Source organism: Mesorhizobium sp. M0317, from assembly GCF_040321555.1.
Taxonomy (GTDB): domain Bacteria; phylum Pseudomonadota; class Alphaproteobacteria; order Rhizobiales; family Rhizobiaceae; genus Mesorhizobium.
The window spans coordinates 1-57,671 of sequence record NZ_JAMYRV010000033.1; the positions used below are offsets into that span (position 1 = coordinate 1).

Genomic DNA, 57,671 nt, shown 5'->3' on the forward strand with positions numbered 1-57,671 from the left:
GCGCGAGCACAAGAAGCTCGCTCTACGCCAAGCCGCATGACCAGTTTCATGATCGCCCATTTTGCAGAACTTGACGCACACAACCCATTGCTGCTTCTTAGTGTGAGCGCAATGTTGCTTTCCGATGACAGACCAAGCTATGCTCTCTCTATTCGGCGGATTCGCCGACATTTCGGCGGGAGGGGTAATTGGTTGAACTTCGTATGGCCGGCAAAAATCTGCCGGCAGTCTTGAGGGATGTCGTCGACTACAGAAAATCAGGCTTGAGCCTGAATCACGTCGTGGGGTGCCCTCTCGACTGCGGCTATTGTGTGCGCCATCTATTCGACAATTATGACATGAAAAAACCACACTTAATCATGTCGGACGACAATGCCGTCGAAACCTTGGTGACCCACTGGGCCTTTCGGGCCAACACCACGCCGCTTCAGATATTCAACAGAGCGACCGACCCCTTTCTGCCCGGCGTCAAAGACCACCTCTTCGCCTGCCTTGAGGCGTTGGATGCCAAGGGGCTGTCGAACCCAATGCTAGTAATAACGCGTTGGCATATCGGACCGGACGATGTCACTCGACTTGAAGGTCTATCCAACCTGCGCGTTACTGTGCTGATCACTTGGTCCGGTATTGATGACCAGCGCATAGAACCCGTTGACAGCGCCATCGCAGAGCGATCATTGTCGACTCTTGCCAACCATAAAAGACGGACTAAATCGGTCCTCTATTGGAGACCGCTGATAGCGGGACTCAACGATACCGATCGGCATCTGCGACGCGCAAGTGAGCTAGCCGAAATGGCAGATGCCACCGCCTTCACCGGCCTTTTCTATAGGGAGCAGATAAAGGCCCACTTTAAGGCCGCAGGCGTGCCCGAAATGTATGACACCATTGCACGCCGCAAGATCTTACCGCGAGAACTGGAGCTGAAGATAATCGCCGCGTTCGGGATGCGGCCCTTGTTCCGAAAGACCTCGTGTGCAGTCGCGTTCGCCCATGGTATTGCGGACTATAATGGCCATTTCGGGATTCGCGAAGTTTGCGACATTTGTCCGGCCCGACAATTGGCGATATGCGCACGGCTTCACGTGAGGCCAAATCCCGAAACTGTCACAGCCCTTGCGGCCTCTGTCGGTTTGGACACCTCCGATATTCGCATCAGCGAACGGAACATCGAAGTTCTCGGTAGCCAGGAGCAGCAGCGGTACTTTATGCAGCATGCACTGAATTATCAGGTCCATGATCGAGCGCAGCCGCATCACCATGGCAGACACGGCAGAGCAGAAGTCGGATGGGAATAGAGCACGAGACTTTTTTCGTGATGGATGTGGAAGGGAGCGGAGCCACTCCACCTGAAATCGTTGAGCTTGCCATCACGCCAATCAACGAGCTCAAAATCGGAGCGCGGCGGTGGGAATGGCGCGTGCAACCGAATGGACCAATAGCGGCCGCTGCAACGCGGATCCACGGCATTACGCAAGACGACGTTGCTGAGGCGCCTTCGATTGACGATATCGCCGGCGAGATAATGACTTGGACGGATGGACAGAGAATCATTGGCCACAACGTCCGCGTGGAGCTCGAAACCATTTCCAGATCGATTCCCGACTGGAAGCCTTCAATGGCAATCGACACGCTTCGGTTGGCGAAGGCCACCCGTCCAGGGATGGCATCCTATGGGCTTGAGAATCTCAGTCAGGCTCTGAACATTTCGGAAGAAGCGAAGCGACTTACAGGAGGACGCCATCACTCGGCAGCCTTCGATACCGTGGTCACCGCGCTTCTGTTCATCGAACTTGTCTCAAGCATTCCTGCCAACTCAAGAATGACGGCTTTGATGGATGCAGATATTCTCAACAATCGCCAAGGGGTGCTGTTGTGAAAAAGCCTACCTTCATGATCGGAATCGCTGGGACGCATTCAACCGGCAAATCTACTTTTGTCTCCAGAGTAGCCGAAAAACTTGAAGGTCGCGGCTTGAGCGTAGGCCAGATCGGTGATCTCGCTACCAAGGCGCGCGATGTAGGCTTTCCTATCCTTAGCGATCACACATATGAAAGCACGTTGTGGATCATCGCCGAAGGGATGCGGCAGGAGGCCGAGGCGTTGCTTACGAGCGACGTCGTTCTGGTCGATCGTCCGGTGCCGGACGCCTTGGGCTACCTCACGGCGGCTCTGGAGGTTTCATCCCGCGGGATCAGTCGGGAACGACTTTCAGAATTGCAGACAATTGTCGCTGCCCATGCCACACGGTACAATCTGCTAATCATCACCGAGTTGGACCATGCCATTCCACTTGGTCCAGAGCGCGACACAAACGCGATCTTTCGCTCAGCAGCAGGCCAGCATGTAACGGCTGTGATCGATCAGGTCCGGCCTCAAGCCATCCGCATGACATCAAAAAATGTCGACAAAGTCGTGGCTGGTGCCGTCGAAAAGGCTCTTGGCAATTTCAGCAAAGGAGGTTGTTGATGTCTTTGTTGAAGGTTCGAACAACCATAGACACGATTATCAATTCCGCCGCCAAAGGCGGTGATATCAGCACAAAAACTTTGATCGAAGCGCTGAGAAAAGATTACGCTGCGATCATTTCAGCCGCACAGTCAGAACTCGAAACCATCGCGTTGACCAAGGTTGTAAACGAAGTTGCCCGTCGGCGTGTCCGGGAAGTGCCAGGTCAGAGCGAGCTTTTCGGTGACTACTCCGGCATCTGGCAGACCATTGTTGTCAAAAGCCGCGGACCTGACGGCAAACTGCGATATGAGCGTAAGGCAATAAATGTTGCTACGCCCGAAGAGGTTGAAGCCTGGTTGCAAGAACACACACAAACGCGCCGCAGTCAGCCAGAGAAATTTGCTGGTATGCGCCGAATGCTAGAGGATGCAAGGAACATCGGTGGGGCCAAAGGCGCCACGATCGGCAGCCTGCTGGCTGAGAAGCGCCGCCGAGAGCTGGCCGCGGAGTAGCTCACAGCCTTAGATTTATTAGCCTCGGAGTAGCGTCAAGGCATTAGCGGTTCTAGGGCATCCAGCCGAGCTGTTTGCCTTTCAACATCGCCCGCGCACAGGACGAGGCGTTCGGGATCGACACGCCGCGCATCTGGACTGCCGCTCGCGACCGGCAGGTCTGGGAGCAACTGAGCGAGTGGGCATCATCCTCTTGTGCAATCCGCCCGGCGCCTCGTGGAGATCTTTGCATGTCAGTCGGCCATCCGCATGCTCTAGCCGTCAAAGCAAAGCCATGAACCTCGTTGAAGGAAGCTTCGCTCGGCCGGCGGCTACGCAATTACGAGGAAAAATGCTGTGTCCGCCTTTGGGTGCTGATTGGTTTTCGAATGACTGGAACGAGGCGCAAAGCAGTGGTTGGCGAAGTAAAAAGATCGAGAACTGTTCCTGTCGCGATAACGCCACCGCCAGTGCTGGCCGATTGCCCCGATTGGAACAACGGGCCCTGTATTCGGCCGTACGCTGCTCAGACTTGAATTACTCGTCCGGCTTCTGCAGACGGGCGACGAGGCATTGATGGTTCCTTGGAATTCCCGGAGACGCGAAACGACTTTGTTGAACGACAGTGGCTTTTCATCGAACATCATCGGCGGCATGCCACGGTGGTCGGAGCGCAGGTCCGCAGTCGCATTTCGGAATGCACGAGCTGAAGCGTCCCGGGCCCCCCGTATCGTAGCTCGCCCAGCTAGAGCGGAAAAAGACCGCCTTGTGCTTGGCTACCTGTTCGAGCAGCTCAAAGTCCAAGGCCGCACCTTCCCATCTTCGGTGTCGAGCAGCATCGCTATATCGTAGTAATGCCGCGAGAGATATTGCGGCGTCGGCGTTTCCCCGGGCCTGTGCGCCTCGGCATGGAGGGCGGTTATCTTTCCCCTAAAGTCCGCCGAACCGACAACACGGTCACTTTGGAACCCGGATTCTCGAAGAAATCTGGAAAATCTTCCGCCGCATAGGAACGGGTCGTCTTCTGCCGGTAGGCCATGGGTCGCCCAGGGGCGCCGAACTCGGGCTTAACCCGCGGAGTGGTGTTGGCCATGCCTTCGTACTCTTCCGCGGCCGGCGCGGTCGGATAATGAAAGTTGATCGTCTGTAGATCGCCTGCGTCGATCTTAAGGGACCATTCGCCCTTCGTCGGCTCGCCGAGATGTCCGCCGATTGCTGCGCGCAGCGCGGGCAGCAGCTTCTCTGCGACGTGCATTTCGACATCGCCGACGAGCTCCTCGACAAGCCTGCCGGCCTGTTCTGCTGATCCCGTCCCGCTCGGGATCACGATCGCCGATATAGCCGAGCTCGGCGCGGTCGAACCACAGATCTATGTCCTCTGAGAATCTGCGGATCGCGCCGTAAGCTTTGGATAAGGACGTTCCGCCTTTGAAGAGCAAGGTGGGCGTCCTCCTTTGGCACCTCGAAGAGTCGTCTCAAAGTCCCGCAGACCCAGAAGTCCTTCTCTACGAGCGTATTGGCAACGCCGCGGGTCGCGCCCGTTTCGCCGAACAGCGCGGAGCGTTCGTGTGCGGGCAAGAGGATCAACCTTATTCACCCAGGGGCACCCACTTGCGTTGTTGGCGATGGCGACGAGCGTGGCCGCATCCATGCGGGTGCCCGAGTGGCGCCAGCGACAAGTGCTTTCTTGTCGCTCACCGATAGCTGGCGCGGCCACCTGCGCGAGGTCATGCGCACTCATTGGACCCAGGTGGCGCAGAGCCTGCACGACGGTGCCAGCGGCGCTGCCCGGGGCAATCAGATGCTTCGGGGAGGCGTGACGCAGATCCACAACCCGCTTGCAGAGCACAACGCGGCGGGAAGGGCCATCGGTCAGGTTGCACGCGGCCAGTGGAATGAGCAAGCTGCGGCGTGTTCATGAATAGGTGGGGGCCGGTATTTTGCCAATGCTCTAATCGATTATAGTTGTGAAGAGCAGTTTCGGCCGTTTACTTGCCCCACAAGTCCCCATAAAAGGAGACAGCATCGATTCGATGTTATCCCTTGTCTTTCGCGTACTCGCGGTACCGTGGCGCCGAGTGAACGATTGAGGACCGCCAGCCCGCTCACCAGCAGGTCTGCACTGGCGGCTTGGGGCCCGTTGGTAAGCCACAGGAGTAGGACAATGTCGAAGGATTCGGGCAAGGGCGAAAATCACGGCGGCGGCCCCGGGAAGATCGAGATCACGGTGGTGGTGAACGGCCAGCCCACACAGGTCGAAGCCAATCCCAACCAGCCGCTTCACGTCGTCCGCACCAAAGCGCTTGAAAATACGCAGAACGTCGCCCAACCGGCCGAGAATTGGGAATTCAAGGACGAGGCCGGCACCTTGCTCGACGTCGACAAAAAAGTTGGCGATTTCGGTTTCGCGACCACTGTGACCCTGTTCCTCAGCCTGAAGGCGGGCGTCGCAGGTGCCTGAACTCCAAACTGTGGACCCGGAGGTATCCCGAGCGAAGTTCGATCGGCAGATCGGCTGGTTCCAAACGCAAGCAGGTATTTACCGGGCTCAGGGTTGTTTCCTGATCGAGGCGAGCTTCCCGACGGCCTTCTTCATCTTCGTACCGCCGAAGATAAAGCCACAGATCATCGGTGCAGCTGTCGAGATCGACTTCTCCAATTACGACCTCCGACCTCCGTCGGTGGTCTTCGTAGACCCCTTTATACGCCGGCCGATTGCCCGGAAAGATTTGCTGCTCAGGATGCTGAGACGACCGCATCTACCCGGAACCCCACCGGATATGATTTTGGTCCTCATGCAGCAGAACGCTCCGTCGCTGTCGGACTTCATCCAGGCCAACAGTGCGGAACACACGCCATTCCTGTGCATGGCAGGCGTCCGGGAATACCACGACAATCCAGCCCATTCAGGTGATTCATGGCTTCTCCACCGGGGTTCTGGCGAAGGCTGTTTGGCCTTCATCCTGGACAAGATCATCAAGTACGGGACCGGTCCCGTGGAGCAGCTTCAGTATCAGTTCCAAATCTCAGTGGGAGCCATGATAGCACCCCTACCCGCCATTCCAGAATGACCGAGCTCAAGGATATCGGGACAGTCGCTCTTCCCCGAGACTGTCTTTCAAGTGTCCAGGCGCACCTGCGCTCAGTTGGGCGACAGGGCCATGAGGGGATGGCGCTCTGGGTCGGCGTTCAGCAAGACCAACACTTTGGCGTAACAGAGACCGTTATCCCGGCACAGCGTCACATTCGGACGGGCGACGGCGTTTGCGTGATAGTTCCGGCCGAAGAACTACACCGGCTCAATGTCTGGCTCTACAAGAGCAGCCTTAAACTCTTCGCCCAGATCCATAGCCATCCGGGCCGAGCCTACCATTCGACGACCGACGACGCCTACGCGGTCGCTACCACAGTTGGGTGTCTGTCGCTGGTGGTGCCCAATTTCGCCCGCGAGCCTTTCGATCTTGCTCGGGTCGCCGCCTATCGACTTGACGCGAAGGCGAACTGGAATGAGTTCCCATCCGCGGCACTAAGGCGGATGATCACGATAACGGGTTGAACGATGGCACTCGCTAACTTCATCGACCGCGCCGCCACGGCAGCTTCTCAGGTGCTGGCCGACTTTCATCTATGCGACTTCAAAGCAGCCCTCGAAAAGCAGGTCGTGGCTATGGCCTTCGACAGCCAAGCCGCTTCGTGTGCCGAGGGCCAGGCCACGCTTGACCTTACGGTCAGGTTGCTTGCCAGACTGTATCCGGTTCTGGCCATACTCCCCCTGGATATGGCCGCGAGCTCTCAAGCCCAAGCGCTCGAGCGCTTGGCAAAGTCGATCAATCCAAAAATCAGCATCCGGCGTTCCGGCAAGTATGCGACGGTCTGTGTAGCTGCAGGCGCGGTGCACCCATCACTTCGGTGCCCAACGTTTTTCATGGGATCCCAGGGTTGGGCGGCAAAGCTGTCACGTACGGACCCGGTGGGCTCTGGCTCGAGCTTGCTGCCCTATGGAGCTGGCGCCGCAAGCTGCTTCGCCGCGGCCAACGTCTTTCGAACCATCTTTGCTTCCCAGCTGACCGGCGCCGAGCTGGACGAGAACATCGACCTCTCTTTATGCACCTACAACAAGAGCAACGCCGGCGATTCCAGCCCCTTAAATTTCCCTGTCGACCTTGGCGAAACGCACCTCGTTGGGCTCGGCGCGATAGGCCATGGCTCGCTCTGGGCGCTGGCGAGGCAATCCGGTCTGTCGGGGCGCCTGCATGTAGTTGATCACGAAGCTATCGAACTCTCAAACCTGCAGCGCTACGTGTTGGCAGGTCAGGCGGAGGTCGGCCTCTCTAAGGCGGCCCTCGCAACCAACGCCCTTCGGTCCACCGCCCTTGAAGTCGAGGCGCACCCTATGAAGTGGGCAGAATATGTTGCGCGCTGGGGCGATTGGGTATTCGACCGAGTGGGTGTGGCGCTTGACACCGCCGCCGACCGTCTAGCTGTCCAAGGTGCTCTGCCCCGATGGATCGCGAACGCCTGGACTCAGGAGCAAGATCTAGGCATCTCGCGGCATGGTTTCGATGACGGCCAGGCTTGCCTTTGCTGCATGTACATGCCGACCGGGAAATCCAAGGACGAACACCAACTGGTCGCGGAGGAACTCGGAATGCCGGAAGCACACGAGGAGGTAAAAATGCTCCTGCAGACCAACACCGGAGTCCCCAATGAGTTCGTAGCTCGGGTGGCTACGGCAATGGCTGTGCCGTTTGAGCCGCTCGCCGCGTTTGTTGGCCAGCCCCTCCGTTCCTTTTATCAGGAGGTTATCTGCGGCGGCCTGGTGTTCCAGCTTAGCGATGGAAGTCGTCTCGTTCGAACCGTGGTTCCGATGGCCTTTCAATCAGCGCTTGCCGGGATCATGCTTGCCGCAGACCTGGTCAAGCATAGTGCGGGTTTTCCGATGAGTCCGATAACCAGCACTCGCGTGAATCTACTGCGCCCCCTTGGTTCTCACCTCCATGATCCGAAAGCCAAAGATACCAGCGGCCGCTGCATCTGCAGCGATGAGGATTTCATTGCCGCCTACAGGCTGAAATACGGCTGTGCCGTTGGACAGCTGAACAACGGGTCCGCCTAAGAAATATCTGAAGTCTTCGTTACCGCGGACGGCGAGCTGTCAAGCGCTCACCGATGTTTTCGACCACGATCGAGTGCCTGATGAGAGTGCGGGGCGGATACTATGACACGCTCGGCCCGCTGCTTGCCAATGTCAGGCCCAGAACCCACGACAGAGATCCTTGAGCGACGGCTCGCCGTTTAACGTTTTTTGTACTGTTATCTACGTTCGACCATATTCGTCGTCGAAGCGAACGATATCATCCTCGGCGAGATAATCGCCGCTCTGCACTTCAATGATAACCAGGTCAATTCTGCCTGGGTTCTCAAGCCGATGCTTATGGCCGCAGGGGATGTAAGTAGATTCGTTTGTCCCCAGGAACAACTCCTGCTCGCCATTGACGATTTTGGCGGAGCCGCTGACCACGACCCAGTGCTCCGAACGATGATAGTGCATCTGCAGGCTCAACTGGCGACCGGGCTTCACCTCGATGCGTTTGATCTTGAAGCGCTCGCCTTCCTCCAGAACCGTATAGGTACCCCAGGGCCGGTGTACCGTGCTATGGACCAGATGAGCTTCATGTCCCGAAGCCTTGAGGCCCTCGAAGAGCTTCTTAACGTCCTGAACGCGGTCGCGGGATGTGACAAGCAAAGCGTCCGGGGAATCCACGATCACCAGATCGCTTACGCCCACCGTGCCGATGACGCGCTTGTCGGAGCTCACATAGGTGCCGGTCGTGTCGACCATGTGCACATCGCCGCGTATCCTGTTCCCGCTTTCGTCGGGGGCGATCAAATCGGCCATTGCGTTCCAAGATCCGATGTCGTTCCAATCCATGTCGCAAGGAATCACGGCAAGTCTGTTAGTCTTCTCCATGACAGCGTGGTCGAGCGAGATTCGCGGCGCGGAACCGAAATGCTCAGGCGCGAGTTCGATTTTGGCAAAGCCTTGGCATTGACTGGCGCGGCCGTTCTCGTAGCTGTCGGCGACGGCCTGGAGCACCTCGGGACAATGCAAAACCATCTCGTCGAGCATGGTTTGCGCACTGAAGCAGAAGATGCCGGCGTTCCAGAAGAAGCGTTGAGACGCGACATAGGCTTTGGCTGTATCCAGATCCGGTTTTTCAACGAAACGGACGACGTTCTCACCATCTGCTTCGATGTAGCCGAATGCTGTGTCCGGTCTGGTTGGGGTGATGCCCAATGTGGCGATCCGCCCGAGCTTCGCATGTTCCATGGCCAGGCCCATGACGTCTAGAAACGCAGGCAGGTTGCTAATCAGGTGATCGGCCGGGAAGACGCACAGGATCGCGTCAGGGCCTTGCGTTGCCCTCGCATGGATCGCGGCTGCAGCCACGGCGGCGGCCGTATCCCGAGCTTCGGGCTCGAGCAGAAAGGTGCGTGGCAGGACCACGGAATCCAGTTCGTCAAATTCGTCCTTGGTCAGGAAGAGGTGTTCCCCGGATGTCACAGCGACGAGTTCCACGACACCTTCTATCGAAGCGGCGCGCAGCACAGTGTGCTGAATGAGAGAATATCCATCCGCTACTTTGAGGAAAGGTTTGGGGTGCGATTGCCTTGAGGCGGGCCATAGCCGCGATCCGGCTCCGCCGCTGATGATCACGGGAATCACTTTCATAACCAACCTCAATTTCGTCTCTGGAGTGATCGCCCGCGTTCTTTCGAGCGTCAGCGTCACGATCGCCGTCGCTCTGGCTTGTCTGCGGCCCCCGCGTAACAGCGAAGTTCTGGCGCGTTGCGGGCGGCGTCAGATGACGACGCTATCGGTAATGTACGACGCCTCCACTGGCGTCGGTGAGAAATGCGCATTCAACTATGCCTGTGGTTGCGTCTGCCGAATTGCGCAGGTGGCGGGTCTTAACTGAGATCAGAGACTTGGCTGTCTTCTATCAAAGTCAAACGACTTGGCTCCTTCAGATCGAATTCAATCACCCGTGGTGCGAAAAGGCGTGCATATCGTGTAAAGGCGCTCGTCGGGGGAAACCGAATTACGGTATCGCAGCGCCCGAGAAGATACATCTCAACGAGGGCGGAAATACCGCCGTCAATCCCGAGTGCTGCAGTGTGTAAGGGGCCACCTTGATTGGATCCGAAGTGCTTCGGGACAGTGAGCAGATCGGGAAACCTGGCCGATAGAAGATCCAGTATCCGCGCGCTGTCCGTGCATAAGAACAGCCGCACAGGCCTAGGGTGCGGTAACGCCTTAGCCTTGTCAATTGCAGCGCACACTTGCCGAACGGCGAGCTCCGGATCGGCCCAGTAGGGCGCATGCTCCATGATGTCTTCACCGTTACCGTGCCGAACATGAATCCCGATGATGCTGTGCCCCTCAAAACATTCCTGATAAATGGCATCTATGCGGGCTTGAATTTCTGGCCGAGGCTTGACACTCTGGAACACCTGCCGCTCTGCATCCTCATCGCACCGCCACATCAGACAAGCGTCACACACTACTGTGTTCGCTTCGACATCGTGTTCGGCCTGAAAGAGCTCGCCCAACTCATCGCGCTCTTGGAAAATCTGCTCATCTGGCCGGTAAAGGCACTCGATCGCCGGCCTGTTCCACCACTCCGGGAAGAATGGACCAGGGAAGGAAACGTCGTTGATCCGGTCGTCGGAAATAGCCGGCACGCCAGCGATGTCATTGATCGGCTGGAAGAACACCGGAAACGCATTTGTGAAGGGTTGGTCGAGGTAGCAGGCCCCCCGCCAGTCGATGGCCAGAGTTCGTCCCGACCGCTGCGCGTAGCGCCAAGCGGCCGCCAACGACCACAGACAATCACCGAACCCCGTACGCCTCCGAGAGACGACGAACCGGCGCTTTTCTAATCCACTAACATGCATTTTCGGAAATCTCGTTTCAGAGAGGAGGTTGCATCCGGTTTGGAATCCTTAGTCGACACTAGTAGACCCTGACGCCGGGCGCTTGGCAGAGGCCGGGCCATAAGGCAGAAGAGCTCTCTCAGCACTGCCCACTAATCCCGTGACGCTCGCACAGCTTGAAGCCGATGCCCTCGCTTCCGGTTCAGCCTGCTCTAATGGGCCTCCGCGGCATATGTAAAATCTATTGAGTGGATGCCGGCCATCCATGTGTTGGATGCCAGTGAAGGGGCTCGGCTGACGCGGGCCCGGCCAAACGACAGATCGACGCGCCTGGAACCAGCTGATCGACAGAATCTGCAGTCGGCTCCCAAAGTTCTGCACGACCTGTGCCGGATGCTGTGGTGAGGGCTCGCGGCCACGAACTTTGTCTTCGCCCCAAACGGAAGCTCGCGCCTACGACTCCGGGTCGGCGATGCGCCCCCGCTGCTCGGTCGGACCATCCATTCTGTGGATGCACTTTATCCAAACAATCGATTTCACTGATCCAAACAATTCCCATTAGAAGACGCTGAAGCAAGAAAGAAAGGCGTCCTCACTCGCTGATGGATGAGCAAATCAGCTGCAAGGTGCTGGGAGGACATGTCGCTCAGGGCGTGAGCTGAGCGGCACTCGGACCGCATGTACGAATCCGACAGGTTAGCGGCGCAACTCTATTTTGCTGTGACTCTAAGCAAGAGCAGGTGTGCTCGGCTGGCGGACTGTCAATGACGAGCCGCGCGCCGCATCTGTCGAAGTGCTCCATAGGGCACGGGGCGGGCCGCACATTGTGTCGGCGTGGCGAGCCGAAGCCGAAACTTTAAACTTTAATAGAGCAGGAATAGAATGGGTGATAGCAGGAAAGTTGCTCTTATTACGGGCATAACGGGACAGGATGGTGCCTATCTTGCCCGTCTTCTTCTCAAAAAAGGCTACATTGTTCATGGGATTAAGCGCCGTTCCTCTTCCTTCAACACGGGTCGTATCGAAGACCTCTACCAAGACCCGCACGAATCCGATCCGCGCCTAATCTTGCATTACGGTGACCTCACTGATTCGACTAACCTCATCCGCGTGGTTCAGGAATCTCAGCCAGACGAAATTTACAACTTGGCTGCTCAGAGCCATGTCCAGGTGTCGTTCGAAACACCTGAGTACACAGCAAACGCGGACGGTATCGGTACATTGCGACTTCTTGAGGCGATTCGCCTCCTCGGTCTGACGGACAAGACCCGCTTCTATCAAGCCTCGACTTCAGAGCTATACGGCCTCGTGCAGTCCGTACCGCAGAACGAAACGACGCCCTTTTATCCGCGCAGCCCTTACGCCGCCGCCAAGCTCTACGCCTACTGGATGGTCGTCAATTATCGCGAGGGCTATGGTATGCACGCTTCCAACGGCATTCTTTTTAATCACGAAAGCCCCCTTCGTGGCGAAACTTTTGTGACGCGCAAGATCACCCGCGCTGCCGCTGCTATCTACCTGGGCAAGCAGGACAAGCTTTATCTCGGCAATCTCGATGCTCAACGCGATTGGGGCCATGCGCGTGAGTACGTGCGAGGTATGTGGATGATGATGCAGCAGGATCAACCGGATGATTACGTGCTGGCTACGGGCAAAACGACTCCTGTCCGCCAATTCGTCGAGTGGGCTTTCGAAGATGTCGGCGTCGAGATCGAATGGCGTGGCAAGGGTGCCGACGAAAAGGGCTATGATGTAGCGAGCGGCAGATGCCTAGTCCAAGTGGACCCACGCTACTTCCGCCCCACGGAAGTCGATCTTCTCCTGGGTGACGCTACCAAGGCGAAGGAGAAGCTCGGCTGGGTGCATGAGATATCCGTGCGCGAGCTTGCTGCGGAAATGGTCCGCGAAGACCTGAAGGTCATGCAGACATCTGTAGTCATGAAGGAAGCGTAATGTATGATCTGAACGGAAAAACCGTGTGGGTCGCTGGCCACAAAGGTATGGTGGGCAGCGCTGTTGTACGCCGCCTCGCGTCTGAAGACTGCAAAGTTGTGGCCGCCCCTCGGGGAGAGCTAGATCTCAAGCGACAGACCGAAGTTGAAAACTTCGTGGCAGTGATGAAACCGGACGCTATCGTTATGGCGGCGGCAAAGGTAGGCGGTATTCTCGCGAACGCCACCTATCCGGTCGACTTTCTTTACGACAATCTGATGATCGAGGCCAATATCTTCGCGGCAGCCCACGAAAACAATGTCGACCGCGTCCTCTTCCTCGGCTCGTCTTGCATCTATCCGAAGATGGCACCACAGCCCATTCCTGAAAGCGCGCTTTTGACCGGGCCACTAGAGCGCACCAACGAATGCTACGCCGTCGCCAAGATCACCGGCATCAAAATGGCTCAAGCCTATCGCGAGCAATATGGCCGCGATTACATCTCCGCTATGCCGACGAATCTCTACGGGCCAGGCGACAATTATGACTTGCAGTCAGGCCACGTCATCCCAGCGCTGATCCGGAAAGCGCATGAAGCTAAGCTCATAAGTGATAAGCAAATCACCATCTGGGGCACGGGCACACCACGTCGGGAATTCATGCACGTCGACGACTGCGCCGACGCATTAGTCTTCCTTCTGAAGAACTACTCTGACCATGATCACGTCAATCTCGGCTGCGGACAGGACATCACGATCCTAGAGCTGACTAGAATGATCTGCCGTGTAGTCGGATTTACTGGGGAGATCGCGCATGATCACTCTAGACCTGACGGTACACCGCGAAAGCTGATGAGCGTCGACAAGCTGCGCACTTTGGGATGGGCAGCAAAGATCACTCTCATGGAAGGCATCGAGAGTGCCTATCATGCATTTCTGAACGGGAGCTACACCGAACGGCGATAGATAAATGGATTTGCTGCGTCTCAGGCCTGTACGCGCTTTCGGGACCCAGAGCTAATGTGGACTGAGACAATCACTCGATGGCGAGCGCTCATGTGAGCCAGCCGCGAAGAGCCCTGCCGGACCTCAACCCCATCCGCTCCAACCTCGTCGCCGTGAAGGTCACGGTGCGCTGCCCACGCCGACGCCGACCGCGTCAATCCTCACAAGGGTAACCGTCGAGAACCGAACGCGTCTACGGTAACGGAATGTACTTCTTGTTCTCCTCCGAGGGATTTGTCGATGGGCATTCCGGACGAGCCAAGGTTTGAGCATGTTACCTTCAAAACCCGGTTAGCAACGTCGGATTTGGTATGAAATTCGGAACAAGTGGATTACGGGGCCTAGCGACAGAATTGGCAGGAGCCGCCTCTGCCCTCTATGCAACGGCATTCGCGACATTCCTGCTGGAATCCGGCCTGGCCAGAATTGGCGACGAGATACTCATAGGGCGCGACTTTCGCGCCTCGAGTCCGGCCATCGCCGCCGTCTGTGCGGCGGCACTGTCCGCGCTCGGCTTCATCGTAGTCGATTGCGGCGCAGTCCCCACCCCTGCCCTGGCACTGTATGCTCAGGCGCGTAAGAGTGGTTGTTTGATGATCACAGGCTCGCACATTCCGGCCGACCGTAATGGAATAAAATTCTATCGACCCGACGGTGAGATCGACAAAGGTGATGAGCGGGAGATAACGCGCATCGCCTTGCAGTTGGAGAAGCGCGGATACGTCCTTGAAGGTGCTGTTGCACGTCGGCAGCACCGGGAGGCCGAATGCAAGGCCTTTTTCATGGCGCGCAATCGAAAGCTTATGGAGATTAATGCTCTAAAGGGCTTAACGGTGGGCGTATATCAGCACAGCACAGTCGCGCGCGATCTCTTGGTTGACATTCTCTCATATCACTGTGCGACGGTCGTAACCCTGGGACGTTCGGAAGGTTTCATTCCTGTCGACACTGAAGCGGTCTCTGACGAGACTGCTCAACAGTTCAAGCTCTGGGCCAAAGAGCATCGGCTTGATGCGGTCGTCTCGGCAGATGGCGATGGTGACCGCCCACTGGTAGCTGACGACCACGGAGACCCCCTCCGTGGTGATTTGTTAGGCCTGGTTACAGCGAACTTCCTGCAAGCGAAGGCGGTCGTCACGCCGGTCACATCAAACTCTGGTATCGAGACCGCAGGTTCTTTCAAAGTCGTGCGTACCAAGGTTGGATCGCCATTTGTTATTGCTGCCATGCTCGATTTGGTTGCGTCGGGTCACGAGCGCGTGGTTGGTTTCGAAGCAAACGGTGGTTTGTTGACCGGCACGGACTTTGACTCGAACGGAACTAAACTGCGAGCGCTACCCACACGCGACAGTTTTCTCCCCATCCTTGCGGCACTTTCCCTTGTTAATACAAGTGGGCAGCCACTGTCGGAGATTGGTAGTTCCTTTCAATTGCCGGCGGCGGCGGCGGATCGCTTGGAAAATTTTTCCGTCGAAAGCAGCACTCGCCTCATGACATACCTTCGTACAGCGGAAACTAACATCGCCGCCTTCGTCGGGTCGATTGGAGTGGTAAGCAAGGTTAGCGATGTTGACGGACTTCGTATCACTCTCGCGGATAAGCGTGTCTTGCATTTGCGTCCATCCGGAAATGCCCCGGAAATGCGGTGCTACGTCGAAGCCGAAAATCGGGAGGACGCGGAGCTTTTGCTCCGGACTGGATTGGATCGAATTCGTAATTGGACGCAAGGCTAAATAAAAGCCGCCTCCCTGCGTATTCCAGGTGACCCTGGGGGTCGCACGAGCTACTCAAGCGCGATCAGAACGTCCACAGTGTCCCTGGCTCTGTCCGCTTTGAAGCGAACCGGAACGCCCGTGGAAACAGCCGATCCGTACCGGCCACGGAGCGTCCGGTAGCTCATGGTCAAGGCAGCGCCCTCCGGTAGCGAACAGCCGGCCCCGCACTGACCGCCTGCGCCGCATGTACGATGGCGTTGGTGTCCAGGCCGTGGTGACGGTATAGGTCCGCAATAGTCCCCGTCTGGCCGAACTGCTCGACCCCGAGCGCCTTCACGCGATGCCCGTTAACCCCACCGAGCCACGCGAGCGTCGCCGGGTGGCCGTCGATCACGGTGACGATGCCGCAGTCACGCGATAGCGGCGCGAGCAGCCGCTCGATATGACTCAGGGCGCCAATCGCGCCACGCTGCCGGGCACGTTCCGCCGCCTGCCAGCCCGCATTAAGCCGGTCCGCGGAGGTGATCGCGAGCAGCCCGACATCGCGCCGGTCCTCCGCCAGAAGACCCGTCGCGGCAATCGCCTCCGGCGCGACAACGCCTTGATAAGCAATGACGACACTCGCGTTGGGCCCAGGCGGACGCAGCCAATAGGCGCCATTGACGATGTCCCGCGCGAGCGCCGGGTTCATGTCGCGCAGCGGCTGCTCGAGCGGCCGGGTTGACAGGCGAAGATAGACCGATCCTCCGGTCTGATCACGCAGCCACGTCGTCTCATCCGGATCCCCCTCGCCATTACGTTGCATGTAATCGAAGGCAAAGCGCATGATCACGGACAGTTCGTCGACGAAGGCCGGTTCGAAGGCGCAAAGCCCATCCTGCGCCATGCCGATCAATGGGGTGCCGATCGACTGGTGTGCCCCGCCCTCGGGCGCCAGCGTCACGCCCGAGGGCGTTGCGACCAGCATGAAGCGCGCATCCTGATAGCAGGCGTAGTTTAGCTGGTCGGCCGATCGGTAGATGAAGGGATCATAGACTGTCCCGATCGGCAGCAGGCGCACGCCATTGATCGAGTGCGAGAGACCGAGCGCCCCGAGCATGATCATCAGGTTCGACTCGGCGATCCCGAGCTCGAGGTGCTGCCCCTTCGGCCCAAATTCCCAGGTAAAGGTCGACGGAATGCGTTCGGCCTTGAAGGTGTCCGCCATGGTCTCCCGGGCGAAAAGGCCGCGCCGGTTGACCCAGCCACCGAGATTGGTCGAGACCGTCACATCGGGCGAGGTGGTGACAATGCGGTCGGCAAGCAGACTGCGCTCGCGTGCGATGTCGTTCAGGATCTGGCCGAAGCCCATCTGGGTCGAGAGCGGCTTGCCGGGCTGCCCCGGTGACGGAAGGGTTTCGGGCACCGGCACCGACGGCGCAGACAGCCTCCTACGCCCCTCACTGAAGAACGGCGCCTTTGCGAAGAAGGCGTCAAGTTCCGCTTCCGGCAAGGTGGCGGCCGCCCATTTGTCCCACTCCTCACCCCGCTTTACGCCCATCTGCAGGCGGTAGTCTTCCATCTGCGTGGGCGTCATCTGCCCCGCGTGGTTGTCCTTGTGTCCGGCAAGCGGCAGACCGTAGCCCTTGATGGTGTAACAGATGAAGCAGACGGGACGGTCATGCCTGGACGCCGCCTCGAAGGCTTCGAGGAGGCTCGGCATGTCATGACCGCCAAGGTTCGTCATCAACGCCTGCAACTCGTCGTCGGAGCGGCGTTCGATCAGTGTGGTGACCGGCCCTTGGTCTCCGATCTCGTCGAGCAGCCGCTTGCGCCAGGCAGCACCCCCTTGGAAGGTCAGCGCCGAATAGAGCTGGTTCGGACAGCGCTCTATCCACTCGAGCAGCTTCTCGCCCCCCGGCTCGGCAAAGGCAGCCTCTTGCAGAGCGCCGTGGCGCAGGACCATCACGTCCCAGCCGAAGTTGCGAAAAATCTGCTCGAACCGCTGCCAGAGGCCCTCCCGGATCACGGCGTCGAGCGACTGGCGATTGTAGTCGACCACCCACCAGCAGTTCCTGAGCCCGTGCTTCCAGCCTTCGATCAGGGCCTCGTAGATGTTGCCCTCATCCATCTCGGCGTCGCCGATCAGGCTGACCATTCGGCCCTCGGCACGATCCTTCATCCAGCCGTGACCCGAGACATAGTCCTGCACCAGCGACGAGAACAGCGTCTGAGCAACGCCGAGACCCACCGACCCGGTCGAGAAGTCGACATCGTCGACATCCTTCGTCCGCGAAGGGTAGCTCTGCGCGCCCTTGTAGCCGCGGAAGTTCATGAGCTTTTCGTGGGTCTGGTTGCCCGCCAGATACTGAAGTGCATGGAAGATCGGCGCCGCATGGGGTTTGACCGCCACCCGATCCTGCGGGCGCAGGACCGAACCGTAGAGCGCGGTCATGATGGTGCTCAGCGACGCGGACGAGGCCTGATGCCCCCCGACCTTGATCTCATCGCCCTCGCGGACGTGGTTGGCGTGGTGGATCGTCCAGGCTGCGAGCCAGGAGACGCAGCGCTCGATCTCGTTCAGATATTCCAGTTTCCTCGTCATTCAGTTTCCCGCAAATCAGCTGCCGGTCTCACAGGACCCCCGCCCAAATGGTCAAAGATCGAGTTTCAACACACCTGTCGCGCGCGACACGCAGGGGATGAAGCGGTGGCCGCGTGCCTCCTTGGACAGGACGGCATCCCGATGGATCGGCTGTCCCGCCAGCATTGCGCATTCGCAGGTCCCGCACACCCCGTTCTCACACGAGGCCATCAACGGCACACCGGCCGCACGCAAGGCGGCCAGTGCCGTGGTCTCAGCCGAAACCTCAACCACCCTGCCCGCACGGAGTTCTATGACGAATGGTTCCGGTGGCGCGCCATCAAACTCGGGAGGCTGGAAAGTTTCGAAATGAACCGTGCCCTCGGGCCAGTGTTCAGCCGCCCGCCCCACGGCGGCCATGAATCCGGGCGGCCCGCAATAGTAAACCTGAGCCTCGGCCGAACGGTTCGCCAGCAGCGCGGCGATGTCCTGCCGGGTCGCCGGCTCGTCGTCGAAATGGAACCGAACATTATCGCCAGGAAGATCGTCCTCGATCACCTCCAAGAGTGGCGTGAGCGCCCGGCCGCGGGTGAAATAGTGCAACTCGAAGGGCTTGGCCTGCCGGGTGAGCGCGCGCGCCATGGCCAGAATCGGGGTGATCCCGATCCCCCCTGCCAGCAGCAAAGTCGGCCCCTCGCCTGGCTTGAGCGCAAAATGGTTGCGTGGCGCGGAGACAGGCAGTGTGGAGCCGACGGCAATGGTTTCGTGGATCCACGCCGAGCCGCCACGGCCGTCATTCTCGCGCTTCACCGCGATGGTGTAGCGGCCAAGCTCGGTCGGGTCGCCGCAAAGTGAATACTGACGCACCTTCCCTTCAGGCAGATGGACGTCGACGTGAGAACCCGCTTCGAACGCCGGCAGCACAGGTTTGCGTGGGTGTTTCAGGTCGATGACCAGCACGTCGCCCGGCTCCTTGCGGACGGCGGTCACGGTCAGCTTCATGATAATACGCGGCGAGGCCATGGCGTTTCACTCGTCGATGGGCAAGATCAGATCACCGGGGCGGATCACGCCCCCGACCTCGATTGTGCAGTTCAGGCCGGAGCGATTCAGAAGCCCCTCGTAGAGACCCGGAAGCCCGAGCAACTCCTCGATATACTTGCACGGCACATTCATCCGGGCGGCCCTGAGGATCGTTTCCCCGACCCGGAAGCGTTTGCCGACAAGATGGCTAAGCGGAACGCCTCGTGTCGTCAGATTGCGCCGGTGATCTTCGGGTGCGAGCTTGGCCTTGAAGCCCGGAATCCTGGGTTCGCCCTGCGCGATGGCGTCCAAGACTTCAGCTTCGATCAGCGTCACTTCGCGAACGTCAGGACGCGCGGAATAGGTCCCCGTCCCCAGGTAGTAGCGGTCTCCGACAATGCCTTGGCCGGCAATAAGCTGCGCCTGCGCCAGCTCCTCCATTTCATAGGAGGCGACAGGCGCGATATGGACGTGAAGCAGCTTTCCTCGCCAGGTCATCATCGCTCTCGGAAATTCGTCTCGTGGAAACCTGCTGCAAAACTGGCCTGATCAACAGCGCCAGTTGCATGGCATTTTCCCGGTCCAGTTGGCTGTTTGGAAAGAAATACGGGGGGCCCTCGGACCGTTTTCAGCGCCAGCTTTCGGCGTAGCCCCGTCTCAGTTGTTCCGCGCCGGCATCGCGTCTTGCACCTGCTTGACAACCTCTCGCAGGACCTCAACGCCCTTCCCGATCTGCCGAATGCTCAAGGCGGCATAGCCCATGACAAGTCCGACGCGATCGGTGCGGCCTTGGTCAGATGGCCGTTCGTAGAGCGGCGAGATCAGGTGTAGCCCCAGGCCAGCGTCGCGGGCGGATTCGACCAAGGCCGTTTCCCGCGATCGTGGCAGGTCATTGAACCAAACCGCGACGTGCAGTCCCGCATCTGCTCCCTGGACAGTGATGCGATCCCCGAAGCTGTGCTGCAAGGCACCCAACAACGTTTCCCGACGCTCGCCGTTCAGCCTGCGCACACGGCGCACATGGCTTTCGTAGCCGCCGCTCTCGATCAACGATGCCAGCGCTTCCTGTTCAGCGACCGGCGAATGCCGGTCTGCGAATTGTTTGGCGGTTGCGAAGACCTCCTGCAATTCGGGCGGGACGACGAGGTAGCCGATGCGCAGCATCGGCGAGAGCGTTTTGGAGATCGTGCCGAGGTAGATGACAGCCCCGTGGTCCTCGAGACTGTGCAGCGGAGGGACCGGATTGATGTCGTAGCGATATTCGCTGTCGTAGTCGTCCTCGATCACATAGGCGTTGTTGTGCCGCGCCCATTTCAGAAGCTGATGGCGGCGCGCGATCGGCATGACGCCGCCCAGCGGAAACTGATGCGATGGCGTGACATAAGCCAGTCGTGCCCCGATCCCCGCCAGCAACTCGGCCTTCATCCCGTCTTCGTCGACGATGACCGGGATGGGTGAGGCACCCGTACTGGCAAAGACCTGACGCGCCATCCTGTAGCACGGATCCTCGATGACGAAGCGGTCGGCGGGATCGAGAAGCAGGCGCGCGCACAGATCAAGGCCCTGCTGCGAACCGCTGACGATGATGATCTGGTCGAGGTCGCAGCTCAGGGTCCGGGCGCGCCAGAGATATCCCTGAAGCGCCTGGCGGAGCCGGCGCGAGCCGCGAGGATCGTCATAGGCAAGACGCAGCGGGCGCTGCCCCATCGCCTCGTTCATCGCGCGTTTCCAGACCAATGATGGGAAATCCGACGGCGCGAGGTCGCCATAGCGGAACTCGACCTTCAGCCCAGTCGGCAGATAATCTGGCCAGGGTGACGCCGCGCGCAGCCGCTCGCCATATGCGGACAGGTGGATCGGGCCGACCCGTTGCGCGTGAGTGCGCCCCGTCCCATGGCCCATCAACGAAGACGCAACGCGAGGTCGTGCGCCTTGACGGACTTCGATGAGACCCTCCGCAGCCAGTTGCTCATAGGCGACCGTCACCGTGGTTCGCGAAACGCCGAGGTCATTTGCCAGGGCCCGGGAGGATGGCAACTGACTGCCGGTTTCGTAGACGCCGCCGAGGATTTGCTCGCGAAGGGCTTCGTATATCTGGCGTGCACCCATCGCGTGCGAGCGCCCTGCAGAACCGGCACTTGAAGACTGGACCATCTCTTTCATCGCCAACTGGATATTTCACATCGGCCAGTTTGCCGTCAATGTTTTCGGAGCCCAAGAAAGATCTCAGAGGCCGAATGACCCGCTCCTATCAATCCGAAACCGATGCTCCCACGCGGTCTCTCAACCGCACCAGCCCCGGATTTGCCACCCGGGCGATCCATCATGGCTACGATCCGGCCGGCTTTTCCAATGCCGTCCAGCCGCCAGTGTTCCTGACGTCAACCTATGGGTTCGAAAGCGTGGCAGCAAACGAGGCCGCCGCCGCCCTTGGTGGACGGCTCTATGCGCGCGAATACAATCCGACGACCGAGATCCTCGAGCAGCGGCTCGCCAATCTGGAAGGAGCCGAGGCGGGGCTGGTTGTTGCCTCGGGGATGGCGGCCTTCGGCACGCTGATCCTGTCGCTCCTGTCCCAAGGCGATGAACTCATCGTCCACAAGACGCTTTATGCGAACACGCTTGCCATGATCGAACAGGCGGTCCCCCGCTTCGGCATCAAGGTCGTCGCGGTCGATCTGTCCGATCCCCAAAATCTCGATGCCTCGATCACCGAGCGGACGCGGCTGGTTTTCTTCGAGACGCCGGTCAATCCGCTGAGCCGCATCCTCGACATCGCGGCAATTGCCGAGCGCGCTCACGAGCGCGGTGTAAGGGTTGCAGTCGACAGCACCTTCGCCTCGCCCGCGCTCCAGCGACCGCTTGAGCACGGGGCAGACATCGTGCTCCACTCGCTGACCAAGTACATCAATGGTCATGGCGATGCCCTTGGCGGGGCGCTTCTCGGCGACGCGCAAACGCTCCGCACGCTGCATGAAACCGGCCTGCGCTACATCACCGGCGCAGCGCTCTCGCCCATGTCAGCTTTCCTGATCCTGCGCGGTCTGAAGACGCTGACGCTGCGCATGGAACGGCACAGCGCCACGGCCCTTGCGGTGGCTCGGGCGCTTGAAGCGCACCCGGCGGTGGCATTTGTGAGTTATCCGTTCCTCGACTCGCACCCTGATCAGGTGACGGCGCGAAAACAGATGTCCAACGGATCGGGCATGTTGGCCTTTGGCCTCCACGCTGGATACGAAGGAGCGCGCCGGATGATGGACCGGCTCAACCTGATCATTCGCGCCGTCAGCCTCGGCGATGCCGACAGCCTCATCTATCATCCAGCAAGCCTCACCCGTGCTCGGCAGCCGATCCGCAAGGATGCCCATTTGGCCGATGGAGTCGGCGAGGATCTCATGCGTCTCTCGGTGGGGCTTGAAGACGCCGATGACCTCATCGCAGACCTGCGGCGGGGTCTGGACGGCTTATGATGACCTGTCGTGTGGCCACCCTTGCGCTCACGCATGAACCTGGAGCCTTGCCATGGCATTCCTGAGCGGTCTTTCCGCGTTCCCCATCACCCCGACCAATCGTGACGGCCGCGTCGATAGCGTTGCCCTGCGCAGGCTGATTGCTCGGCTTGGCATTGCTCAGGTCGATTCCATCGGTCTTCTCGGCAGCACCGGCACATACATCTATCTGTCGCGCGAGCAACGGCGGCGGGCGCTCTCCGAGACCTTGGACCAAACGGCGGGGCAAATGCCGGTCGTGGTGGGTGTGGGCGCGCTGCGCACCGATGAAGCCGTGGGGCTCGCGCAAGACGCCAAGGCCCTTGGAGCAGCTGCGGGTTTGCTTGCCGCCGCCTCCTACACCCCGCTTACTGATGACGAGGTGTTCGAACATTTCTCCACTGTGGCGCGCGAAAGTGGCCTGCCGATCGTCGTCTACGACAATCCAGGAACGACGCATTTCCATTTCAGTCCACCCCTTGTCAGCCGCCTGGCAAAGGTGGCTGGGATTGTCGCCATCAAGAATCCGACAGACAAAAGCGATGCGATCAAGAACCACCTGACCGCCCAGAGGCGCACACTGCCGGAAGGGTTCTCGATTGGCTACAGCGGCGACTGGAACGCCGCCGAGGCCATGATCGCTGGCGCCGACACATGGTACAGCGTCCTCGCGGGCATCCTGCCCGAGGTCTGCATGACGATCGTCACAGCGGCGCAACAGGGCGATGCGGCCGAAGCGCGACGGATCAATGCCGCGCTGGTCCCGATCTGGAGCCTCTTCAAGGAGTTCTCGAGCCTTCGCGTCGTCTATGCACTCGCTGAATTGCTCGACATTTGCGCCGACCCCCCGCGTCCCATCCTGCCTCTGCCCCCAGCAGCGAAGCGCCAGATCGCCGCCGCGTTGAAAGGTTTGCCATCGGATGCCAGCCGGTGAACAGCAAACCCCGTTCGGCAAGTGAAAGGTATTTACCCGCTCATTTCGAGAACTGATCGAAAACAACACTCGGCGTGCTGATAGCCATGGCTGGAGCGGTCTCGACGCCAATCACACCCCCTTCGAACTCGACAATCGACTGCGGAGGTACAGACTGCGCAGGGCACTCCGCCCATGCCGCACCGTTCGCCTTCAAACTAGGAATCGGTGGTTTATCCATTGGAATAGCATCGAGCCGGCGCTTTACTTCCGGCCCGGTGCGCGCATTGAAGCCGGTGCCAATGCCGCCGGCGAACACCAGATTTCCGTCCTCGACATTCGCCAGAGCACGCTTCCCGACCGCCGTAACTGTTGCCGGGTTCGCAGCCGATGACGATGAACTCATCACTCAGCACGCATTTTGTCTCACCCATTCTTGGCGCCGGCCGGATCGATATGGACTGACACGCAGCTTGGAGACGATGCCCTCGACGCCGAACTGGGAGACTTGCGCGAGAATGTCGCTGCCGCCGCTGATCTCGTCGCTCAGAACGATGCCGTTTGGCGGCGTCTCAGCAGGTTAACTAGCGCTTTGCGCCGATCGACGAGTGGCCGATCGCGAAGACCCTCGCCGTCGATCTTGAGCAGGTCGAAGCCGGCAAGCATGGTCCTGACGTCTCCCGCCGCGGCCAAGAGCCCGCTGAAGACTGGGAATGCGCGACAAGCCTTCTGGTCAACGACGAACGCCTCACCGTCTATTATCGCGTCCAAGGCGCCGAGCTCGGCCACCGCCCGGGACGAAAGCCGGAAACCTGAGGGTCCAGTCGTGGAGGTTGCGGGTCGAGGCAGGCCCCCATCGATAGTCGTCCCATTTCATTTCGTGTAGCCAATCAGGGCGCTGCCGGACGCGGCCGACCAGCGGTCGATCTTCGCGACGACCCGAATGTCCAGTCTCGTGTAACCCAGCCTAAAGCGGCCTGTCCGCCCAAAAAATGACATTCAGTTGCCACCAGCCTTTCGACACGACCCACTTCACGATCTCGTAACTCGCCAACCTAGCGGCTTGTTGCTTGAGCTGCGCGTTCCTAGGGTGTGGTCGCTAGGCCTCAGCAACAAGAGCTCGGTTGCCAGGCGGGCGGAGGCTCAACGAGATAGCCAGCTCAGGACAAGGAGAGCAAGCAATGGTCGCTTTTACCCTCAATGGCGAGGCGCGAACACTCGACGTCGATCCAGAGATGCCGCTGCTCTGGGCGGTCCGTGACGTCATCGGACTCACGGGAACGAAATTCGGTTGCGGGCTTGCCCAGTGCGGCGCTTGCACGGTTCACGTTAACGGCATGCCGACGCGCTCGTGCCAGACCGCAGTCGGCGACATCGAAGGAGCCTCGATCACCACCATTGAGGGTGTGTCGGGCAAGATAGGCGAAACGGTCCAGGCCGTGTGGGCCGAGTTCGACGTACCTCAATGCGGCTATTGCCAGTCTGGCCAGATCATGTCGGCCGTGGCCCTCCTTACAGAGACGCCTAAGCCGTCGGACGATGATATTGATTCGGCGATGAGCGGCAATCTCTGCCGCTGCGCCACCTATCATCGCATCCGCGCGGCCATCCACGAGACCGCCAACCGGCTGGAGACTTGAGGCATGTCGCAGTTTCTCTCGAAGCATAACTCCGTGCGGCCCACGCGCCGCCGGTTCCTCGTCGGCGCGGGCGTCACCACCGCTGGCCTCGCCGTGGGCTACCGGCTAGTGCTGGCGGCGTCCGACATCGCACAAACGACTACTGCAAAGGTTCAGGCGAACCCCTTCCAGACCTATGTCGAGATCACAAAGGAGAACCGAATCATCATCTACTCCTCGCAGTTCGAGATGGGACAAGGCTCGTATTTCGGCATCGCCACCCTGGTTATGGAAGAGCTCGACGGCGACTGGGCGCAGGTGGACGTGGTCGGCGGATATGGCAATACCGCGCTCTACGGCAATCTCGCCTGGGGCGGGGCCGCACAGGCAACTGGTGGCTCCACGTCGATGAGTTCGTCGTGGGAACGCTACCGCAAGGCGGGTGCTGCCGCACGGGCCTTGCTGGTGGCGGCCGCGGCGCAGCGGTGGGATGTGCCAGCCGGCGAGATCAAAGTCGCTTCCGGGGTCGTGTCGCACGCCTCAGGGATGCAGGCGCGCTACGGTGACCTGGCTGAAGCCGCAGCGGGAATGCCGGTTCCCGACGACGTGCCGCTAAAGCCGCGCGACAAGTGGGCCCAGATCGGATCGGACAGCCTCAAGCGCTACGATTCCGCCGGCAAGACCAACGGCGCGCAGACCTACACGATCGACCTCATGATGGAGGGACTCCAGACGGCCGTTATGATCCATCCGCCGAAGTTCGGCGCCGAGATCGAGAGCTTCGACGCAACCAAGGCCAAGGCACTCGACGGCATTGTCGATGTCGTCCAGACGCCGCGAGGCATTGCCGTGGTTGGCAGGGACACCTGGACGGCGCTCAAGGGCCGCGACCTCGTGGAGGTGACCTGGAACGAGGAGAAGGCCGAAGGGCGTGGCACGGCCGAGATCATGGCCGAATACAACAAGGCAGCAGACGATCTGGGCGCGGCCACCGCGCGCGACGACGGTAACACTCCCGCAGCGTTCGCCAGTGCTGAGAAAATCATCGAGGGGCACTACGAATTCCCCTATCTTGTCCATGCTTCGATCGAGCCACTCAACGCGGCCGCCCGAATCAACGAAGACGGCACCATCGACGTCTGGGGCGGACACCAGATGCCCGACCTTTATCAGGCGGCTGCCGCTCAGGTAGGCGGCACCACGCCGGACAAGGTGAGGCTGCACGTGATGAAGACCGGCGGCAGTTTCGGCCGCCGCGCGGTCTTGGACGCAGATGTCATTATCGAAGCTGTTTCCACAGCGCGTGCACTGGGACGCGGCAAGCCAGTGAAGGTGCAGTGGACCCGCGAGAATGACATGCGGGGTGGGCGGTACCGGCCGGCCTATGTGCACGCAGTCAAGGCGGGGCTCGACAAGAAAGGCAATGTCGTCGCTCTCCATGACCACATCGTGGGCCAATCGGTCTTGGGCGGTTCGACCTCTGCGGCGATGATCAAGAACGGCATCGATCCAACCTCCGTAGAGGGCGCCACCAACCTGCCCTATGCGATCCCGAACCTGAAGGTCGAGCTGACCACCACGGACGTGAACATCCCGGTGCTGTGGTGGCGTTCGGTAGGCTCCACCCACACCGCTTACGCGGTGGAAACCCTGATCGATGAGCTCGCCGCCGCTGCGAACCGTGATCCGGTCGACTTCCGCTTGTCAATGCTCGGTCACCATCCACGGCATGCCGCCGTGCTTAAAGTGGCTGCTGAGAAGGCAGGCTGGGACAAGCCTCTGCCGGAAGGCCGTTTCCGCGGCGTGGCCCTGCATGAAAGCCTCTCGACCTATGTCGCCGATGTGGTGGAGATCACCCTCAACGATGAAAATGGTTTCAAGGTCGACCGCGTCGTCTGCGCGGTAGATTGCGGCACCGCGATAAATCCTGACCAGATTCGCGCTCAGATGGAGGGCGGTATCGGCTTCGGGCTAGGCGCGATCCTCCAGGAGGAGCTGACCCTTAAGGGCGGTGTCGTAGACCAAGAGAACTACGATACCTATACACCGCTCAGGATCGAGCAGATGCCGCGAGTCGAGGTACACATTGTGCCGTCCGAGGAGCCGCCCACGGGAGTTGGTGAGCCAGGTGTGCCGCCGATCGGCCCGGCCGTCGCCAACGCGCTACGGGCGGCGACAGGCAAGACTATCCGCAAGCTGCCGATTATAAAGAACATGTCAGGAATGACACCATGAAACAGCCGCGATGAAGATCGCGCCGTTTTCGAACGCCTCCTGACAGGCGCTCATCTCCATTGGGTCAAATTCCGGCGGCTGCCCGCTCGCATGTGCTGCGGCTACTATTCATAGCGTGGATGACTTTGATCAAAACAATCGATTTCATCACTCTTCCGGAATCGTGCATGGACAAAAAAAGAGCCTCACGCACCAATCACACGCTGCTCTATCGCGTGACGAAAGCTGCCTTAGGAATAATCCAAAGGAGAAAATCTTCGATGCGCCCTGACGTGCAGTGGAGGTCGTGCCGAGAAAGTGAGTTGCAACTGGCCGACAATGTCGGGCGGTGCGACCATGGTCGCTTCGGAGAATGAAATCGGGCCAGTTCACGGGGGCGGTACTGTTATTCGTCGACCGCCGCCCTTCCCAAGAACAGGCGGCATCGCAAGTTGGTTCTGCCGATGAAAACGACAGCGCCGGATATATGTCAGCAGCCGCTCAGGATTGGATGATCCAGCCAAGCTCTCGGCGTGATGGCACCGTAGGTGTCACAGTCGAAGCATCTCATTGATCGTTTTTGAGGCTTTCTTCGATGCCACTGATGCCTGACGGGCGGTCGCAGCTGCAGGCGACAACACGGCCTATTTAGTTGGAAACAGTCGAGGTAGGCCAATCTGGCTTCCCCGTTACTATTTGGAGAAAGAAATGCTGTGTCTAGGAATCAGCGGCGGACTTGACCAAGTCCATGAAAACCGATTCGAGCGTCCGAACGCCTTTATGCACGATGGCGCCGCGGTGCTCGTCCGAGACGGAAAGGTGATAGCCGCCGTAGAAGAGGAACGCCTCAATCGAATCAAGCACTCGAACAAGCTGCCAAGTGGTTCGATTCAATACTGTCTTTCGACGGCCGGGGTTCAGCTCAGCGACATTGATCGTGTCGCGGTCTACGCCAGCGAGACCTACGCCAACGCCATGCTTGAAGGTATGTCCGCTTCCCAACCGGACATTCTCTCCATTCCGTTGGATGCTAAAATGTTGGTGCAGAACCTGTTAGCGCGTGAGTTCGACACTAAGTTGGACAGTTCACGTATTTCATTCGTAGGTCATCATCAGGCGCACGCCGTGAGCGCCTTTGCAATGTCGGGCTTCGAACAAAGTCTCATTCTAGCGATTGATGGCTGTGGTGATTTCCTGTCGGGCCTTGTGGCGGTAGGGTCTGGCACAGAAATTACGCAAATCGAGGCTTTCCCGGAGGACAATTCTCTTGGGCTGTTTTATCTCGAGACGATCCGCTGTCTCGGCTACGGCATGTTCGACGAGTATAAGGTAATGGGACTCGCGCCCTATGGCGACCCCGCTCCCTATCGCGAGCTCTTCGAGCAGTTCTACGAGCTCTCCGCCAACGGTGGCTACCGTGTTCACCTCGACCGCATCGGTCCGGCGTTGCTCCGCAACATCGAGATCAGGCGAAAGGGAATGCCTTTCACCCAGCAGCATCGAGATGTGAGTGCGTCACTGCAGGAAGCGCTTGAGCGGATCGTGTTCCACATTCTCCGGCACCACCGTGAGGCCACCGGCATGAAGCGGTTGTGTCTGGCGGGAGGGGTAGCCCACAACTGCACGATGAACGGCAAGCTGCTGTATTCAGGGCTTTTCGAAGACATCTTCGTGCAACCCGCGTCTCACGACGCTGGCTGCGCATTGGGAGCTGCGCTGATAGTCTCTAACGAGATGGGCCACCCCGCGCCGCGTGAGCGACTGCAGGAGGTCTATTGGGGTCCTGATCTCGGGAGCGACCGCGCCGTGGAACAGGAACTGAACGCATGGGCCGGACATCTCGAGGTTGAACGCTCTGACGACGTAGCGAGCAGTGCAGCCGACTGGATCGCCAACGGCGCCGTGATCGGCTGGGTGCAGGGTCGTTCGGAGTTTGGGCCACGTGCGCTGGGCAACCGCAGCATTCTTGCCGACCCTCGGCCCGCTGCAAACAAGGACCGGATCAATGCCATGGTCAAGAAGCGCGAAGGCTATAGGCCTTTCGCACCATCTGTGCTGGAAGAGGATGCGAGCGAATTTTTCGACCTCCCGGACGGTAAGCACGAATTTCCATTCATGAATTTCGTCGTTCGCGTGCGTGACTCAAAGCGCGCCTTGTTGGGTGCCATTACGCACGTCGACGGTACGGCTCGGCTGCAAACAGTATCGCGCGATGCCAACCCCGCTTACTGGGAGGTCATCAATGCGTTCAAGAAGCGGACAGGCACTCCAATACTGCTCAATACGTCCTTTAACAACAATGCTGAACCGATCGTGGATACGGTTGCAGACGCGATTGCCACATTTTTGACGACAGAGCTGGATGGACTTGTGGTCGGGCCCTTCCTGGTAAAAAAACGGGCTGCAACGCTGCAGGATTGGACTGCGCTTGCGATTTCATTGCCTCCCTCAGTCTCCCTCCATCAAACCCGTGCTTACACAGCGCGAGATCATCAGGAGACTGTCTGCGAGATTATTCCGAACCACTTCAGCATTGACAGTGTGCGAATTTCAAACGACCTGTTTAATCTGCTGATGCGGATTGAGGGCGAAGCCGTGTTAAGCGATCACCTCAATATAATTGCGCCGGATCAGGCTGAGCATGAAGCTCTGATGGAGGACCTGCGAAGACTGTGGGAGCAGCGCCTGGTTCGGCTGCATCCCTCACAAGCTGCTCGGATGGATCCTGGGTCCGATCAAACGCCGGACCAGCCTAATAGGCTATCAATGTGATAGAGATGCCGCTCAAGCTCGGCCAATCAATAGTGTTCATCGACCCCGCCTGCGAGCTCACCGCTGTGATTAGGGGGGTCGAGGTCGCCCTGGTCAGTATGCTTAGGAATGCTATTGAATGGGTCGTGTGCTAGCGTTCTCTACTCGCCTCTGGCAACGGGCTCCTTTGCGCTTTTTGATGCGGCCCCTGCCGGCTCAGGGTTCTCTCCCTGGTCGATCGCAATGATCGCCGCATGTTTGCGTTAGAACGGGTGGGGTCGAAGTTGGTATTCGCGCTTCCGTTGGCCGCATACCCTTCCGTTGGCCGCATATCAGGGGGCGACCTCATCTGCGCAGCTCCTCAGGTTGCGGCAGCGGCGTGGCTGCCTCCCGCCTCCGCCGATGCTTCAGAGCCGGCGCCTATCTCTGTCACGCTCCTGCAGCTCGCTTCGACAATGGGTTGATCTGAGGCCCGGCCGCAAGCTCGCCGGAGACGACTTCCTCGGCACCGCGGGCGACCGATCTTCTTGCCGAATATGCCTTAAGAAGCCCAGGCATCTGTTCTCGATTTTGCCTACTAGGCTGACGAGAAGGTCACGTGCCGACAGCAGCACCCGCACGACACAGGTGCCGTGGCTCTTGATGCGAACCTGCTTAAACCATCCGGTCCGTCCGATCTGAGCAAGGCCCGCCGCTCGTGGCGGCCCGATTTGTCCGGCATCATCGAGAGGGCGGCGCTTGACACGATCGGAAGTCCGCGCTTCCTTAACTCATTCCAGAGCCAGATCGCAAGCGGTCACGGCTCCATGCCGATCCGCTCCGTCTCCGCAGCTCCACAGTCCCGCCCGTATCTCCCAGTCGCGCCCGGGTAGCCATTGCGCTGCAAGGCGGGTCTGATCGCTACGGCGGCGCCGCCACCATCTCAATCAGTCGATTCGGCGACAAAGCCAATCATCTCCTGTAAGAGAAGTGCTTTCGGGCAAGTTCCGCAGGTTCAAGGAGATCGTTGACGGCGCCGCACTTGGAGCTGCGTCGAGCGCATGTTCGAGCTTGCCGCCCAAGGTACGTGGCATCGAAACGCGTGCGATTGCGCCTCATTCAAAACCGCTGCGCGGCTGGTCGCCGACATACGAGGGGGCGCAGGCGCCTGAAACGAACCCGTCGGTCACGACGGAGCAATCCTGCCGCCTGACCAGGCGCGTGGAAAAGTATCACAACGGTGACCACAGCGTCGCTTCAGGCCGTCAAAAGCTATTGCCGTGCGTCAAGGCGGGCTAGGTGACCCGTCGGAAGCCGGCACCAGCGGCTTTGTCGGGACAAGACACATGCTATTGGGATTTGGCCGCCGCAGCCGCGAGCATCGCTTCTCCTATCCCATTGACGCCTTGGGCATTCAGCATTTCACCAGCGTTCTTAATATCGCGTACCTCTTTGTTCTGGCTGAGTTTTGATTTCCCAACCAGGCCGGTGATCTCGATCTCCAGAGCGACGATCGCCTTAACCATCGAGTCTATGAAGTCCCTCGGCGCGTCGCCCATCTTCCACGGGGCAGGCTGCGAGGCTTCTTGCATATGAGTGAGCTTCGCCACGTTACGGCGCACATATCGCTCATCATCCCGGACAGTGATGCGTCCGTGGGCGTGGACGACGAGATAGTTCCACGTCGGCACCTGCTTGTGGAATTCATGCTTGCTTGGATACCAGTTCGGCGAGATGTAAGCGTCGGCAGCACGGAAGATAACGAGGACTTCATCGCCATTGACGACTTCCTGCCAGACTGGATTCTTGCGGGCAACATGGCAATTGAGAACGCCCTTGTCTCCCTTCGAGCGGTCAAGCTCAAAGGGGACGTGGTTCGCGTCGAGGATGCCTTTGCTGTGGGTGACTAGGATACCGAGCGGGTGTCTCTCGATAAGTTCGAACAGAGCGTTCTGATCGGGAACGGCAAAATGGGGCGGAACGTACAACGGTATTTCTCCTGTCGTGAGTGGCGGCTGTTAGTGATCGGCGAAATCTTACGGAACGGGCCCGGGCATCTTCGTTGCGGTCGACGAGCGCCCCGCATCTCGCTGTCCACCACGCTCAAGGACGGCCATCGAGAAGTGGGCGGGCACATCAGATACCGCCGCGTATGTGTGCGGTTGGTCAGTGACAAGCCGCGCACTCTCGCCCTGGCTCAAAATTACTGCATGGGTACCCACCACGACACTCAGGGATCCCTGAGTCACCGAGATCAGTTCACGCGTATCCGGACTATGAGCATCCGCGGAAAACACGTCGCCCGGCATAATGACCCAGCTCCACAATTCGAACATCGTACGTCCCGAGGTCGATGAATGAAGTTGTGCAAAGCTTCCTTTGGCGCTTGTCCAAAGTGTCCTTGTCTCTGTCCGCTCAATAGGAAGGCGAACTGTAGAAGCATCGTCATTCAGCAAATCGGCCACGGAGAGCGAAAACGCCGCCGCCAGTCGGCAAAGTATGCCGATGCTGGGGTTCGCCTTGCCTTGCTCCAGCGAGACGACGGTTCCCTTGGACAACCCGCTCAGTTTTGCCAGTCGATCCAGGGTCAGATTTTGGTCGCGCCTCAAGTCTCGGGTTCGAACCGCTATCGCTTTGCCAAGCACCTGCTCGGAATCCATCGCTGTCGTAACATCGGTCATTATATTGACTTAGTGTCTCGGCTCACCTATTGCGGTCAATATAATGACCGACGCGAATTTGCAACTGCGCAGGTTTCAAGTAAGCTTCTTGCTACGGTTGCAGCGTCTGCCGCTTCGGTGACATCGGTTGGTGTGGTCGCGGCTCATGCCGCCGATGCACAGGTAACCGATCCTGCAGTGGTCGATTCCCGCATCAAGATTGCCTTCGAAGGCGCGGTCTATCAATCCAACGTCGACAAGCTTGGCGATACCAGCGACAAGCTCGGCAGTGGCAATGATTTCGGCGATCTCTACGGATCAGTGGCGCTCACCAAAGCGATTTCTTCGGATGTGGACTGGAGGCTCGCTGGTACTTTTCACGCCGGCCAGGACAACGACTTTAGTCTGAATGTCCCGCAAAGTGGCGGCGTCATCGGCCTGTCGTTCGGCAACAGCTACAATTTCCAGACGCTCGACTTCGATATCGGCAAGCATGTCGAGGCGCAGGGCGCCGACATCCGGTTCTTCGGCGGTCTGCGCTTGCTGCACTCCAAGGAGAAGCTGAATTTCAATGTGAGCGCCACTCCCAATGATCCGGCCGACAAGGGCGGCAACGCTGACAAGCTTGGCTCATCCGAGTTCTACGGCATCGGTCCGCGCCTCGGCGCCGAAGTCTACTATCCGCTGGGTGAGACGTGGGGTCTTACCGGTGCGGTTTCGGGCTCGGCTATGTGGGGCCGACGGACGGACAAGTTTAGCCTCCACGAACATGAGAGCGATCCAAGCGATCCTACTCCTGATCCAGATATCAACGTCAGCGAAAGCCAGCATTCCAACAAGGTTGTTACCAGCATAGACCTTTCCGGTGGCGTGACTTTCAAACCGTGGGAAAATACCACGTTCACCGCAGGCTATCGGGTCGAACAGTGGCACAATCTGCTTGAGATGGCGGACAAGAGCACCCAGACATTCAACGGCCCGTTCCTGCGGCTCGAAGTCAAGATGTAGGCCGGCGGTTCGAGCCTCCCAACTCGGACTACTGCTTCGAATGGATTGCAATTGACGGAACAGGAAGTGGCGTTTGAATCTAGGGTTGCCGTCAATGGCAACGTCAAACTGCACTACACAGCGGCGGGCTCAGGCCCGCCGATTGTGTTTCTGCATGGCATTCCGGATCACGGAATGGGCTGGCGCCGGCAGATGCAAGCGCTCTGCGACCGATATCGGGTGATCGCGCCGGACCTGAGGGGCTTCGGACAAAGCGATGGACCACAAGGCCATGGCAACTATGCGCTGACCCACCTGGTCAACGACGTGCTGGCTGTTCTTGCAGCGGAAAAGCTGACCCAGGCCGCTATTGTCGGCCATGACTGGGGTGGCATCATCGCATGGTGGCTGGCCGTACGCGTGCCGCAGGTCGTGCGCCATCTCATCCTGCTGTCGGCACCGCACCCCCGCAACTATCTGCGTGCGGTCGCCGATCCGGCCAATGCCGAGATCATCGGATATGTACGTGGCTTCCAGGTCCCGGGCGCCACCCAGATGCTGGACATCGACAAACTCGCCACCTGGGTCGCCGATCCGCAGGACAGGCAGGCCCTGACAGATTCGCTCAGGCGATCCGATCCGGAAGCGATGCTGGGCTACTACAGGGCCAACATACCGCTTGGCAGGGTGCCGGATCTGGGCCAGCTGCCTTTGGTCAAGGCGCCGACCCTTGTGCTGTTTGGCTCCGACGATCCCTATGTGCCGTCAAGCGCTTTTGACGGGACCTTCCGAGAAGTCGACAACGTTACCGCCGTGATTGCTTTGCCCGGGGCTGGCCACTTCATCCACCATCAAGCAGCCAAGTTTGTCACCGAGCAGATCGAAGCATGGGTTGAGCGATCACCGTCCAGTTTCCGACACCTTGGTTAAGCCAAGGTGTCTCAGACCGCCTGAGCAATATAGAGGCCACGTGCTATTTGACCCTAATTCGCCGGCAGCGGTCCGAAGCGAATGCGAAAACGCCGGTTTTCGCGGCCCTTCTTCTCGATCTTGCCGATATGGATCTCGCCGACTTCGCCGGTGCTTTTGACATGGGTGCCGCCGCAGGGCTGGCTGTCGATCGAAGCGTTGTCGCCGATGCAGACCAGGCGGATCTTGCCGGTGCCCGCGGGCGGCCGGACATTCTTGGATTTCACCAGGCCAGGATTGGCTGCCAGTTCCTCGTCGGTGATCAGCCTGACTAAGATCGGATGATCGGCTCGCACCAGTTCCATCAGCCCGGCGGTGACGTCTTCCCTGGTGAAGCCGGCATCGGGAGCGTCGAAGTCGACGCGGCTGTCATCTTCGGAAACCGCAGCACCGGTAATCGGAAACGGACAGACGACGGTGAGCAAATGGCAAGCTGCGTGCATGCGCATCAGGAGATGCCGCCGCTCCCAGTCGATGGCGAGTTTCACCCGCTCACCGACCTCGGGTGCCGGCTGCTCCGGCGCCGGCACATGGATGATCTCGTCCTTGGTCTCGCCGGTGATGGTGGCGGCAATGGCGATGCGGCTGCCGTCGGCGCGCTCTAATGTTCCGGTATCGCCAGGCTGGCCGCCCGATGTGGCATAGAAGATGGTCCGGTCGAGAATGATGCCGCCGCGCTCGTTGATGGCGACAACAGTGGCGTCAGCCGCTCTGAGATAGGCGTCGTCGCGAAACAGCGCTTCTGTTCTGTGCGCCATCAGGCGACCTTCTCATACGGCACCGGAATTGTGCTGCGCTCATCCATCCAGCCCGGCACCGGCAGGTTCTTCTCGCGCAGGAATTCCGGGTTGAACAGCTTCGACTGGTAGCGCGTGCCATAGTCGGCAAGGATGGTCACGATGGTGTGGCCGGGGCCAAGCTCGCGCGCCAGCCGTATCGCGCCGGCAATGTTGATGCCGGTCGAACCGCCGACGCACAGGCCTTCTTCCTGGATCAGGTCGAAGACGATCGGCAGCGCTTCCTCGTCCGGCACCTGGAACGAGAAGTCGGGCGTGAACCCATCGAGATTTGCCGTGATGCGCCCCTGCCCTATCCCTTCGGTGATCGAGCTGCCGTCGGACTTCAATTCGCCACTGGTGTAGAAGGAATAGAGCGCCGCACCCAGCGGATCGGCGAGCGCGATCTTGACGTTGCTGCTCCTGGCCTTCAGCCCGAAGGCGACGCCGGCCAGCGTTCCGCCCGAACCCACCGCCGAGACGAAACCGTCGACCTTGCCGCCGGTCTGCGTCCAGATTTCTTCCGCCGTGGTGCGGATATGGCCGTCGCGATTGGCAACGTTGTCGAACTGGTTGGCCCAGATCGCGCCGTTCGGCTCCGACCTCGCCATCTGCTCGGCCAACCGCCCCGACAGTTTCACGTAATTGTTGGGGTTCTTGTAAGGCACCGCCGGCACTTCGATCAGCTCGGCGCCAAGCAGCTTGATCGTGTCCTTCTTTTCCTGGCTCTGGGTGTCGGGAATGACGATCACTGTGCGATAGCCCAGCGCCTTGGCGACCAGCGTCAGGCCGATGCCGGTATTGCCTGCCGTGCCCTCGACGATGACGCCGCCCGGCTTCAACAGCCCGCGCTGTTCGGCGTCGCGGATTATGAACAGGCCGGCGCGATCCTTGACCGACTGGCCGGGGTTCATGAACTCGGCCTTGCCCAGGATCTCGCAGCCGGTCTGCTCCGAGGCCTTGTTGAGGCGGATCAGGGGCGTGTTGCCGATCGCTTCGATCACAGAACGGGGCATCCGGGATTCCTTATGTAGCTGCGGCGAGACCCTAGAAACCCGAAGCGTGCGTTTCAAGGCAAGAATTCGCCTGGTCCAGTCGCATTTCGGGCACTGCAATCTCCCGCGGCCGGACAACGCGCGATGACGATCATTTCAACCAGTACGGAAAAGCGCTCTTTTCATTCGATTTTTTCACCGCTAGAGCACTAATGACAGATCGGCAGGGCGCAGAATGACACTTTACCGGGCCAACCCGAAGCACGGCGTCGCCTGGATAACCGGCGGCAGCAGCGGCATCGGCCGTGCGCTGGCCAAGGACCTCGCGGCAAAGGGCTTTGTCGTCGCGGTCACCGCACTCGACGGCGACCCACTCGACGCGCTCATCGTCGAGACGGCGCAGATGCCGGGACGTGTCGTGGCCTACCCTTGCGACGTCATCGATGAGCCGCGCATGGCAAGCACGGTGGCGGCGATTGAAAAGGAGCTCGGGCCGATCGTGCTCGCCGTCTTCAACGCCGGCAACTACATCGCCACGCCCGGCGAAGACCTCAGGGTCCGCGACTTTCGCCAGACCTTCGAGGTCAACTATTTCGGTATCATCAATGGCCTCGTCCCGCTCATGGAGCGCATGCGCATCCGTGCGCGCGGCCATATCGTGCTTGTCGGATCGGTTACCGCCTATTTCGGCTGGCCGACCACGGCGGCCTATGGCGGCTCGAAGGCGGCGATCAACATCTTGGCCGAGTCGCTGAAATACGATTTCGACAAGATGAATGTCCGGATCCAAGTGATGAATCCGGGCTTCATCGACACCCCGCTGACGGAAAAGAACATGCTGCCGATGCCGGGGCTGATGCCGGTCAACCGCGCCTCGCGCCGCCTGCTGCGCGGCATCGAGCATGGCGGCTTTGAGGTTACCTTCCCTCACCGGCTGAGCTGGGGGCTGAAGCTGCTGGCACTGCTGCCAAGGCCAGTCTGCCGGTGGTTCATCAGCACGGCGACCCGCTGGACAGGGCGGCCGCTGAATTTCGACCGCAAGCCGCCGAACGAATAGCTGTCCACAGCCCCGGCTGTTGCCTGACTGCACCGGCCGTCATAGCTTTAGAATTGTCGTGGAGTCTGAGATGGGGCGGCGGATCGTGCTTGCGGTGCTGGGCGTCGTCATCATCCTTGTCCTGGCCTTCCTGCTTGGTCCGCGCGTTCCCGTCGACACAACAATCAGCTTCGACCCCAAGGTGATCGGCGACGATCCGCAAGCATATATCGCGCGTGAAGAGGCTGCCGTGCCCAACGTCCGCGACGGGCTCGAGAAAGAAATCATCTGGGCCGATCCGATGGTTCACGCCAGGACGCCATTGGCGATCGTCTATATCCATGGCTTTTCGGCATCGAAGGGCGAGGTTCGCCCGCTGGCCGACGAGGTCGCCGACCAACTCGACGCCAACCTTTTCTACACCCGCCTCACCGGTCATGGGCAGGACGGCGCCTCGATGGCGCAAGGCAGCGTCAATGCCTGGATCAACGACTATGAGGAGGCGCTCGCCATCGGCCGGGCCATCGGCGACAAGGTGATCCTCATCGGCACCTCGACCGGTGGATCGCTGGCGGCATGGGCGGCGACTGAGCCTGGCGCATCGGACGGCGTCGCTGCAATCGCATTCATCTCGCCGAATTTCGGCGTCAGGGCTGCAGGCGCCGAGCTGCTGACCATGCCCTGGGGCAGGCAGATCGCCGAGTTCGTCGGCGGCAAGGAGCGCAGCTTTCCGACCCGCAACGCGCTGCACGAGAAACTCTGGACGCACACATATCCAATGGCAGCCGTGCTACCGATGGCGGCGCTGACCAACCTTGCCTACGCAGCGCCTGTGGAGAAGGCAACCATACCGGCGCTGTTCATCTTCTCGGATTCCGACAAGGTGGTGCGCCAGGATCGCACCCGCGAAATCGCCGGCCGCTGGGGCGCACCGCATGAACTGGTGCCCGTCGACGACAATGGCGATCCCGACAACCACGTCATTGCCGGCGACGCGCTGTCGCCCTCGACCACGGCATTCCTGGCGCAGCGGATCGTCGTGTGGGTTCAGGCAATTGCCGGGCAGCCCTAAACGAAAAAGGACGGCCGAAGCATTGCCCCGGCCGTCCTCATATTCAATCGTCAGCAATCAAGCCAGGCTCGACGAGCCTGACCGGTTCGTCTGATCAGGCAGCCCGCGCCGCGGGCCGCTTGCCGCCGAAGCGGCGCTTGTTGTTGCCCTTGAAGGCCTTGGCGCCTTCCGGCTTGCGCTCGCTTGCACCCGCAAAGGCCGGCTTGTCACCAAAACGCTTCTTGGCGAAGCCGTTGTTCTGGCCACCGGGCCGCCTGCCGTCGCGACGGCCATTGCGGTCGTTGCGATCATTGGCGGGCTCGAAGCGCTCGTTCTTTTCGGCCGGATTGCGCACCGGATCCGGGCTGCCGAGATGGTCGGCAACGATCGGCAGCTTGCTGCGGATGATGCGCTCGACCTGACGCAGCTTGCTGTTTTCGGAAGGATCGCAAAGCGTGATGGCGATGCCGTCCATGCCGTTACGGCCGGTACGGCCGATGCGGTGGACATAGCTTTCGGCCTCATCCGGCAGGTCGAAATTCACCACATGGCTGATGCCGGGGACGTCGATGCCGCGCGCCGCGATATCGGTCGCCACGAGAATGCGCACCGAGCCCTCGCGGAAATCGTTGAGCGCCTTCTGGCGGGCGTTCTGCGACTTGTTGCCGTGGATGACGGCGGCCTTGAAGCCGTCGCGTTCGAGGTCCTTGGTCACCCGGTCGGCGCCATGTTTGGTGCGCGAGAAGATGATGACGGACTTCATCGCTTCGTCGGCGAGCATCGTCGACAGCACCTGGCGCTTCTGCTTGGTGCGGGCAAAGACAACGCCCTGCACGATTTCGGCAGCAGCGGTGCTCTGCGGCGCGACTTCGACGCGGATCGGGTTCTTCAACAGGCCCTTCGCCAGTTCGGCGATTTCATTGGGCATGGTGGCCGAGAACAGCACAGTCTGACGGTCGGGCGCGGTCGCCTTGGCGATCCGCTTGACGTCGTTGATGAAGCCCATGTCGAGCATGCGGTCGCCCTCGTCGAGCACCAGCCATTTGGTGTCGGAGAGGATGAGGTCGCCCTCGCGCACCAGGTCGGTCAGGCGGCCGGGCGTGGCGATCAGGATGTCGACGCCGGGCGCAACCTTCTTCACCTGGCTGAAGCGCGAGACGCCGCCAAGCACGAGAGCGGTTGAGACATGCGCGCCCTTGGCGAGGATCTTGATGGTGTCCTCGATCTGGACGGCGAGTTCGCGCGTCGGCGCCAGGATCAGCGCACGGGTGGTCTTGGCCCGGCGCTTGGTGCCGAGCGCGATGATCTTCGACAGGATCGGCAGCGCGAAGGCCGCGGTCTTGCCGGAGCCGGTCTGGGCGATGCCGAAGATATCACGGCCTTCCATCTGCGGCGGGATCGCCTGCGTCTGGATCGGCTTCGGCTCGGTGAAGCCGGCGCCATGCGTCGCCTTGAGCAGCGCGCCGGTGATCCCAAGAGCTGCGAAACCGGTAAGGTCCGCAGTGGTGCCGGTCGAGATTGCGTTACCGGCTGAGGTGTTTTCGTTGGTCAAAATAGTCTTCTTTCACGCGGTCTTGGCCGCAAACATCAATGGCGGCAGGGCGCAACCTGCCGTCGAAAAATTTGATATGAAACGACAAGGCGGGCGGACGGTAACGTCCACTCGGCTGCGCTGTCGTGCCCGCAGGCGTCATGCCACGGGGCTCTTTCGCCACTTCGTGATGTATCGGAAAGAGAGGCCGATATACCGGAAAGAGGGAAAACAGACGCAACCAGTCTCATTTGTCGAGAAGGCCGGAATCTCCGGCCCAAGCGCCTATGGGCTGCATATGGCTGAGTTCGCTCCGGAATGCAAGGGGCCACATGTTGCAGCGCAATAATCGAGGCCGAAAGCGGCGCTTGCACACGCCTGCAGGCATCATTACCACAAATGCAGCTGCCATTTCTGGAGACCGAGCGATGAAGGACGTGCTGAAGGAACTCGAGCGCCGCCGCGAGATCGCCCGCATGGGTGGCGGCCAGGCCCGCATCGACGCCCAGCACAAGAAGGGCAAGCTGACGGCGCGCGAACGTATCCAGGTCTTTCTCGACGAAGGCTCGTTCGAGGAGTTCGACATGTATGTCGAGCATCGCTCGACCGACTTCGGCATGGAGAAAACCAAGATCGCCGGCGATGGTGTCGTCACCGGCTGGGGCACCGTCAATGGCCGTCCGGTCTATCTCTTCGCCAAGGACTTTACCGTCTTCGGCGGCTCGCTGTCGGAGGCGCACGCCGAAAAGGTCATCAAGGTGCAGGAGATGGCGCTGCGTAATCGCGCGCCGATCATCGGCCTCTACGACGCCGGCGGCGCCCGCATCCAGGAAGGCGTGGCGGCGCTAGGCGGCTATGCCGAGATCTTTCAGCGCAACGTGCTCGCATCCGGCGTCATTCCTCAGATTTCCGTGATCATGGGCCCGTGCGCCGGCGGCGACGTCTATTCGCCTGCGATGACCGACTTCATCTTCATGGTGCGCGACACCTCTTATATGTTCGTCACCGGGCCGGATGTGGTGAAGACCGTCACCAACGAGACGGTGACCGCCGAGAGCCTTGGCGGCGCGTCCATCCACACGACGAAATCCTCGATCGCCGACGGCGCCTACGACAATGACGTCGAGGCGCTGTTGCAGATGCGTCGGCTGGTCGATCTGCTGCCGGCGTCCAACACGTCGGAGCTTCCGGAGGTCGAATGCTACCAGTCGGTCACCGACCATGATCTGTCGCTCGACCGGCTGATCCCGGACAACGCCAACAAGCCTTACGACATCAAGGAGCTGATCCTCAAAGTTGCCGATGAAGGCGATTTCTTCGAGATCCAGCAGAACTTTGCCAAGAACATCGTCACCGGTTTCGGCCGCGTCGAAGGCCGCACCGTCGGCTTCGTCGCCAACCAGCCGATGGTGCTGGCCGGCGTGCTCGATTCCGACGCAAGCCGCAAGGCGGCGCGCTTCGTGCGCTTCTGCGACTGTTTTTCCATTCCCATCGTCACCTTCGTCGACGTCCCCGGCTTCCTGCCCGGCACCGCGCAGGAATATGGCGGCCTGATCAAGCATGGCGCGAAACTCCTGTTTGCCTACGCCGAGGCGACCGTGCCGAAAATCACCGTCATCGCCCGAAAAGCCTATGGCGGCGCCTATGACGTGATGGCCTCAAAACATCTGCGCGGCGATATGAACTATGCCTGGCCGACGGCGCAGATCGCGGTGATGGGGGCGAGAGGCGCGGTCGAGATCATCTACCGTAAGGATATCGGCGACGCCGAAAAGCTCGCAGCCCACACAAAGGCTTACGAAGACCGCTTCCTGTCGCCCTTCGTCGCCGCCGAACGCGGCTATGTCGACGAGGTGATCATGCCGCATTCGACCCGCCGCCGCATTGCCCGCGCGCTCAGGATGCTGCGCAACAAGGACATGCAGAACCCCTGGAAGAAGCACGACAACATCCCGTTGTAACATCCAATGTCGCGACTGATCATCAGCGCCGGTCGGCGGTTTGGCAGGTTCACGGTCCTGTTTTTCGTTGTTCCCGCCCTCGTCATCTTCTGCGTCTGGATGTCCCTGCTCGACAACCATCCGATCTGGTTTATCGCCAGCGGCTTTGTCGTCATGCCGATCGCCACCACGGCCTTGGCATTTCTGTTCGGCACATTGTTTGCGGGCTTCCGACGCAGCAAGATCAAAGGCGTCAGTGAAGCAGAAGCGCCCGGCCTGTGGGCGCTGTGGCGGAGCATCGCCGGACCGCGCCGTGCTGCGCGCACGGTTGTCATACTAGAGGGCAACCTGAACGCCAGCGTGCGCGAAGAGCGCACGCTTCTCGGCCTTCTCGGCAATCGGCTGTTTCTAACCATTGGCATCCCTCTCCTCGCAGTGACCGATGAAAGAGCGCTTGCCGCGATCCTTGCCCATGAGGACGCGCATGTGCGCAACAAGGATACCAATGGCAGCCTCAATCTCGCTGAGTTCGAAAACGGTTTCGGATTTGTCTTCGAGTATGCCCCGCCCGGAACCACGATCACAGGCAGCCTGCTCCACGCCGCTATCGGCTGGCTGTCGCAATCGTTCGAGCGGGAAGAAATCCGGCTTTCGCGCGAAGCGGAGATCAAGGCAGATCGACACGCGGCATCCTCCGGCGACGCCGAGCACGCCGCACGCGCGCTGTTGCTTCTTGCCACGGCAGACGTGCATTTCACGGAGACGGTCTATGACCCTTTGCAGCATGAATTGCGAGGTGCTTTGCGTCCGCCGCGACCGCCGCTCGAGCGCATGCTGGAAGCTGCCGGCCAGCTGCGAGAACCCATTTGCCTCGATGTTTGCGCCCGCAAGGCGTGGGCAAGCCCGGATGACGCAAAGTCCACCCATCCATCATGGGCTCAACGGCTGGCGGCGCTTGGCTATACGGAGCCGCCCGACCTGGACCCGATCGCCGTGACCGCGCTCTCGACGCTGCTGAACTCGAGCGTAGCACAGCGCCACATTTCGGAATTCGACACCAAATGGACTGCGCGGATGGAAGACTATCTCCAGCGCTGAACTGGTGGTCGCCCAACTCGCAGGCTCACTCCTCTTCCGCCGCCCCGAACCCCGCATTCCTGGGGGCGCTGGTCGCGCTCGCCCAGGGCGTCGCGTGATTGTCGATGCGCATCTGGAAGATGAAATAGGTCGGCGAGCAGTAGCCGATGCCTTTCACCTTGGCAGCACCCGGCGTGTCCGGCGGCAGCGACTGGCACATATAGTCCTCGCGGCAGAAATGATCAGCCGAGCAGGCTGGACGGTTGCCGCGGTTGACCGCGCCGCCGAGGCACTGGTCGAAATTGTTGGTGGCGACGCAGGTGTCGAATTTCTTGCCGCCGACCATGCCGCAAATTTCCGATGGCATCGGCTTGCCCGTCTTGAATGCGGCGAAGCTGCGGTCCTTGTCGTCGCAGGCGCGATAAGCGATGCCTGCCGGTACGCCGATTTTCGGTGGCCGGCAGGTGTAGGCGGTCCGCGAAAAGGTCGGCGCAAAAGCCGCGAACTGGCCGGTGATCTTGTAGCGGTCGTTGAACGGCTGAGACGGGTTGCTGGCGATCGACCCGGTCAGGCAGGGATGGCCCGAAAACATCTTTGGACTGTCCGTGGGCAACAGACATTGCGCCAACGCGGTATGCACGCCTGAAGCCGTCGCGAGCGGCGTGCAGACGGTGCCGCCACCGCATTGCCAGGTCGCGCCGAAGCGTTTTGCATCATCCGGCATCAGGCACGGCATCGCCATCTCGGCCGGGGCGTAGTCGACATCGCCGGCATCGGTCCATGTCGCTGGCGGCGCGAAGGACAGCGGCCGGTAGCGGTTCGGCTCCTTGCCTTCTTCCGTCGCGCGCAGCCAGGCCTCACGTCGCGGAATCTCGGCATGGAGATGCGGCGAGATGCCGACCTCGATCCGGTTGAGAGGCGACGTCGTTTTGTCGTCGAGGCCAATGAAGTGAAAGCCGGCCGTCGAGCCCGCCTGGTGGCAGCCCTGGCAGGCGCCATTGTCCAGCCGCTCGACCAGCGCCTCCGGTGTCCGCACCAGCTTTAGCGCCGCATAGTCCAAGCCGGCGAAATCCGCTGGCTGGAACAGCGGCGTGAACGGATGGTTGGCCCGTCTCGCGCTGCCGAAGGTCGACCACGAGATGATTTTCTTGGCCAGGAATTCGTCGGGGATTTCGTAGACGCCGAGATCGATGGCCGCGACATTGGCGCTGACGTAGTCGGCGAGCCCTTTCTTCAGTGCGGCATCATCCGAGAGCCGCGCAACGTCAGGCGTATTCTCCAGCGGCTTCTCGCTGATGGCAGCGCCATCGATACCGAAGATCCGCATCAGATAGGCCGCCTGCCCGCCGAACTCGGTCTCCTGGCCCGAGGGAAAGCGCACCACTTGCGCGTTGAGTTCGAGCTGTTTGAAAGTCAGTTCCTCCGGTGCCAGCGGCCCGCCGGCCAGCCAGCCGGCATCGACGTTTTCGTCGATCTGCGGTGTCCAGCGCCCGGCAACGCCGACGCAGCCGCCATCGGCATCCGGCGCCACGCTGTAGACGGCGTTGAAATTGAATGGCAGCCGCGATGCCAAAACCTTGCCGTTCTTGCGGAAACTGTAGGCCAGGCGATAGATGAAGCGCACCTCGCCACAGCTCTTGTCGCCTTGCAGCGCGGTGAAGTCACGCCGGTCCAGCCGGTTGACGACGCCGACCAGGCGGAAGCGCGCGGCCTCGGTCTTCAGCCAGCGCATATCCATGATGCGGCCGACATTGCCGTCGGTCACCTCGTAGAGCGTGCGCCCGCCGGCCTTTATCTCGGCCCGCAGCGTGGCAATATCGGCCGCCACCATGTCGACAACAGCACGGTAGGCCGGCACCTCACTGTAGAGCGTCTTCAGATCGTCCGCGCCGTCGACGGCGAAAATGCCGGCGAAGCCAAACCCCTTGGCATCGAGGGCGGCGAGCACCGCCGGATCGTCGACGATGGTCACCGGCTGCTCAGCGCGCACGCCATGCGAGGCGAACAGCGCGATGATGGCTGCAATGGCGAGCGCGAAACGCTTCATCCGATCGGCACCTTCTGCCGTGCCTCGACAAGTTCACGCAGCACCGGCACCAGCGCCAGCGGCAGATCCTCGGCGATCAGACCCGGTCCGAAGCGGCTGCCGGCCTCGGCATGGATCCAGACCGCTGCGCAGGCGGCCTCGAATGCCTGCATGCCCTGCGCCAGCAGCGCGGCGACAATGCCCGCCAGCACGTCGCCGGAACCGGCGGTGGCGAGCCATGGTGCACCATTGGCGTTGATCACCGCGCGGCCGTCCGGCGCCGCGATGACGGTGTCGGCGCCCTTGTAGACCATGATGGCGTTGGCTCGTTCAGCGGCTGCGCGCGCCTTGGCGAGTTTCGACTGCTTCTTGTCCTTCGCGATGTCGGGAAAAAGTCTGGCGAATTCGCCTTCATGCGGCGTCAGCACCAATACCGGCGCCCACGGGAGCAGCGCGGCGTCGAACAGGGCCTGAGGCTGATGCGCCAATGACGTGATGGCGTCAGCATCCAAGACAATGGCAGGGCGCTGAATTCCGAATGAACTCGTCGACGTGCGGTTTAGGTCAGCGACCGTCGCGATCAATTGCAACGCGAAATCCCCCACTTTGGGTTTCGGCCCGAGCCCTGGTCCGAACACAAGTACTTCGGGGTGCCTCGCCGACAAAAATTCCTGCACTTCCTCCATCGAACCGGCCTCGCGCAGCATGATCGATGTCAGATGCGCGGCGTTTACCTGCATGGCATTTTCAGGCGAGAGCACGGTCACCGCCCCTGCCCCGGCTCTGGCTGCAGCCATCGCCGACAGCCGCGCCGCACCTGTCGCGCTCGGCCCGCCGGAAAAGACGCTGACGTGGCCGCGCTTATACTTATGTGTATCGACCGCCGTTTTCGGAAAACTGTATAGCCAGAAATCAGGCGTGTTCTCGAACGTCTTGATCTTGAACTCATCGACGATCGCATCCGGAATGCCGATATCGGCGATGATGATCTCGCCGCAGAGGCTGCGCCCCGGCATCAGCAGATGGCCGGGCTTTTTCCGCACGAACGTCACCGTCACGTCGGCCTTGAAATAAGCGTTGCTCAAGCCGGTCTCGCCCGACACACCAGAAGGCAGATCGATTGACACCACAGGCACGCGCTCCGCCGCGGCCAATCCTGAGACGGCAGAGGCATGCAGGGATATCTTCTTCGACAATCCCGCACCATAGAGCGCGTCCACGACGACTTCACCCGGTTCCGGGTAGCAGTGTCCGATGTGCTCGACCGGCAGATTGCAGGCCTCGGAAGCTCGCGCCGCATCACTCCCGGGCTTCTGCTTGCCTTCGGCCCAGAGCGCCACATTCACACCAGCCTCGGCCAGCAACCGCGCTACAACATAGCCGTCGCCACCATTATTGCCGGGGCCGCACAGCACGTGCACGCGGCTTGCTGCGGGATAGCGTGCCAGGACCACAGCAGCGACCGCTTCGCCGGCGCGCTGCATCAGGCCATAGCCGTCGAGCGGACCGGCCGCGATCGCCAGCCGGTCGGCCTCGCCCATCTCGGCCGGCGACAGGACTTCATTGCTCATGGATTGCCGATCCGCATTTCGTTCAAGGCCGACCCCTTTGTCCCTATCGAGCATTGTCCAGTTTCGGATTCGAAGCAAACGGCCAGGCGCTGCGTTGGCATGCGGCCAATCCTTTCGCAGACTGGCGCGCCGGATCCGCGCGGGCCTGCAAAATGCGCAATCTGCCTAATTATCGTGCAGACGCCCGAAGCGGCAATGTGTAGGCTTCGGGCAGCTTTGCCGCAGCCGAAGCAGAGGATGACGCGAATGTGCATCCCGGCGCGGCGCGGCATTGGAATTGCGCGAAACCGCTTCGCGTGGGCTGAAATTGGCACAGTTCGTGCTTGATGGAGGCGCAAGCGGGGCGCACAACCCGTTTTTTTTGGCAGTGGAGGCCACTTTTTACATGAAAAAGATCGAAGCGATCATCAAGCCGTTCAAGCTAGACGAAGTGAAGGAAGCGCTTCAGGAGGCCGGTCTGCAAGGCATTACCGTCACCGAGGCCAAGGGCTTTGGCCGCCAGAAAGGCCATACCGAACTCTATCGCGGCGCCGAATATGTCGTCGACTTCCTGCCCAAGGTGAAGATCGAAGTGGTGCTGGGCGACGACGCCGTCGAAGGCGCCATCGAAGCCATCCGCAAGGCGGCGCAGACCGGCCGCATCGGCGACGGCAAGATCTTCGTCTCCAACATCGAGGAGGTCGTTCGCATCCGTACCGGCGAAACGGGGATGGACGCCGTCTGAGCTTTCTGATTTCAGATTAACGTCTCCTCGAAACGTCATCACACAGGGAAGAAACGACATGACGACAGCCAAAGACATCATGAAGCAGATCAAGGACAACGACGTGAAATTCGTCGACCTGCGCTTCACCGATCCGAAGGGCAAGCTGCAGCACGTGACGATGGATGTCATCGAGGTCGAGGAAGACATGTTCGCCGACGGCGTCATGTTCGACGGCTCCTCGATCGCCGGCTGGAAGGCGATCAACGAGTCCGACATGGTGCTGATGCCCGATGCGGACACCGTCCACATGGATCCGTTCTTCGCCCAGTCGACCATGGTCATCCTGTGCGACATTCTCGATCCGGTCTCCGGCGAATCCTACAACCGCGATCCGCGCGGCACTGCAAAGAAGGCCGAGGCCTACATGAAGGCCGAAGGCATCGGCGACACCATCTATGTCGGCCCCGAAGCCGAATTCTTCGTCTTCGACGACGTCAAGTACAAGGCCGATCCCTACAACACCGGCTTCAAGCTGGACTCGACCGAACTGCCGTCCAACGACGACACCGATTACGAGACCGGCAATCTCGGCCACCGCCCGCGCGTCAAGGGCGGCTATTTCCCTGTGCCGCCGATCGACAGCGCGCAGGACATGCGCTCCGAAATGCTGACCGTGCTCGCCGAAATGGGCGTGCGCGTCGAAAAGCACCATCACGAGGTTGCCGCTGCCCAGCACGAGCTCGGCATCAAGTTCGACACGCTGGTCCGCAACGCCGACAAGATGCTGATCTACAAATATGTCGTGCACCAGGTCGCCAACGCCTATGGCAAGACGGCCACCTTCATGCCGAAGCCGATCTTCGGCGACAACGGCTCGGGCATGCACGTCCACCAGTCGATCTGGAAGAACGGCAAGCCGACCTTCGCCGGCAATGAATATGCCGGCCTGTCGGAGTCGTGCCTGTTCTACATCGGCGGCATCATCAAGCACGCGAAGGCGATCAACGCCTTCACCAACCCGCTGACCAACTCCTACAAGCGCCTTGTGCCTGGCTATGAAGCACCGGTTCTGCTCGCCTACTCCGCGCGCAACCGTTCGGCCTCCTGCCGCATTCCGTTCGGCTCGTCGCCGAAAGCCAAGCGCGTCGAGGTCCGCTTCCCCGATCCGGGCGCGAACCCCTACCTCGCTTTCGCCGCCATGCTGATGGCCGGCCTCGACGGCATCAAGAACAAGATCCACCCGGGACAGCCGATGGACAAGGATCTTTACGATCTGCCGCCGAAGGAACTGAAGAAGATTCCGACCGTCTGCGGTTCGCTGCGCGAAGCGCTGCAAAGCTTGGACAAGGACCGCGGCTTCCTGAAAGCCGGCGGCGTCTTCGACGACGACCAGATCGACAGCTATATCGAGCTCAAGATGGCCGAAGTGATGCGCTTCGAAATGACCCCGCATCCGGTCGAATACGACATGTACTATTCGGTCTGAACGATAAGCCTCAGCGACAAGGAAAAACCCCGGCGTCAGTTCAGACGCCGGGGTTTTTGTTTGACCAATAGCAGACCGTAGATGTGGTAGCAGCAGGCTACGGCGCAGGCTTATGAAGCCTGCGCCGCTATAGATGCTCAAGCAGCAGCCGAGACCTGCGCGCTGGTCGAAACCTCCGCGATGGTCTTCAGGATCTGCGAAGCGATCTGGTAGGGGTCGCCTTGCGAGTTCGGACGGCGGTCTTCCAGGTAACCCTTGTAGTCATTGTTGACGAAGGAATGCGGCACGCGGATCGAGGCGCCTCGGTCGGCGATGCCGTAGCTGAAGCGGTTCCACGGAGCGGTCTCATGCTTGCCGGTCAGGCGCTTGTCGTTGTCCGGGCCGTAGACGGCGATGTGGTCCATCAGGTTCTTGTCGAATTGAGCCATCAGCGCTTCGAAATAGGCCTTGCCGCCGACTTCGCGCATATAGGCGGTCGAGAAGTTGGCGTGCATGCCCGAGCCGTTCCAGTCGGTGTCGCCGAGCGGCTTGCAGTGATACTCGATGTCGATCTCGTACTTTTCGGTCAGGCGCTGCAAGAGATAGCGGGCCATCCACATCTGGTCGGCGGCCTTCTTGGAGCCTTTGCCGAAAATCTGGAATTCCCACTGGCCCTTGGCCACTTCGGCGTTGATGCCTTCATGGTTGATGCCTGCTGCGAGGCAAAGGTCGAGATGCTCCTCGACGATCTGGCGCGCGATCGGGCCGACATTCGAATAGCCGACGCCGGTGTAGTACGGGCCCTGCGGCGCCGGATAGCCGCTCTCGGGGAAGCCGAGCGGACGGCCGTCCTTGTAGAAGAAATACTCCTGCTCGAAGCCGAACCAGGCGCCCTCGTCGTCGAGGATGGTGGCGCGCTTGTTGGACACATGCGGCGTCACGCCATCTGGCATCATCACTTCGCACATCACCAGCACGCCATTGCTGCGGGCCGGGTCCGGGAATACGGCGACCGGCTTCAGCACGCAGTCGGAGCTGTGGCCTTCGGCCTGCTGCGTCGAAGAACCGTCGAAGCCCCACAGCGGCAGCTGCTCGAGCGTCGGGAACTCGGCGAACTCCTTGATCTGGGTCTTGCCGCGAAGATTGGGGACCGGCGTGTAACCATCGAGCCAGATATACTCGAGCTTGTATTTCGTCATTCTAGAGCCTCTCGTTGCTTGATCACCGAACCTGGATGACGCCGGCGCGCCGAGCCATCCAGCAGCCCAGCTGCCGGTCGATAAAATGCAAATCGTGTGCCACTTCAGTTGGTCAGGGTGCGGCAAAAATGCCCTTTCATCCCGCCGGTGATGGCAAGCCGCCTAAGCAATGCGCCCGGATCAATCAAAGGCAGAATTTGCTTAAATAACAGGCAAATGCCGATCTTTCTTTAGGCATCTTGCCTAAAAGGATTGCAGGACCTACCTTGATGGAAAGATGAATCGAAGAGCCTCTCCAGAAGAAAGGAGACCGACCATGGAAATCACCTCAGCCCGTCCGTCGGCCAAAATCCTGATGTTCCCGGTGGCAGCGCGTGCGGGTGCCTCAAATTTAGGCGTAAAGGCCAAGTTTGCGGCAGAGCTTGCTTCGCTGCGCGATCACCCGCTTGCCCATGGCGGGGCCTGGTATCATGAGGCCGCCATTGCCGAGGCCGAACAGCCTCGCAAGAGCTAGGCGTCTTCCGCGCTGATAGATCGAACAGGCCCACAAATCAAAAACCCGGCGCGATCGCTCGCGCCGGGTTTTTTGTTTGATACAGAGCCGTCGGCTACTGCTTGGTATGCAGGTCGGTGCCGAGCGTATCCCTGACGAAGATCATGCCGATGATCAGCGTCACCGCCGCGATCACCACCGGATACCAAAGGCCGTAATAGATATCGCCCTTGTAGGCGCTGAACGCGAACACGATCGCGGGCAGCAGGCCGCCGAACCAGCCATTGCCGATGTGATAGGGCAGTGACATGCCGCTGTAGCGGATGCGTGTCGGGAACATCTCGACCAGGATCGCCGCGATCGGCCCGTAGACCATGGTCACGTAGAGGACCAGGATGAACAGGATGCCGATGACCTTTGCCCAGTTGACCTGTGCGGGGTCGGCAAACATCGCGAACGCGCCCGCTGCCGGAACGCTGTACACGGTCACCTCGGTGGCGCCCGCGGCCTCATCCTTGGTCAGCACCTTGTCCTTGATGGCCTGTTCGGTCGGGACCGCGGTCTTTTCGCCGGCGCGGATGGCTGCCGCATCGAGCTTCAGTTCAGGATTGGCCGCGACAAAGGCGTCGAGCTTCTGGTCGGCAACCTTGGCGGCAGCGCGCTTCAACGGGTAACCGCCACCCTGAAGCGCGAGGTTGATACCCTTCTTGAAGGCAGCGTCGCTTGCAGCCTTCTTGTCGCCCGCGGCCTTGGCATCATAAGACGCCACAGTTTCGCTGCCGATCATGACACTCGCCGGGGTCCCCGCCGCCGCGGTAGAGACGATGTCGTAAGGCACCGAGTTCTTGGCAAGGAAGTCGGTCGCGATATCGCACGAACTGACCGGTACGCGCGTGCCGGTCGGGTTGAACTGGAAGTTGCAGTCTCCCGGAGCCGCCGTCACCGTGGCGCGCGTGTTCTGCTGTGCGGTGGCGAGCGCCGGATTGGCGGCCCAGGTCAACGCCTTGAACAGCGGGAAGGTGGTGACGACTGCCAGCGCAAGGCCGGCCATGATGATCGGCTTGCGGCCGATCTTGTCGGACAGCCAGCCGAAGAAGACGAAGAAGCCCGTGCCGAGTGCCAGCGCAATGGCGATCATGATGTTGACCGACTGCGCGTCGACCTTGAGCACATTGGCCAGGAAGAACAGTGCATAGAACTGGCCATTGTACCATACCACGGCCTGACCGGCGGTGAGGCCGAACAGCGCCAGGATGGCGATCTTGGCGTTTTTCCACTGGCCGAAGGCTTCCGACAGCGGCGCCTTGGAACTCTTGCCCTCTTCCTTCATGCGCAGGAAGGTCGGCGATTCCGAAAGCGACAGCCGGATCCAGACCGAAATGCCGAGCAGGATAGCCGAGACCAGGAACGGAATGCGCCATCCCCAGGCGTTGAAGGCGTCCTTGCTTACGGAATTCTGCACCAGCAGGATGACAATCAGCGACAGGAAAAGGCCGAGCGTCGCCGTCGTCTGGATCCATGAGGTGTAGAAGCCGCGACGGTCGTCCGGCGCATGTTCCGCGACATAGGTCGCGGCGCCGCCGTACTCGCCGCCAAGCGCCAGGCCCTGCAGCATGCGCAGCGCGATCAACAGGATCGGCGCCAGAATGCCCAGTGTCTCTGAACCCGGAAGCAGGCCGACAAGGAAAGTCGACAGACCCATGATCATGATGGTGACAAGGAATGTGTATTTGCGGCCGACGAGATCGCCGATGCGGCCGAACACCAGCGCGCCGAACGGGCGCACGATGAAGCCGGCGGCGAAGACCAGCAGCGTGAAGATGTAGCGGGTGCTTTCGGGAAACGAGTTGAAGAAGGTCAAGCCGATCGCGCCGGCCAACGCTCCGTAGAGATAGAAATCATACCATTCGAAAACCGCGCCCAGCGAGGAGGCGAAGATGACCTTCTTCTCCTCTCGTGTCATGCCGCGGCTGGCTCCGCCGGCGGTCGATGCCAATGCCATTGAACTGTCCTCCCGTGAATCGTCTGCCTTCGACGCTGGGCGTCATCGTCGGCGTTCCCTCTGAACGCGACTCGAACCAGCCATCAGCGTAAAAAATGACAGAAAGCGACCGCCGGAGGCAGACAGACCTTGGATTTATGACTTTGGTATTAGGTGCAGTGCGGCAAAGGCCGAGGATCAGGTCTTCAGCGCATCGAGCAGGCCGACGGCCGCCATCATGTCGCGTTTGCGGGCCGAGCGGCGTGCGACAGCCTCGGCATCCTGGCCCCAATGCTCGATCTGCCAGTCCTCGTCGACATGGCCGGCGGCCCAAGCCGCGTCGCCATCGAGCGCGCCGTAATCGACCGCCAGCGCCAGCAGCGCCGACCCGGTCAGCGAAGTCATGACATGGATTGCGGCCAGCCGCAGCGGCTCGGCACGCTGGGCAAGATGAGCGCCGAGCACTGCGATGCTCTCGCGCGGCTGCTCGACATGGATGATGCCCTCGGCGAGATTGAACCGAGCCCCTAATGTCGCTCTCGCCCAGTCGATCACCGGATCCCAATGCTGGTTCTGCCGCTCGACCAGCCCCTGTGGCGCGTCGGCGCGGTAGCAGGTCAGATCGGACGAGGCGAAGCGCAAGACGTCCTCCAGCACCGCCTGCGGGTCGCTGGCGACGCCGTCGATGGCGGTGTTGACCAGACGCAGCACCGGCATCGTGACCGGGTCGATGGTCTCGCCCTGTGCAGCGAACTCATTGGCGACCAGGGCGGCGGCCTTTTCGGTCGGCAGCGCCAGCAGCGCCTTGCCCGGCGTGCGCACCGGCTTGCCGTCGAGATGGACGGCAAAACCGTCCTCCACAGCTGCGACCGACACGTCCTTGTAGAAGCGCTTCGGCAGGTGCGTCTTCATCTGGATCTGCGCGCGGCGGACCGGATCCGGATCGGACAGATGCTTTCCCGCTTCGAGGTCGTTGAGGATGTCACGCATGGTCGAACTTTCTATCCAGGTACCTGCTTGCGCGCCGGCCGGTTGACGATGATCAGGCCGACTGCGATCAGCCCAAGCGCCACAAAGATCCTGGTCGTTGGCGCCTCGCCAAGAATGATAGCGCCGCAGAGGACGCCGAACACCGGCGACAGGAAGGCGAAGCTCGACAGGCCCGATGCCGGATAGCGCCTGAGCAGCCAGAACCACAGCACATAGGTGAAGGCAACTATATAGAGCGACTGGAACAGCAGCGCCAATGTCGGCAAGGCACTGACCGCGCGGATCGGCGGGCCGGCGAAAGGCAGAACCAGGACACCGACAATGGCCGCACCGGCCAGCTGATAAAGCAGCAATTTCTCGGCACTGGTCTCGACCAGTTTCGAACGCTTGATGACGATACTGGTCGCCGCCCACAGAATACCGGAGCCGAGGCTGAGCAGATCGCCCATCAAGGTCACGTCGGTGCCGCCGGCAATCCCGTCTGAAAACACCGCCACCAGGCCGCAGAAGGCGAGAACGAGCCCGCCAAGCTTGCGCGCGTTGATACGCTCACCGAGCAGGAAATGGCCGCCGATCAGGACCCAGAACGGCATGGTGTTGACCAGCAGTGTGTTGCGGGCAACGGTCGTGTATTCCAGCCCGATATAGAGGCACAGGAACTCGACGCCGAACAGCACGCCGACGATGATGCCGGCGACAAGCGACCCGTCGGCCTTAAACAGCCTGATGCCGCGCAGCCAGCACCAGCCGAGCACACAGAGCCCGCCAATGATCGAACGTGCGATCGAGACGAAAACCGGATCGAAGCCGGCATAGGAGAACTTGGCGGCGCCGTAGATCAGCCCCCAGGAAAAGGTCAACCCGACCATGATGGAAGCAGCCGCCAGATCGACCGCATCGCGGCGATCCAATACCGAGGCAACGGCCAATGTCAGTCCTCCGCGCTGGCGTCGTCGAAGCCGATCAGGTTCCAGCTCTGGCGCATATGCGGCGGCATCGGCGCGGTGACGTCGATGACGCCCTTGTCCGGGTGCGGAATGACGATGCGGCGCGCATGCAGATGCAGGCGGTTCTGAATGCCGCCCGGAAAGTCCCAGTTGGTGTCGGCCTCGAAATATTTGGGGTCGCCGAGGATCGGGCAGCCGATATAGGCGGCATGAACGCGCAGCTGGTGGGTGCGGCCAGTGTACGGCTCCATTTCCAGCCAGGTCATCGTCTGAGCCGCCTGCTCGATGATGCGGTAGTAGGACACGGCGTGGTCGGCGCCCTTTTCGCCATGGGCTGCCACGCGCACGCGGTCGCCGTCCTCGGTCGGCTCCTTGATCAGCCAGGTCGAGATCTTGTCCTCACGCTTGGGCGGGACGCCCTTGACCAGCGCCCAATAGGTCTTCTTGGTCTCGCGCGCCCGGAATGACTCGGAAAGCTTCATCGCCGCAAGCCTGGTGCGGGCAACCACCAACACGCCCGACGTGTCGCGGTCGAGCCGGTGCACCAGGCGCGGCTTCTCGCCCTTCTGGCTGCGCCAGGCCTCCAGCATGTCGTCGACATTGCGGGTGACGCCCGAGCCGCCTTGCACCGCCAGGCCGGCCGGCTTGTTGAAGACGAAGACTTTTGGATCTTCGTGGATCAGCATCTTGGCCAGCACATCGGCGTCGCCCTGGTTGCGGATCGAGTAACCCGTAAGCGCACTCTCGCCCTTCTTGTCGACCTCGAGCGGCGGCACACGCACCACCTGGCCGGGCTCGACACGGCTGTCGGCCTTGACCCGGCCGCCATCGACGCGGATCTGGCCCGAGCGCAGCAACTTCTGCAGATGGCCAAAGCCGAGGCCGGGGAAATGGGTCTTGAACCAGCGATCGAGCCGCATGCCCGCCTCGCCGGCCTCCACCGTGATCTGTTCTACGCCTGCCATGATTTTCGCTTTATCCGTTTCTAACGCGTGACCCCGAAAATCTACTCCGGCTTTCGGAAAGGATCATGCGCAAGATCAAAGTTTCTGCAGCGCGTCCAGAGGATGCGGCGTGCTCCAGGTCGGGGCAATAACACTATGAAACGGTTCTTGCGAGCCAAAGTCCCAGAAACAGGGCGATAATGGCGCCAACGACGCTGGCAAGCGCATATCCCAACGCCGTCAGCGTCGCTCCGCGCTCCCACAGGGTCGCGAAATCGAGCGAAAAGGCGGAGAAGGTGGTGAAGCCGCCAAGGATGCCCGTGGCGACGAACAGCCGGAGCTCATTGGAACCGCCGCGCCGCATCAGCGCGGCGACGAACAGCCCCATAACAAAGGAGCCGAGGATGTTGATCGCCATTGTCCCCCAGGGGTAGTTGGGGCCGACGAGGCGCAAGGCGCCGATGTTGGTCAGGTGGCGGATGCCGGCGCCGATGCCGCCGCCGACCACAACAAGAAGCAGATTGAACATGCCCGTTTACTGCCCGGCCAAGGCAGTGCGGTCAATCCCTTCAGGCTAACGCCTCAGGTCGTCTCGACCTTCTTTGCCTTGCTCGAGCCGATCATCTTCCAGTTCTTGTAGAACATGGAATTGATGCGCTCGACGGTGACCGAAACGATGGCCAGAAGTCCGGCGATGAAACCGGGGAACGGCGACGGGCGGATGATGTCCATGAACACGCAGTAGCGGCGCCCATCATACTCGTTGACCGAGCGGTGCAGCAGCGTGTCGTCGAAAATATAGAGCGGGTTGTCGTGCCAGTAATTCCTGGCGCCGTTGCATTCGACGAAAACCTCTGCCTTCACCGGCAAGAGATTGTAGAGGATGCGCAGGCTGAGCCGCAGCGGTCCGAAATGCCAGGAAGTCGATTCCTTGCCTCTGAAGACAGACACGGCAATGGTCTTGATGTATTTGAAATCCTTGTTGAATTCCGCAACATTGTCGATCCGGTGCTTGCCGTACCACTGATAGACATACATGCCGCGACGACCGGTGCCGAAATTGGCGTCGATATCGGCGATGATCTCGTCCTTGCGCGCCTTGAAGACGTCAAGAACCTCGTTGACCTCGCGCTGATAATCGGCAGGAAACTGCTCCAGCTTCCACACACCCGGGTTGCGGTAGCAAACGAGGTCCACCAGCAGATTGAAGGGCGACAGCAGCCAGGTGAAGATGCCATTGCCGAGGAAATAGCCGCGCAACAGCGACAGATCCTTGCTGGCGTTGCGCAGCACATCGATCAGGCCGCAGACGATCCAGATCGTGGTCAGGATCGGAATGAAATAGAAGCCGAGCACGAGCAGCGGGACAGCAATCACAGCCTGGCGAAGCGTTTTGCGAAGGGATTTTGTCATTTCTGTTCGCGCCGCGCGCTGTCCCCGTTCCGAATTATCGCCCGTCCTGGCAGCCTCCCGGCCGAGTCATGCGACGTGATAGGGCTTTTTGTCATGCGGTACAATCACACTGCTGTGACTGGCGGGGACAGAATTTCAGTTCATCGCGGGCAGGCCGAGTTCGTCCCGTTTGTCCCGCGCACCTATTTTTCCCGCTCGCTGCGCAGCTTTGCCCAATAGTCCAGCCGTTTCTTGATATCGCGCTCGAAGCCGCGTTCGGGCGGATCATAAAAGGTCTGCCGGCCCATCTTTTCGGGGAAATAGTCCTGGCCGGAAAAGGCATCGGGCTGGTCGTGATCGTAGCGGTAGCCGGCGCCGTAATCCTCCTCTTTCATCAGCTTGGTCGGCGCGTTGAGGATGTGCTTGGGCGGCAGCAGCGAACCGAACTCCTTCGCCGCCCGCGTGGCTGCCTTGAAGGCGGTATAGACGGCGTTGGATTTGGGCGCGGTGGCGAGATAGACGGTGGCCTCGGCGAAGGCCAGTTCGCCTTCGGGCGAGCCGAGATAGTCGTAGGCGTCCTTGGCGGCGTTGGCGATAACCAGCGCCTGCGGGTCGGCCAGCCCGATATCCTCCATCGCCATGCGCACCAGCCGGCGGCCGAGATAGAGCGGATCCTCGCCGGCGTCGAACATGCGGGCAAGATAATAAAGCGCCGCGTCCGGGTCGGACCCACGCACCGATTTGTGCAGCGCCGAGATCAGATTGTAGTGACCGTCCTGGCCCTTGTCATAGATCGGCGCGCGGCGCTGGACGATGCGCTGCAGCCCTTCGGGATCGAAAACCTCGCCGGGTTT

General features: G+C 60.5%; 49 protein-coding genes and 2 pseudogenes (1 of these 51 running past the window's edge). 26 read left to right on the top strand and 25 right to left on the bottom strand.

The genetic code is table 11. The features are described from left to right. The first annotated feature begins 188 nt into the window (after window positions 1–188). The 5 genes and pseudogenes from NKI88_RS21330 to NKI88_RS21350 form a co-directional block, all read left to right on the top strand. Window positions 189–1,298 carry a radical SAM protein gene (locus tag NKI88_RS21330; protein WP_352657061.1) on the top strand — a complete coding sequence of 370 codons (1,110 nt, stop codon included), beginning with the start codon at window positions 189–191 and terminating at the stop codon, window positions 1,296–1,298. After that, a complete protein-coding gene (locus NKI88_RS21335) occupies window positions 1,289–1,879 on the top strand; it encodes a 3'-5' exonuclease (protein ID WP_352657063.1) in 591 nt (196 codons plus the stop codon). The genes NKI88_RS21330 and NKI88_RS21335 overlap by 10 nt, the downstream gene beginning before the upstream one ends. After that, a complete protein-coding gene (locus NKI88_RS21340; RefSeq protein WP_352561939.1) occupies window positions 1,876–2,469 on the top strand; it encodes an AAA family ATPase in 594 nt (197 codons plus the stop codon). Before NKI88_RS21335 ends, NKI88_RS21340 begins: the two co-directional genes overlap by 4 nt. Beyond that, entirely contained in the window at window positions 2,469–2,963 is a 495-nt protein-coding gene (locus tag NKI88_RS21345; protein WP_352561938.1) for a hypothetical protein, read from the top strand. Before NKI88_RS21340 ends, NKI88_RS21345 begins: the two co-directional genes overlap by 1 nt. Window positions 2,964–3,022: 59 nt before the next feature. Next, window positions 3,023–3,136, top strand: a pseudogene (locus NKI88_RS21350) (MBL fold metallo-hydrolase); the annotation flags it as partial. A 725-nt stretch (window positions 3,137–3,861) separates the two neighbouring features. Here NKI88_RS21350 and NKI88_RS21355 read toward each other — a convergent pair. The 3 genes and pseudogenes from NKI88_RS21355 to NKI88_RS21365 form a co-directional block, all read right to left on the bottom strand. Beyond that, window positions 3,862–4,197: a hypothetical protein gene (locus NKI88_RS21355; protein WP_352561937.1), complete on the bottom strand. Its 336-nt coding sequence runs from the start codon at window positions 4,195–4,197 to the stop codon at window positions 3,862–3,864. Continuing rightward, complete coding sequence (locus NKI88_RS21360) at window positions 4,109–4,381, bottom strand: nucleotidyl transferase AbiEii/AbiGii toxin family protein (protein WP_352561936.1); 273 nt, start codon at window positions 4,379–4,381, stop codon at window positions 4,109–4,111. Before NKI88_RS21360 ends, NKI88_RS21355 begins: the two co-directional genes overlap by 89 nt. 167 nt (window positions 4,382–4,548) lie before the next feature. Beyond that, window positions 4,549–4,821: pseudogene (locus NKI88_RS21365) on the bottom strand (DUF6088 family protein); the annotation flags it as partial. A 285-nt stretch (window positions 4,822–5,106) separates the two neighbouring features. Here NKI88_RS21365 and NKI88_RS21370 point away from each other — a divergent pair. The 4 genes from NKI88_RS21370 to NKI88_RS21385 all read left to right on the top strand — a co-directional run bounded on the left by NKI88_RS21370 (window position 5,107) and on the right by NKI88_RS21385 (window position 8,058). Then, window positions 5,107–5,403: a DUF2604 domain-containing protein gene (locus tag NKI88_RS21370; RefSeq protein WP_023672403.1), complete on the top strand. Its 297-nt coding sequence runs from the start codon at window positions 5,107–5,109 to the stop codon at window positions 5,401–5,403. Continuing rightward, complete coding sequence (locus NKI88_RS21375; RefSeq protein ID WP_352445713.1) at window positions 5,396–6,013, top strand: putative metal-binding protein; 618 nt, start codon at window positions 5,396–5,398, stop codon at window positions 6,011–6,013. The genes NKI88_RS21370 and NKI88_RS21375 overlap by 8 nt, the downstream gene beginning before the upstream one ends. A 98-nt stretch (window positions 6,014–6,111) precedes the next feature. Beyond that, on the top strand, window positions 6,112–6,498 hold the full coding sequence (locus NKI88_RS21380; RefSeq protein WP_352445711.1) for a hypothetical protein: 387 nt from the start codon (window positions 6,112–6,114) through the stop codon (window positions 6,496–6,498). Window positions 6,499–6,501: 3 nt separating this feature from the next. Then, window positions 6,502–8,058 (top strand): E2 ligase fold family C protein, encoded by a 1,557-nt coding sequence (locus NKI88_RS21385; protein WP_352657067.1) that lies wholly within the window; start codon window positions 6,502–6,504, stop codon window positions 8,056–8,058. Between the two features lie 201 nt (window positions 8,059–8,259). On the opposite strand, the gene NKI88_RS21390 is transcribed toward NKI88_RS21385, so the two are convergent. Both NKI88_RS21390 and NKI88_RS21395 read right to left on the bottom strand, forming a co-directional pair. Next, entirely contained in the window at window positions 8,260–9,675 is a 1,416-nt protein-coding gene (locus NKI88_RS21390; RefSeq protein WP_352561955.1) for a mannose-1-phosphate guanylyltransferase/mannose-6-phosphate isomerase, read from the bottom strand. Window positions 9,676–9,914: 239 nt separating this feature from the next. Next, complete coding sequence (locus NKI88_RS21395; RefSeq protein ID WP_352561934.1) at window positions 9,915–10,901, bottom strand: nodulation protein NodZ; 987 nt, start codon at window positions 10,899–10,901, stop codon at window positions 9,915–9,917. 861 nt (window positions 10,902–11,762) lie between these two features. Here NKI88_RS21395 and gmd point away from each other — a divergent pair. The 3 genes from gmd to NKI88_RS21410 all read left to right on the top strand — a co-directional run bounded on the left by gmd (window position 11,763) and on the right by NKI88_RS21410 (window position 15,549). Beyond that, on the top strand, window positions 11,763–12,833 hold the full coding sequence (gene gmd, locus NKI88_RS21400; RefSeq protein WP_352561933.1) for a GDP-mannose 4,6-dehydratase: 1,071 nt from the start codon (window positions 11,763–11,765) through the stop codon (window positions 12,831–12,833). Next, complete coding sequence (gene fcl / locus NKI88_RS21405; protein ID WP_352561932.1) at window positions 12,833–13,777, top strand: GDP-L-fucose synthase; 945 nt, start codon at window positions 12,833–12,835, stop codon at window positions 13,775–13,777. The genes gmd and fcl overlap by 1 nt, the downstream gene beginning before the upstream one ends. Window positions 13,778–14,127: 350 nt before the next feature. After that, window positions 14,128–15,549: a phosphomannomutase gene (locus NKI88_RS21410; RefSeq protein ID WP_352561931.1), complete on the top strand. Its 1,422-nt coding sequence runs from the start codon at window positions 14,128–14,130 to the stop codon at window positions 15,547–15,549. Window positions 15,550–15,718: 169 nt separating this feature from the next. On the opposite strand, the gene NKI88_RS21415 is transcribed toward NKI88_RS21410, so the two are convergent. The 4 genes from NKI88_RS21415 to pdxR form a co-directional block, all read right to left on the bottom strand. Further along, window positions 15,719–18,115: a transketolase gene (locus tag NKI88_RS21415; protein WP_352657070.1), complete on the bottom strand. Its 2,397-nt coding sequence runs from the start codon at window positions 18,113–18,115 to the stop codon at window positions 15,719–15,721. Window positions 18,116–18,166: 51 nt separating this feature from the next. Continuing rightward, the gene (locus NKI88_RS21420; protein WP_352561930.1) at window positions 18,167–19,117 is read right to left on the bottom strand and encodes a PDR/VanB family oxidoreductase; all 951 of its coding nucleotides are present in this window, start codon (window positions 19,115–19,117) and stop codon (window positions 18,167–18,169) included. 6 nt (window positions 19,118–19,123) lie between these two features. After that, window positions 19,124–19,615: an MOSC domain-containing protein gene (locus tag NKI88_RS21425; protein WP_352657072.1), complete on the bottom strand. Its 492-nt coding sequence runs from the start codon at window positions 19,613–19,615 to the stop codon at window positions 19,124–19,126. A 159-nt stretch (window positions 19,616–19,774) separates the two neighbouring features. Next, entirely contained in the window at window positions 19,775–21,280 is a 1,506-nt protein-coding gene (gene pdxR, locus NKI88_RS21430; protein ID WP_352561953.1) for a MocR-like pyridoxine biosynthesis transcription factor PdxR, read from the bottom strand. A gap of 74 nt (window positions 21,281–21,354) precedes the next feature. Here pdxR and NKI88_RS21435 point away from each other — a divergent pair, with 74 nt between their 5' ends. Both NKI88_RS21435 and NKI88_RS21440 read left to right on the top strand, forming a co-directional pair. Further along, on the top strand, window positions 21,355–22,587 hold the full coding sequence (locus NKI88_RS21435) for a trans-sulfuration enzyme family protein (protein WP_352657074.1): 1,233 nt from the start codon (window positions 21,355–21,357) through the stop codon (window positions 22,585–22,587). Between the two features lie 52 nt (window positions 22,588–22,639). Further along, window positions 22,640–23,539 carry a dihydrodipicolinate synthase family protein gene (locus NKI88_RS21440; RefSeq protein ID WP_352447871.1) on the top strand — a complete coding sequence of 300 codons (900 nt, stop codon included), beginning with the start codon at window positions 22,640–22,642 and terminating at the stop codon, window positions 23,537–23,539. A 40-nt stretch (window positions 23,540–23,579) separates the two neighbouring features. On the opposite strand, the gene NKI88_RS21445 is transcribed toward NKI88_RS21440, so the two are convergent. Next, window positions 23,580–23,924, bottom strand: coding sequence for an ATP dependent DNA ligase (locus NKI88_RS21445; RefSeq protein WP_352561929.1), 345 nt, complete (start codon window positions 23,922–23,924; stop codon window positions 23,580–23,582). Between the two features lie 775 nt (window positions 23,925–24,699). On the opposite strand from NKI88_RS21445, the gene NKI88_RS21450 reads away from it, so the two are divergent. The 3 genes from NKI88_RS21450 to NKI88_RS21460 all read left to right on the top strand — a co-directional run bounded on the left by NKI88_RS21450 (window position 24,700) and on the right by NKI88_RS21460 (window position 30,123). Next, window positions 24,700–25,158, top strand: a complete 459-nt coding sequence (locus tag NKI88_RS21450) for a (2Fe-2S)-binding protein (RefSeq protein ID WP_023708041.1) — start codon at window positions 24,700–24,702, stop codon at window positions 25,156–25,158. Between the two features lie 3 nt (window positions 25,159–25,161). Next, a complete protein-coding gene (locus NKI88_RS21455) occupies window positions 25,162–27,372 on the top strand; it encodes a xanthine dehydrogenase family protein molybdopterin-binding subunit (protein ID WP_352447872.1) in 2,211 nt (736 codons plus the stop codon). Window positions 27,373–28,059: 687 nt separating this feature from the next. Continuing rightward, entirely contained in the window at window positions 28,060–30,123 is a 2,064-nt protein-coding gene (locus tag NKI88_RS21460; RefSeq protein ID WP_352657078.1) for a carbamoyltransferase family protein, read from the top strand. A 1,307-nt stretch (window positions 30,124–31,430) separates the two neighbouring features. Here NKI88_RS21460 and NKI88_RS21465 read toward each other — a convergent pair. Both NKI88_RS21465 and NKI88_RS21470 read right to left on the bottom strand, forming a co-directional pair. After that, on the bottom strand, window positions 31,431–32,069 hold the full coding sequence (locus tag NKI88_RS21465; RefSeq protein ID WP_352447874.1) for an FMN-binding negative transcriptional regulator: 639 nt from the start codon (window positions 32,067–32,069) through the stop codon (window positions 31,431–31,433). Between the two features lie 48 nt (window positions 32,070–32,117). Further along, window positions 32,118–32,762: a helix-turn-helix domain-containing protein gene (locus NKI88_RS21470; RefSeq protein WP_352447875.1), complete on the bottom strand. Its 645-nt coding sequence runs from the start codon at window positions 32,760–32,762 to the stop codon at window positions 32,118–32,120. Between the two features lie 12 nt (window positions 32,763–32,774). Between NKI88_RS21470 and NKI88_RS21475 the strand changes: the two genes are divergently transcribed. Further along, the gene (locus tag NKI88_RS21475) at window positions 32,775–33,749 is read left to right on the top strand and encodes an Lpg1974 family pore-forming outer membrane protein (RefSeq protein WP_352657080.1); all 975 of its coding nucleotides are present in this window, start codon (window positions 32,775–32,777) and stop codon (window positions 33,747–33,749) included. 51 nt (window positions 33,750–33,800) lie between these two features. Beyond that, window positions 33,801–34,658, top strand: coding sequence for an alpha/beta fold hydrolase (locus tag NKI88_RS21480; protein WP_023708490.1), 858 nt, complete (start codon window positions 33,801–33,803; stop codon window positions 34,656–34,658). A gap of 53 nt (window positions 34,659–34,711) precedes the next feature. Here NKI88_RS21480 and NKI88_RS21485 read toward each other — a convergent pair whose 3' ends face one another. Continuing rightward, window positions 34,712–35,455, bottom strand: a complete 744-nt coding sequence (locus NKI88_RS21485; RefSeq protein WP_352657083.1) for an alanyl-tRNA editing protein — start codon at window positions 35,453–35,455, stop codon at window positions 34,712–34,714. Continuing rightward, window positions 35,455–36,489: a cysteine synthase A gene (locus NKI88_RS21490; protein ID WP_023672785.1), complete on the bottom strand. Its 1,035-nt coding sequence runs from the start codon at window positions 36,487–36,489 to the stop codon at window positions 35,455–35,457. Before NKI88_RS21490 ends, NKI88_RS21485 begins: the two co-directional genes overlap by 1 nt. A 214-nt stretch (window positions 36,490–36,703) precedes the next feature. Between NKI88_RS21490 and NKI88_RS21495 the strand changes: the two genes are divergently transcribed. Both NKI88_RS21495 and NKI88_RS21500 read left to right on the top strand, forming a co-directional pair. Beyond that, entirely contained in the window at window positions 36,704–37,525 is an 822-nt protein-coding gene (locus NKI88_RS21495; protein WP_023743035.1) for an SDR family oxidoreductase, read from the top strand. A gap of 70 nt (window positions 37,526–37,595) precedes the next feature. Next, window positions 37,596–38,576, top strand: a complete 981-nt coding sequence (locus tag NKI88_RS21500; protein WP_352657086.1) for an alpha/beta hydrolase — start codon at window positions 37,596–37,598, stop codon at window positions 38,574–38,576. A gap of 94 nt (window positions 38,577–38,670) precedes the next feature. Here NKI88_RS21500 and NKI88_RS21505 read toward each other — a convergent pair whose 3' ends face one another. Further along, window positions 38,671–40,107 carry a DEAD/DEAH box helicase gene (locus NKI88_RS21505; RefSeq protein ID WP_023672782.1) on the bottom strand — a complete coding sequence of 479 codons (1,437 nt, stop codon included), beginning with the start codon at window positions 40,105–40,107 and terminating at the stop codon, window positions 38,671–38,673. Between the two features lie 407 nt (window positions 40,108–40,514). Between NKI88_RS21505 and NKI88_RS21510 the strand changes: the two genes are divergently transcribed. Both NKI88_RS21510 and NKI88_RS21515 read left to right on the top strand, forming a co-directional pair. After that, window positions 40,515–42,047: an acyl-CoA carboxylase subunit beta gene (locus NKI88_RS21510; protein WP_352657088.1), complete on the top strand. Its 1,533-nt coding sequence runs from the start codon at window positions 40,515–40,517 to the stop codon at window positions 42,045–42,047. A 153-nt stretch (window positions 42,048–42,200) separates the two neighbouring features. Next, the gene (locus NKI88_RS21515) at window positions 42,201–43,124 is read left to right on the top strand and encodes a M48 family metallopeptidase (protein WP_352657091.1); all 924 of its coding nucleotides are present in this window, start codon (window positions 42,201–42,203) and stop codon (window positions 43,122–43,124) included. A gap of 25 nt (window positions 43,125–43,149) precedes the next feature. Here the strand turns inward: NKI88_RS21515 and NKI88_RS21520 are convergent, their stop codons facing one another. Both NKI88_RS21520 and NKI88_RS21525 read right to left on the bottom strand, forming a co-directional pair. Continuing rightward, the gene (locus tag NKI88_RS21520; protein ID WP_352657093.1) at window positions 43,150–45,150 is read right to left on the bottom strand and encodes a hypothetical protein; all 2,001 of its coding nucleotides are present in this window, start codon (window positions 45,148–45,150) and stop codon (window positions 43,150–43,152) included. Then, the gene (locus NKI88_RS21525; protein WP_023691258.1) at window positions 45,147–46,700 is read right to left on the bottom strand and encodes a bifunctional ADP-dependent NAD(P)H-hydrate dehydratase/NAD(P)H-hydrate epimerase; all 1,554 of its coding nucleotides are present in this window, start codon (window positions 46,698–46,700) and stop codon (window positions 45,147–45,149) included. The genes NKI88_RS21520 and NKI88_RS21525 overlap by 4 nt, the downstream gene beginning before the upstream one ends. A gap of 385 nt (window positions 46,701–47,085) precedes the next feature. On the opposite strand from NKI88_RS21525, the gene NKI88_RS21530 reads away from it, so the two are divergent. Beyond that, the gene (locus NKI88_RS21530) at window positions 47,086–47,424 is read left to right on the top strand and encodes a P-II family nitrogen regulator (RefSeq protein WP_006205430.1); all 339 of its coding nucleotides are present in this window, start codon (window positions 47,086–47,088) and stop codon (window positions 47,422–47,424) included. A gap of 58 nt (window positions 47,425–47,482) precedes the next feature. Continuing rightward, the gene (glnA, locus tag NKI88_RS21535; protein ID WP_023672775.1) at window positions 47,483–48,892 is read left to right on the top strand and encodes a type I glutamate--ammonia ligase; all 1,410 of its coding nucleotides are present in this window, start codon (window positions 47,483–47,485) and stop codon (window positions 48,890–48,892) included. 137 nt (window positions 48,893–49,029) lie between these two features. Here glnA and NKI88_RS21540 read toward each other — a convergent pair whose 3' ends face one another. Continuing rightward, window positions 49,030–50,070 carry a glutamine synthetase beta-grasp domain-containing protein gene (locus NKI88_RS21540; RefSeq protein WP_023691256.1) on the bottom strand — a complete coding sequence of 347 codons (1,041 nt, stop codon included), beginning with the start codon at window positions 50,068–50,070 and terminating at the stop codon, window positions 49,030–49,032. A gap of 316 nt (window positions 50,071–50,386) precedes the next feature. Here NKI88_RS21540 and NKI88_RS21545 point away from each other — a divergent pair, with 316 nt between their 5' ends. Then, window positions 50,387–50,584, top strand: coding sequence for a DUF2735 domain-containing protein (locus tag NKI88_RS21545; protein WP_023706518.1), 198 nt, complete (start codon window positions 50,387–50,389; stop codon window positions 50,582–50,584). Between the two features lie 94 nt (window positions 50,585–50,678). Here the strand turns inward: NKI88_RS21545 and NKI88_RS21550 are convergent, their stop codons facing one another. From NKI88_RS21550 to NKI88_RS21580, 7 genes are all read right to left on the bottom strand, one after another. Next, window positions 50,679–52,565, bottom strand: a complete 1,887-nt coding sequence (locus NKI88_RS21550; protein ID WP_023682590.1) for an MFS transporter — start codon at window positions 52,563–52,565, stop codon at window positions 50,679–50,681. A 177-nt stretch (window positions 52,566–52,742) separates the two neighbouring features. Continuing rightward, window positions 52,743–53,534 carry an ATP12 family chaperone protein gene (locus NKI88_RS21555; RefSeq protein ID WP_023738898.1) on the bottom strand — a complete coding sequence of 264 codons (792 nt, stop codon included), beginning with the start codon at window positions 53,532–53,534 and terminating at the stop codon, window positions 52,743–52,745. Window positions 53,535–53,545: 11 nt separating this feature from the next. Further along, window positions 53,546–54,463, bottom strand: a complete 918-nt coding sequence (locus NKI88_RS21560) for a DMT family transporter (RefSeq protein WP_352657096.1) — start codon at window positions 54,461–54,463, stop codon at window positions 53,546–53,548. A 2-nt stretch (window positions 54,464–54,465) separates the two neighbouring features. After that, window positions 54,466–55,446 (bottom strand): RluA family pseudouridine synthase, encoded by a 981-nt coding sequence (locus NKI88_RS21565; protein WP_023672769.1) that lies wholly within the window; start codon window positions 55,444–55,446, stop codon window positions 54,466–54,468. Window positions 55,447–55,579: 133 nt separating this feature from the next. Then, a complete protein-coding gene (crcB, locus tag NKI88_RS21570; protein WP_023682593.1) occupies window positions 55,580–55,954 on the bottom strand; it encodes a fluoride efflux transporter CrcB in 375 nt (124 codons plus the stop codon). A 53-nt stretch (window positions 55,955–56,007) separates the two neighbouring features. Then, complete coding sequence (locus tag NKI88_RS21575; protein ID WP_023738900.1) at window positions 56,008–56,838, bottom strand: aspartyl/asparaginyl beta-hydroxylase domain-containing protein; 831 nt, start codon at window positions 56,836–56,838, stop codon at window positions 56,008–56,010. 182 nt (window positions 56,839–57,020) lie between these two features. Continuing rightward, window positions 57,021–57,671, bottom strand: the 3' end of a protein-coding gene (locus NKI88_RS21580; protein ID WP_023738901.1) for a replication-associated recombination protein A. 660 nt of this gene lie beyond the right edge of the window; only the last 651 of its 1,311 coding nucleotides appear in the window; its start codon lies off the right edge, out of view — the gene reads right to left on this strand; the stop codon is at window positions 57,021–57,023.

Excerpts from the sequence above, each read along its gene's own strand:
- NKI88_RS21335 (WP_352657063.1), top strand. The coding sequence starts at position 1,289 with ATGGGAATAGAGCACGAGACTTTTTTCGTGATGGATGTGGAAGGGAGC.
- NKI88_RS21345 (WP_352561938.1), top strand. The coding sequence starts at position 2,469 with ATGTCTTTGTTGAAGGTTCGAACAACCATAGACACGATTATCAATTCC.
- NKI88_RS21355 (WP_352561937.1), bottom strand. The coding sequence starts at position 4,197 with ATGCACGTCGCAGAGAAGCTGCTGCCCGCGCTGCGCGCAGCAATCGGC.
- NKI88_RS21370 (WP_023672403.1), top strand. The coding sequence starts at position 5,107 with ATGTCGAAGGATTCGGGCAAGGGCGAAAATCACGGCGGCGGCCCCGGG.
- NKI88_RS21380 (WP_352445711.1), top strand. The coding sequence starts at position 6,112 with ATGGCGCTCTGGGTCGGCGTTCAGCAAGACCAACACTTTGGCGTAACA.
- NKI88_RS21385 (WP_352657067.1), top strand. The coding sequence starts at position 6,502 with ATGGCACTCGCTAACTTCATCGACCGCGCCGCCACGGCAGCTTCTCAG.
- NKI88_RS21390 (WP_352561955.1), bottom strand. The coding sequence starts at position 9,675 with ATGAAAGTGATTCCCGTGATCATCAGCGGCGGAGCCGGATCGCGGCTA.
- NKI88_RS21395 (WP_352561934.1), bottom strand. The coding sequence starts at position 10,901 with ATGCATGTTAGTGGATTAGAAAAGCGCCGGTTCGTCGTCTCTCGGAGG.
- gmd (WP_352561933.1), top strand. The coding sequence starts at position 11,763 with ATGGGTGATAGCAGGAAAGTTGCTCTTATTACGGGCATAACGGGACAG.
- fcl (WP_352561932.1), top strand. The coding sequence starts at position 12,833 with ATGTATGATCTGAACGGAAAAACCGTGTGGGTCGCTGGCCACAAAGGT.
- NKI88_RS21410 (WP_352561931.1), top strand. The coding sequence starts at position 14,128 with ATGAAATTCGGAACAAGTGGATTACGGGGCCTAGCGACAGAATTGGCA.
- NKI88_RS21415 (WP_352657070.1), bottom strand. The coding sequence starts at position 18,115 with ATGACGAGGAAACTGGAATATCTGAACGAGATCGAGCGCTGCGTCTCC.
- NKI88_RS21420 (WP_352561930.1), bottom strand. The coding sequence starts at position 19,117 with ATGGCCTCGCCGCGTATTATCATGAAGCTGACCGTGACCGCCGTCCGC.
- NKI88_RS21425 (WP_352657072.1), bottom strand. The coding sequence starts at position 19,615 with ATGACCTGGCGAGGAAAGCTGCTTCACGTCCATATCGCGCCTGTCGCC.
- pdxR (WP_352561953.1), bottom strand. The coding sequence starts at position 21,280 with ATGAAAGAGATGGTCCAGTCTTCAAGTGCCGGTTCTGCAGGGCGCTCG.
- NKI88_RS21435 (WP_352657074.1), top strand. The coding sequence starts at position 21,355 with ATGACCCGCTCCTATCAATCCGAAACCGATGCTCCCACGCGGTCTCTC.
- NKI88_RS21440 (WP_352447871.1), top strand. The coding sequence starts at position 22,640 with ATGGCATTCCTGAGCGGTCTTTCCGCGTTCCCCATCACCCCGACCAAT.
- NKI88_RS21445 (WP_352561929.1), bottom strand. The coding sequence starts at position 23,924 with ATGAGTTCATCGTCATCGGCTGCGAACCCGGCAACAGTTACGGCGGTC.
- NKI88_RS21450 (WP_023708041.1), top strand. The coding sequence starts at position 24,700 with ATGGTCGCTTTTACCCTCAATGGCGAGGCGCGAACACTCGACGTCGAT.
- NKI88_RS21455 (WP_352447872.1), top strand. The coding sequence starts at position 25,162 with ATGTCGCAGTTTCTCTCGAAGCATAACTCCGTGCGGCCCACGCGCCGC.
- NKI88_RS21460 (WP_352657078.1), top strand. The coding sequence starts at position 28,060 with ATGCTGTGTCTAGGAATCAGCGGCGGACTTGACCAAGTCCATGAAAAC.
- NKI88_RS21470 (WP_352447875.1), bottom strand. The coding sequence starts at position 32,762 with ATGACCGATGTTACGACAGCGATGGATTCCGAGCAGGTGCTTGGCAAA.
- NKI88_RS21485 (WP_352657083.1), bottom strand. The coding sequence starts at position 35,455 with ATGGCGCACAGAACAGAAGCGCTGTTTCGCGACGACGCCTATCTCAGA.
- NKI88_RS21490 (WP_023672785.1), bottom strand. The coding sequence starts at position 36,489 with ATGCCCCGTTCTGTGATCGAAGCGATCGGCAACACGCCCCTGATCCGC.
- NKI88_RS21495 (WP_023743035.1), top strand. The coding sequence starts at position 36,704 with ATGACACTTTACCGGGCCAACCCGAAGCACGGCGTCGCCTGGATAACC.
- NKI88_RS21500 (WP_352657086.1), top strand. The coding sequence starts at position 37,596 with ATGGGGCGGCGGATCGTGCTTGCGGTGCTGGGCGTCGTCATCATCCTT.
- NKI88_RS21510 (WP_352657088.1), top strand. The coding sequence starts at position 40,515 with ATGAAGGACGTGCTGAAGGAACTCGAGCGCCGCCGCGAGATCGCCCGC.
- NKI88_RS21515 (WP_352657091.1), top strand. The coding sequence starts at position 42,201 with ATGCCGATCGCCACCACGGCCTTGGCATTTCTGTTCGGCACATTGTTT.
- NKI88_RS21520 (WP_352657093.1), bottom strand. The coding sequence starts at position 45,150 with ATGAAGCGTTTCGCGCTCGCCATTGCAGCCATCATCGCGCTGTTCGCC.
- NKI88_RS21525 (WP_023691258.1), bottom strand. The coding sequence starts at position 46,700 with ATGAGCAATGAAGTCCTGTCGCCGGCCGAGATGGGCGAGGCCGACCGG.
- NKI88_RS21530 (WP_006205430.1), top strand. The coding sequence starts at position 47,086 with ATGAAAAAGATCGAAGCGATCATCAAGCCGTTCAAGCTAGACGAAGTG.
- glnA (WP_023672775.1), top strand. The coding sequence starts at position 47,483 with ATGACGACAGCCAAAGACATCATGAAGCAGATCAAGGACAACGACGTG.
- NKI88_RS21540 (WP_023691256.1), bottom strand. The coding sequence starts at position 50,070 with ATGACGAAATACAAGCTCGAGTATATCTGGCTCGATGGTTACACGCCG.
- NKI88_RS21545 (WP_023706518.1), top strand. The coding sequence starts at position 50,387 with ATGGAAATCACCTCAGCCCGTCCGTCGGCCAAAATCCTGATGTTCCCG.
- NKI88_RS21550 (WP_023682590.1), bottom strand. The coding sequence starts at position 52,565 with ATGGCATTGGCATCGACCGCCGGCGGAGCCAGCCGCGGCATGACACGA.
- NKI88_RS21555 (WP_023738898.1), bottom strand. The coding sequence starts at position 53,534 with ATGCGTGACATCCTCAACGACCTCGAAGCGGGAAAGCATCTGTCCGAT.
- NKI88_RS21565 (WP_023672769.1), bottom strand. The coding sequence starts at position 55,446 with ATGGCAGGCGTAGAACAGATCACGGTGGAGGCCGGCGAGGCGGGCATG.
- crcB (WP_023682593.1), bottom strand. The coding sequence starts at position 55,954 with ATGTTCAATCTGCTTCTTGTTGTGGTCGGCGGCGGCATCGGCGCCGGC.
- NKI88_RS21575 (WP_023738900.1), bottom strand. The coding sequence starts at position 56,838 with ATGACAAAATCCCTTCGCAAAACGCTTCGCCAGGCTGTGATTGCTGTC.